The organism is Rhodococcus yunnanensis NBRC 103083, assembly GCF_001895005.1.
Classification (GTDB): domain Bacteria; phylum Actinomycetota; class Actinomycetes; order Mycobacteriales; family Mycobacteriaceae; genus Rhodococcoides; species Rhodococcoides yunnanense.
This window is the reverse complement of record NZ_BCXH01000013.1, coordinates 114,785-172,455: the sequence shown is the minus strand read 5'-3', so window position 1 is coordinate 172,455 and position 57,671 is coordinate 114,785. Positions and strand designations below refer to the sequence as shown.

The following is a 57,671-nucleotide window of genomic DNA, read 5'->3' as shown; positions in this document are numbered from 1 at the left end:
GGACAACATGATCACCTCGATCGCCGAGCAGGTTCGCGACGGCAAGCTCTCGGGGATCTCCAAGATCGACGACGAGTCCTCGGACCGCGTCGGCATGCGCATCGTCGTCACCATCAAACGTGACGCCGTGGCCAAGGTGGTGCTGAACAACCTCTACAAGCACTCCCAGCTCCAGACCAGCTTCGGCGCGAACATGCTCTCGATCGTCGACGGTGTTCCGCGGACACTGCGCCTCGACCAGATGATCCGCTACTACGTGACTCATCAGCTCGACGTGATCGTCCGCCGCACCCGCTACCGCCTCCGCAAGGCCGAGGAGCGGGCGCATATTCTGCGCGGTCTCGTCAAGGCGCTCGACGCGCTCGACGAGGTCATCGCCCTCATTCGTCGCTCTCCGGACGTCGATGCCGCTCGGACCGGCTTGATCGAGCTGCTCGACGTCGATCAAATCCAGGCCGACGCCATCCTCGCGATGCAGCTGCGACGCCTTGCTGCCCTCGAGCGTCAGAAGATCATCGACGAGTTGGCCGAGATCGAACTCGAGATCGCCGAACTGCAGGACATCCTGGCTCGCCCGGAGCGCCAGCGTCAGATCGTGCGTGACGAGTTGGCCGAGATCGTCGAGAAGTTCGGCGACGACCGTCGTACCCGCATCATCGCCAGCGATGGGGACGTCAACGACGAAGATCTCATCGCACGCGAGAACGTCGTCGTCACGATCACCGAGACCGGTTACGCCAAGCGCACCCGAACCGACCTGTACCGCTCGCAGAAGCGCGGCGGCAAGGGCGTGCAGGGCGCGGGCTTGAAGCAGGACGACATCGTCAGCAAGTTCTTCGTCTGCTCCACCCATGACTGGATCCTGTTCTTCACCACGAAGGGCCGGGTCTACCGCGCCAAGGCGTACGAGCTTCCCGAGGCCAACCGCACGGCACGTGGTCAGCACGTCGCCAACCTGCTGGCGTTCCAACCGGACGAGCGGATCGCCCAGGTCATCCAGATCCAGACCTACGAGGACGCCCCGTACCTGGTTCTCGCGACGAAGGGCGGCTTGGTCAAGAAGTCCAAGCTCACCGACTTCGATTCCAATCGCAGTGGCGGAATCGTCGCGGTCAACCTGCGCGGCGAAGACGAACTCGTCGGCGCGGTACTCGCGTCGTCCGACGACGACCTGTTGCTCGTCTCGGCACAGGGACAGTCGATCAGGTTCTCGGCCACGGACGAGGTTCTGCGTCCGATGGGCCGCGCGACATCCGGTGTGCAGGGCATGCGGTTCAACGGCGAAGACCAGCTCTTGTCGCTCAACGTCGTCCGTGAGGGCAAGTATCTGCTGGTCGCGACATCGGGTGGTTACTCCAAGCGCACTGCGATGGAGGACTACCCGCAGCAGGGTCGTGGCGGCAAGGGCGTACTGACAATTCAATACGACCCGAAGCGTGGCACCCTGGTGGGAGCTCTCATCGTCGACGACGACGACGAGCTCTACGCCATCACCTCGGGTGGCGGTGTGATCCGGACTGCAGCGAAGCAGGTACGGAAGGCGGGCCGACAGACGAAGGGCGTTCGGTTGATGAATCTCGGTGAAGGCGACACACTGCTCGCTATCGCCCGCAATGCCGACGAACCCGAGCCGGGCTCGGAGAGCACCGAAGATGATGCATCGAAGGAGTCGTAGTGAGCACTCCCAACAGGCCAGGCAGTGCGCCGGGTCCGCAGAGTGATCGAGCCGAGCAGCCGGTCAGGCCCCAGCCTGCTGCGCGGCCCGCTGGCCCGCCCTCGGGGCGGCCCGCAGGCGCGCCGCAGGGTGGCGCGCCACAGAGTTCACCGCCTCAGGGTGGGGCTCGGCCACCGGTGAAGCCGCCGCAGGGCCCTCCGCAGGGGCGGCCTCCTCAGGGCACTCAACCCCAGGGCGGTCAGTCCCGGGGTGGACAGTCCCCAAGTGGTCAGCCGCCTCAGCGTCCCCAATCTCCTCCTGCGGCTCCCAGGGCGGCCGAACGCCCTGCCCAGACCGAGACGCAGGCACCCGACAGGGCGCCCAAGGCTCAGCCGACTGCTCAGCAGCCGGATTCTCGACCTTCGGAGCGTCCGATCCAGCCACCGGCTGGGGCGGCTGCCGCAGCGGAGGGCAGGGAATCGGAACAGGCAGCGCCTCGTCTGCCCGCACCGCCACGTCCCTCGGCCGCGGAACAGCCTCCTACCCAGGCTGCTCCCCGCGTCGAACAACCGGTCGAGGAGCGACGCCCGCGGGATCCGTTGCGGGCAGGCGAAAACCAGCCGCCGACCGCTGCGTTCCCCGGACCCAGGGACGAGCGGATTTCCGAGCCGTCCCCGGCCAACGGCTCGGCCCAGGGTGCACCGCCGTGGCAGCGTGGGCAACGCTCGGATCAGGGGCAGCCGCAACCACAGGGCCAGCCGCAGCGCCAGCCACAGACGAATCTCTCGACCCGGCCGGGATCGCTGCCCTCGGGTGGACCGCTGCCTTCGGGGGTAGGGGTGGATACGACCAAGAGTGACCCCACCCAGGCAGCTGCTTACTCGGCAGTCGAGGATCCCGAGGCCAAGACGCAGCGCCGCGAGGCAGCCAAGTCGAAGGCCGCGGTCATCGACGGGCCTACTCGGCACATCGAGCGCAAAGATCTGGCGAAGGACATGCCGGACCTGTCGGAGGTACATCACCCGGAGTCGACTGCCGACAAGCAGCAGGTGTCGCAGCCGGCCCTCGTCGTGGCTCGTACCGAAGGCGAGTCTCTCCGCGCGACCATTCAGCTACGCAAGATCGACCCCTGGTCGACGCTGAAGATCTCGCTGGTCATCGCTGTGTCGCTGTTCTTCGTGTGGATGGTGGCCGTCGGTCTGCTGTACGCGGTGCTCGACGGTATGGGCGTCTGGGACCGGCTCAACAGTGCATTCACCGAGATCGTCAACGAGTCCGGTGAAGGAGGACTCGTCAGCGCAGGCCAAGTCTTCGGATACGCCGCTGTGATCGGTGTCATCAACGTCGTTCTGTTCACCGCGCTGACGACTATCGGTTCCTTCATCTACAACCTCTCGTCCGACCTGGTCGGCGGCGTTGAAGTGACATTGGCGGATCGGGACTGATTCACCTGGTGGCGGGTGCCGCATCGGGCCGTTTTGGAGTACAGCGGTTCGATACGGTAACCTCACTCCTCGGTTCGGGAAGAGAAAATCTTTCCGTTTCCGAGGTTCGCGGGCCTATAGCTCAGGCGGTTAGAGCGCTTCCCTGATAAGGAAGAGGTCGGAGGTTCAAGTCCTCCTAGGCCCACACCGAGCGAGACGAAGAGGGTGAGTTTCTGTGAAGATTCTCGTCCTTGTCGGAGCGGTGGTAACGATCCTCGTGGCAGTGTCGAAAGTGCGTTCCATACGCTCTGGAGACGGGGTCTGGCACGAGGTAACGACCGCCTGATCGTCCGCTGGTAACAAGCGTGTACGCTGTTGTTCGCTTGTTCAGCACCACCCCGGGGCCTTAGCTCAGTTGGTAGAGCGCTGCCTTTGCAAGGCAGATGTCAGGAGTTCGAATCTCCTAGGCTCCACCCAGAAAAGACGCCCAGCCCTCACCGGCTGGGCGTCTTTTTTTGTCCGGTCACCGCGGTCACGCTGCTGTGACGGGTGCCAACACACCCAAGCACCAGTGGGTACATCTCCAGAGATCTGCCGGAGCTGCCGCAGAAGTCGCCTCGACCCCCTACCGTTCGGTAAGTACGAGGTTCGACGACGGGCTCGTGGTTCGAACGCACCGCAGGGGGGTGCGTCCGAACCACGCCATCCGAAGCCGCCACCTCCGCCGGGCCGCCCGCAGGCTCCACTCTCCCCACACCTTGGGTCGTTCCGCAGGCTCCACTCCCGCTACAAGGGTCGTTCCGCAGGCTCCACTCCCGCCACCCTGGGTCATTCCGCAGGCTCCACTCCCGCCCCATCCACTCGTGGACAGGATCAGCAACAATGCGTGCTCTCGATCACACCGAACTTCTCACCGAGCTCGAAGAAACGATGGAAGACAATCTCAATCGCCACCTTTCGATGGCGAAGGAGTGGCATCCACACGACTACATCCCCTGGGACGAGGGTCGGAACTTCGCGGCAATGGGTGGAGACGACTGGGACGAATCGCAGTCGTCGTTGTCGGACCTCGCGCGCACCGCCATGATCACGAACCTGCTGACCGAGGACAATCTGCCGTCGTATCACCGTGGGCTTGCCGACAATTTCTCACTCGACGGTGCGTGGGGGACCTGGGTTGGCCGCTGGACGGCGGAGGAGAACCGCCACGGAATCGTCATGAGGGACTATCTGGTCGTCACTCGCGCGGTGGACCCGGTCGAACTCGAGCGGGCCAGGATGCAGCACATGACCACAGGCGTCGACGCTCCGATGGACGGGGCGAACTTTCTCCACTCGGTCGCCTACGTGACATTGCAGGAACTGGCCACCCGGGTTTCCCATCGCAACACCGGTCTGGCGTGTGGGGACGAGGTTGCGGACCGCATGCTGGCGCGTATCGCAGCCGACGAGAACCTGCACATGATCTTCTATCGCAATCTCGGTGCCGCGGCCCTGGACCTGACACCCGACCAGACGATCAAGGCAATCGCCGACGTCGCGACGGACTTCGCGATGCCAGGCCTGAACATGCCGAACTTTCGCAAACATGCCATGACCCTTGCCAAGTACGGAATCTACGACCTCCGTCAACACCTCGACGAGGTACTGATGCCCGTTCTGCGCAAGTGGCGCATCTTCGAGCGCAACGATTTCTCCGGTGAAGGCGAGCGGGACCGCGATCGTCTTGCCGCATTCGTGGACGAGCTCGGCGTCAAGGCAACACGGTTCGAGGAGTCGCGGGATCGCCTTCTCGCCAGGCAGGCAGCACGCGGCGAGATCGCCTCCTGAGCCGATCGGTCACCCTCCCCACTGCGCGCGTGATCGAATGTCGGCAGAAAGTGTTAAAGTCCCGCACGAGATAGGGGTAGTGCATTCTCTGCATGTGCCTGCCTGAGTGGGGTGTTCTCCGAGCGTTGGTGTTCGTGGGGAGGTGGGCAATGCCGAGTTCGACGATGCGCACATCTGCCCGCACGTCCATCTCTGCCGGGGTGCGCGGCTCATGATGAGACCGAAGCTCGACGAGTCCGGGGTGACGTTGTTGGTCTTCGTCGCCGCGACGACCATGCTCTACGCAGCCGGGGGCAGCTCGTCATGGGGTACCCAAGGCCTCTGGGGACGCACCGCGGTGGTGATGTCGCTGCTGTGCGGTGTCGTCGCGATCGTCGTACTGACCAGATCACGTCCCCCGAGTCCCCAACGAATCATCGGAATCGTTACCTTTCTGGCCATCGTCGCGCTGTCGCTGTCCTTCTCCGCGAGTGCGACGCTGCCGGCCTTTCTGATCTGTGTGCAAGCCGCGATGTTCCTGGGCATGCACATCGGGGCATTCTGGTCGGAACGCAATGCAGGGATATGGGTTGCAGTCCTTGCTTTTGCGTCTGTCGCAGGTGCAGCGGCCGGGCCGTACGAATCATCGTTCGTCAGCTATGTCCTGATCGCGCTCGGCATCGTCGGAGCCACCGAGGTGTTCGGGGCCTTCGCTCGGCGGATGCGGTTCTCGGCGACGCACGACGCACTCACCGGACTTCTGAACCGTTTCGGCTTCGAATCGAAGGTCGAGAAGATGCTGCCCACGTGTGCCACCAGAGGCCTGTCCGTCAGCGTCGCAGTCCTCGATCTCGACAACTTCAAGCAGATCAACGACGAGTACGGCCACATCGCAGGTGACGTTCTGCTCTCCCGGGTGTCGAAGGCATGGAAAGCAGAACTGAGCCGCAGAGATGTACTCGGCAGACTCGGCGGCGACGAATTCGTACTGTTCATGCCCGGTGTACTCGAGGCCGAAGCTTGGCAGATCATCGACAAGCTCCGTCGAGCTCACCGCGCCGAATGGAGTGTCGGACTGGTGTGCATGCCCGCCGCGAGGCGGTGGATCGATATCTATCGAGCAGCCGACGCGGATCTCTACCGCGCCAAACGGAGTCGGCCTGCCTCGCAGAAGCCGTCCCTCCCCGACGCCTCCGACACAGACGAATCGGAGTGGCGAATCGCGCGCTGACGCGTCATCCACAGAATTCATCCACAGCCTGGGGATGAATTTCGGGGCATGTTCGAAATGCGATGTTGAATTCTCGTGTGGATCGATCATTCGATCGATGGCGGGAACAACACGAGGCGGCGACATGACGGTGTCCTGGGAAGATGTTCGGAGTTGGAATCCGGCGGAGGTCTCCGTCCTGGCCCAGCGAGTGAAGGATTCGGCGAGTGCGCTGACCGATCACGCCGATGAATCGGCCCGGTTGCTCGAGCAACTCGACTGGCACGGGCCTGCTGCCGATGCCGCCCGCTCGGCTGTCCTCTCGATCCGGGGCGACCTCGTTAACCGCGCACAGGTGCTCCTCACCGTGGGTCGATGTGTGGAGGAGGCGTCGACCTCGATGTACCCGCTCGTGAGTACGGTTCGCCGATGCACAGCCGACGCGACCGAGCACACCATGGACGTCGAACCGGACGGCACCGTCGTGGATGCTCTCCCGGTGTATACGGCGGCCGCGGCGGACGCATGGTCCATCGGCCGTGATCGTCTGCGCCACCGACGTGAGATACAAGCCCGAGTGACCGAATCAATAAGAAGGGCAACCGAACTCGACGATCGCATCGCGAGTGAACTGCGCGCCGCCCAGGCCGGCGCCGGGACCATAAGCGCTGGGACCACAAGCACTGAAACCACGGGTGCTGGGACGATCGCCTCTCTCGACGTATCGGAGCAGAGTCCGGCGTCGAATGCTGCGTTCTGGGAATCCTCGACCCCCGCCGACCGGACGGCCTTACTGGTCCGGGATCCGGGGAGGATCGGCAACCTCGACGGTATTCCAGCGGGCGTGCGCGATGCCGCCAATCGGCGGATGCTCACCCTCGAGCGGACACGACTTCGGGAGGTTGCGGACGACCTTCGAAAAAGACTGGACCACAACGTGTTCGGTGGTCTCTTCGACAATGCGGACGTAGGTCTGGAACAGACGGAGAAACGCCTGAAGGCGCTCGATGCGGTGTCGGAGACGCTGGCACTGGGCAACCGGCAACTGTTGGTTCTGGACAACTCGAGCGGCGAGGACACTCTGGCGGCAATCGCGGTCGGAAACGTCGACACGGCAACACATGTGGCAGTGTTCGTTCCTGGACTCGGCTCCGACGTCGAAGGCGACATCGGAAGATACGACGGGGACATGGAATCACTCGAAGCTGTTGCGGAGGACGCAGTATCGCCGCCGGACACCGTCGCGTGCGTGACGTGGATGAACTACGAGGCGCCGCACACGGGCTGGAGTGTGCTCGACCCGAACCGTTCCGTCGCCGGGGCAACGGCGGCAGTGGTCGGCGCCGCGAGGCTTCGAACGTTCCTCGACGGCCTCGACGCGTCGCGTCGGAGCGATCCACATCTGTCGTTGGTCGGGCACTCGTACGGTTCGTTGACTGCCGCTCACGCAGTGCGCGGCGCCGAGAGCGCCGGAGTGGACGACATGGTGGTCGTGGGCTCGCCGGGGCTCGGTGTCGGAACGGTGCACGAGTTGTCGGTGCCGCCCGGACATCTCTTCGTCGGTGAGGCGGCGGACGACATCGTCGCAGACCTGGGCGCGTTCGGGGCGGACCCCAATTCCTTGGACGGAGTTCGGACACTGCCGACCGGGGCCGAGGGTGATCTGGACGCGTCGAATCGGCACAGCCAGTACTTCACCGACGGCACGACCTCACAGCACGCTGTCGCACTGGTCGTCGCGGGACGCGGTAACGAGGTCGGCTAGGTCAATCACGATGGTGCGGCGTGATGGCGCTCTCGACGAGGACGGCCGCGATGGTGGCGGCGGTGGCGAAGGTGTCGGTGTCGAGGACTCGGTTGCGGGCCGACACGCCGTCCAGGAGCAGCGCCAATTGTTCGCCGAGCTGTTCGGGCTCGGTGGCGCCGGCCTCACGGGCGGTGTCGGCGAGCCGCGCTGCAAAGGCTCTCTTGTAGTCACGGGCCTGCACGCGGGCGGGGTGGCTCGGGTCACTGATCTCGACGGACGCCGCGATGAACGGGCACAGCGGCGAGTGGAGGTCGAAGACCGCGAGGAGCCGTTCGCGGGCCGTGAGGTCGGTGCGGTCGAATACCTCGGGCGCGATGTCGGGATCGAAGCGGCGCAGGTGCTCCGCAATGAGCTCGTCTTTGCCAGGAAAGTGCTGATAGAAGGTGCGTTTGGACACCTGGGCCACCGTGCAGAGTTGGTCGAGACCGGTGCTGTTGATGCCTTGATCACGGAACAGCTGGTGTGAAGCGCTGAGTATCCGTTCCCGGGCGCCCCTGCCGCGGCGCAGGCCTTGCGGCCCCTTCTCCAACTCCGTCATCGGCCAAGCATAACCCGTTGGTACGGATCGGTGTACATAGCTTGCGCTCGACGCCGATGACGGATACGTTAAGCACCCTGATCGGTGTACTTAGCATCGGTGCCGAACGAATGGAGTAATCGTGGGAAAGCTAGACGGCAAAGTTGCAGTCATCACTGGGGCGACCAGCGGGATGGCCCTCGCTGGTGCGAAGTTGTTTGCCCAAGAAGGCGCGTACGTCTTCATCACGGGCAGGCGACAGGACGCGCTCGACGACGCTGTGCAGCACATCGGTCGAAACGTCACGGGCGTGCTCGGCGACGCGGCGAACCTCGACGATCTCGATCGCCTGTTCGCGACGGTCGAGCAGCAGAAGGGTGCGATCGACGTGCTGTGGGCCAGTGCGGGGGTGGGCGCGCAGAGCAAGCTCGGTGAGATCACCGAGGAGCACTTCGACGCTGCCTTCTCGCTGAACGCCCGCGGCACGCTGTTCACCGTCCAGAAGGCGCTGCCGCTGTTCAACGATGGCGGTTCGATCTTCATGACCGGGTCCAACGCCTCACTTCGAGGCTTCCCCGATTGGAGCGTGTACGCGGCGAGCAAGGCCGTATTGCCCGCCTTCGCACGAGTGTGGGTTGCGGAGTTGCGGGACAGGAGGATTCGAGTCAACGTGCTGACCCCCGGCCAGGTCTCCTCGCCGATGATGGAAGAGGTCATGACCGACGAGATGAAGGCTCAGTTCGAATCCGTGATCCCGCGGCGCGCGATGGGCCGACCCGAGGAGATCGCGTCGGTCGCGTTGTTCCTCGCCTCGGACGACTCGAGCTACGTCAACGGCATGGAACTGGTAGCCGACGGCGGTGCCACGGTCATCTGATCACGCCGGCGACGTACCGCTCGACCGTGCTGCCGTGAGCCAGTCCGTCGGCCTTACCGTCAGGCTTTGTGGACAGCGGCAGACTGGCCGTTCGACGACGTCGACGCCTGCGCGTAGTCGGCCAGGCTCGGCGGTGCATCGGCGGGTGGCTCGACGACGCGTCGCCGTTTCGCAGCGAGCGCCGCTATGCCGGCAGCAACCCCGAACAGTGTTCCGAAAACTACGAGTCGTCTGGTCCGCGGGGACACTCGCGAAGCGGAACGACGAGCGGGAGCGGCCCTGCGGACCTTCCTGCGCTCGATTTCGCGTCGGGTGAGGGTGTAGCCGCGCGTAGCAAGCGTCGCGCTGACGCCTGCTGTTCCGGTGCCGAGGATCTTCGCTGCCTTCAGCAGATCCCCACCCGTGCCGACGGCGACGTCGCGGATCCGAGTCGACTTCGATGTGCTGGTCATGTCTCCACTGTTCCACAAAGATGCCGCGAACCACCGGCAGCCGACCCCACAGCGACACGACAATGGCACGATGGTGGTGTGACTTCACCAAACAAGACATCCACGGCAACACTGCACACCAACCGCGGCGACATCGTCATCGAGCTGTTCGGCAACCACGCGCCGAAGACGGTCGAGAACTTCGTCGGCCTCGCCGACGGCTCGAAGGAATACACCACCGCCAACGCGTCGGGCGAGAAGACCGGACCGTTCTACGACGGCGCCGTCTTCCACCGCGTCATCGACGGGTTCATGATCCAAGGCGGCGACCCCACGGGCACCGGCACCGGCGGACCGGGCTACAAGTTCGGCGACGAGTTCCACCCGGAACTTTCGTTCGACCGCCCCTACCTGCTGGCGATGGCGAATGCCGGACCGGGAACCAACGGTTCACAGTTCTTCATCACCACCACCAAGACCCCGCACCTGAACCGCAAGCACACCATCTTCGGTGAGGTGACCGACGAGGCATCCAAGAAGGTCGTCGACGCGATCTCCGGTACGGCTGTCGGTCGCGGTGACCGCCCGGTGGACGAGGTCGTCATCGACAACATCACGATCGCCTGACCTTTTTCGCACAGAAGGACTCTTCTTCATCATGACGAACCCCGGCTGGGGTGGCGCGCCTGGCGATCAGCCCACCCCACCTCAGTCGCGGTGCATTCGGCACCCCGACCGCCCTACAGGTCTTGCGTGCTCGCGCTGCGGAAGGCCGTCGTGCCCGGAGTGCTTGCGGCCCGCGGCGGTCGGTCAGCACTGTGTCGACTGCATTCAGGCCGCGAATGCGTCCGTCATGCCCGTTCGTACGGTCGTCGGCGCTCCCGCTGCGTCGTCGTACGGGTTGGTCACCTACATCATCATGGGACTGAACGTCCTCGCCTTCGCGGTGACGGCCGTGCAATCGCGTTCGGTGATGGGAAACACCAGCGGTTCCGGCCTCTTCCAACAGTGGGCGCTGTACCCACCTGCGGTCGCGACAGGTGACGTCGAGCGGCTGATCGGTAGCGGTTTCCTGCATTCGGGACCGATACACCTGCTCGTGAACATGTTCGCGCTGTACATCATCGGTAGAGACCTCGAAGCTGTTCTCGGCAGATCCCGCTACATCGCGGTGTACGTGGTCTCGCTTCTCGGCGGCAGCGCATCGGTCATGGTTCTGGAGGCACCGGGGGCCGTCACCGTCGGCGCATCGGGCGCGATCTTCGGCCTGCTCGGCGCGCAGGCGGTCATTCTGCTGAAACTCAAACGCAGCCCGACGCCCGTGCTGGCCGTGATCGGCCTGAACATCGTCATCAGTGTCTCGGTACCCAGTATCTCGCTGTGGGGCCACATGGGCGGGCTCGTCGCAGGCGCTGCCGCGTCCGCCGCCATTGTTTTTCTGCCCAGCCGGACGCGTTCACCGTGGGTCGGCTGGATCGCCGTCGCAGGCGTTGCCGCCCTCGCACTGGCGATCATCGCGGTGCGGGTGCTCGACCTACGTGCTCAGCTCGGACTCTGACCCCGACATTCAGCGCTCCGGCGGCACCAGGCCGTGACGCTCGAGGGCGTCGTACACATCCCTGGGGTCGGTGCCCAGATCCCACCGCCCGAGGATGACGAGTCGGTCGTCGTCTTCGCCGGATCGCTGCAGATCCAATTCCAGCATCGGGACTCGTCGACCCAAACGCGGATAGCGGACCAGTTTCACGCGGGTGATCTCGTCGCGGCGGTAGGTCTTCACTCCCGAGAGACGCTTCATCGACAGAGACTCGCCGTCTATCCACAGCCTTGGGCGTTGCCATGCCGCCAAACCGGCGATTATCCACAGGCCGATGGCCGCCAGCGATACGAGAAATCGGCCCGCGGGATCGGTGCCGGTGAAGAACGAGGCCACGACCAGCACCAATCCGCCGATTGTGAGCGCGACCACAGCGACGGTCGGAGTCGCCCACGAGGTCTTGTGCACATCCTGTGGATAGTCTGCCGAGTTATCCACAGGAGTTATCCACATTGGGGATGAATGACACGTGTGTAAGTAGAGCCACGAGAGGCGTTGTCATCGCCATTTCATGGTCATCACGAGACCGACGACCATGAATCCGAAACCGATCAGGAAGTTCCACGCACCGAGGCCGTTCATCCATGCAAGGTCATCGGCAGCCAAGTAGTACACCAGCAACCACAGGAGCCCTACCAGCATGAATCCCAGCATCACCGACACATAGAGCGTGCTCGACGGGCCTGCTTTCACAACCCCGGGAGTGTGGGCGCCAGGCGCGATCGTGTAGTCCTTCTTCTTACGAACCTTCGATTTGGGCATCTTCGAACCTCTTCGTCGTCGTTGCTCGATCGCGGTAATCCACACATGTGGACTACCTCAGGCACAGGCTGTGGACAAACCGGTACGGACCGAGCGGGTAGCGTCTGCTTTCGGGGCGGGTGTCGTATCCATCCGATACTCGCCCAGTACACGCTAGCGCAGGAGAATCGCACGCGAGAGCACCGGACGAGGTCATGACCGAGCGCCACCGACATCGAACCCCTCTGGCCGACCACGGCTGGCAGATCCTCGTGCTCGTGGTCTGCATCGTCGTCGGGCTGCTCCTGGCCACTACGCGGCACATGTCCGCGGGCAACGAGATCCGCAGATCGGATACCACGCGGTTGTCCGATCTGGTCAGAAGCGCGCAGACCAGCACCGAAGAGGCCGAAACCGACCGGGAGAACCTGTCTCTGCAACTCGAGGAGCTGCAGAGACAAGCAGCATCGGGCGACGCCGACGTGGGAACGACGCTTGCCCGGTCGGAGGCGTTGAACGGCGCTGCCGGACTGAACCCGGAGTCAGGACCGGGCGTCGTGGTCACGTTGACCGACGCACCTCGCGCCGCGGACGGCAGATACGCCTCCGACGCATCTCCGGACGACCTCGTGGTGCATCAGCAGGACGTCCAGAGTGTGCTGAACGCCCTGTGGACCGGCGGCGCGTCGGCGATCGCGATGCAGGACCAGCGCATCGTCAGCGAAGTGGCTCCGCGATGCATCGGGAACACGCTGCTGTTGGGTGGTCGCACGTACAGCCCGCCGTACGTCGTCACGGCGTTGGGGGATCCGGCGCGCCTTGACGCTGCGCTCGCGAACAACCCAGGTGTACGCGTGTTCCAGCAGTACGCGCTGCGCTACGGCCTGGGCTATCGGGCCGCATCCTCGGCCGATCTGGAGGTTCCAGGTCACGACGGCCCGGTACGGACTCGGTTCGCACAACCGGCTCGATGACGGCCTTGCCGGTTCCGCACTAGGTCGGTTCACCTATTCTGGGCGCATGCGCATCCTGGTCGTCGACAACTACGACAGCTTCGTCTTCAACCTCGTGCAGTATCTGGGTCAGCTGGGAGTCGACGCGACCGTCTGGCGGAACGACGACGACCGCCTTGCCGACCGTGACGCCGTGGCTGCAGAGTTCGACGGCATCCTGCTCAGTCCGGGCCCCGGCACCCCGCAACGGGCAGGCGCGACGATGGAGCTGGTGACGGCGGCTGCCGCGTCGGGCACTCCGGTTCTGGGCGTGTGCCTCGGCCATCAAGCGATCGGTGCTGCGTTCGGTGCGACCGTCGACCGCGCACCGGAGCTTCTGCACGGCAAGACGAGCAAGGTCCATCACTCCGGAGTCGGCGTGCTGGCCGGACTGTCCGAGCCGTTCACCGCCACGCGCTACCACTCGCTCACGGTGGTGGAGGAGACCATTCCCGATGTGCTCGAAGTGACCGGACGAACCGATTCGGGGTTGGTGATGGCGATGCGTCACCGCGAGCTACCCATCCACGGCGTTCAGTTCCACCCGGAGTCGATCCTCACCGAGGGAGGACACCGGATGTTGGCGAACTGGCTCGCCGTCTGCGGGCTCGAGCTCGACGACCAGCTGGTCCGCCAGCTCGAGGCGCAGGTCGCCAGTGCGGCCTCTCCGACACCCACGTTGGTCGCTCCGGCCGGCTCCACGCCTGCCCTGTGAGTGCGTGGACACCGCCGAAGGTGACCACGCACTCGACAGGCAGCTACCTCGGCGGGATTCCCAAGGTTCCGATGCTCAGGTTCAAGCTCTGCGTCTTGGTGATCTCCGAGCCCGCGGGCTCGGCCTGATTGACGACGCGGCCCACGAGTGTCGGATCGAGGGTGCTCTGGGTGGTCGAGGTGATGTTGGCGCTCGTTCCCGTCCATCCGGCGGCCTCGAGGGCAGAGAGGGCCTGCGAGGCGGTGAGTCCGAGCAGATCCGGCATCGGGATCTTGTCTCCGTTCGACACCTGCAGTGTGACGGTATCGCCCTCGGTGGCGTTGCTGCCGCCTGCTGGAGTGGTCGAGACGACCTGGCCGACCGGCTGACCCGAGTCGATGTTTTCGATCCGAACCTTGAATCCAGCGCCTTCGACGTTGGGTTGCGCCACCTCGATCTGCTGGCCGACGACGTTCGGCACGCGGACCTGCGCCGGTCCGCTCCCGAGGGTGACCCGGACGGCGGATCCGACGGTGATGCCGACCCCCGTCGACGGGTTCTGCTCGACGACCTTGTCGAGGTTCTCCGGTGTCGATGTTGCGCGGCCGACGGTGCCGTCGAGTTCGAGCCCGACATCGGAGAGTGCTTGCGCGGCCTGCTGCTGCGTCTTGCCGCCTAGCTGCGGGACCTGGACCTGCTCGGGTCCGGTGGAGACGTCGAGGTTGACGTTGCTCGGCGAATCCACTTCGGTCCCTCCTGCCGGCTGTGATCCGATGACCTTGCCCGTCGGTACCGTCGGATCGGGCTTGTCCTGGACGTTCACGCGGAGCCCCAGGTCCTGCAGGGTCGACACCGCTTCGGCGGAATCGAGATTCGCGACGGTGGGGACCGTGACGCGATCCGTCGACGGGCCGAGCGACAGCAGGAACGCACCGACGATGCCGACGACGACCACGGCTGCAAGAGCCAGCAGTGCGATACGAAGCCCGCGCCGTTTCGGCGGATCCTCACCGTCGGAGTGGCGGGTGGTTGCCGCTGCGGCGGACGTGTCGGCGGAGTGCGTCTGCGGCTGTCGCGTGTCCATGGTCCCGAGGATCGTGGTGCGGTCCTCGTCGTTCATGACGGTCGGCGCGCTCGGTCGTTGGCCACCGAGTACGCGTACGAGATCGGTACGCATCTCGGCGGCTGTCTGATACCGGTTGGCCGGGTTCTTCGCCATCGCCTTGAGGATGATGGAGTCGAGCTCACGGGGGATCGACGGGTTGACGCGCGAGGGCAGCTGCGGATCTTCCCTGACGTGCTGGTAGGCCACCGCGACGGGTGAGTCGCCCTTGAACGGCGGCTCCCCGGTCAGGATCTCGAACAGCACACAACCGAGCGAGTAGACGTCCGAGCGTGCATCGACCTGCTCGCCTCTCGCCTGTTCCGGCGACAGATACTGCGCGGTGCCGATGACGGCAGCGGTCTGCGTCATCGGGCTCGAGCTGTCGGCGATCGCCCGAGCGATACCGAAGTCCATCACCTTGACCGCACCCGCGTTGTTGATCATCACATTCGCGGGTTTGACGTCACGGTGAACGATGCCGTTGCGGTGGCTGAAGTCCAGGGCAGCGCAGACGTCGGCGATGACCTCCATCGCCCGACGCGGAGCCATCGGCCCCTCGGCGCGGACGATGTCGCGCAGGGTGTTGCCGTCGACGTACTCCATGACGATGAACGGAAGCGGTCCGGCTTCGGTTTCGGCTTCACCGGTGTCGTAGACGGCGACGATCGCGGGGTGGTTGAGGGCGGCGGCGTTCTGCGCTTCCCGGCGGAACCGCAGGTAGAACGTCGGATCGCGGGCGAGGTCGGCACGAAGAACCTTGATCGCTACATCACGATCGAGGCGTTCGTCCCGAGCGAGATGGACCTCGGACATACCACCGAAGCCGAGAATCTCGCCCAGCTCGTAGCGGGAGGAGAGATTGCGGGGTGTCGTCATCGCTGTCCTTGTCGATCAGGCCTGAGGAAGGGGTTCTCGAGTTCGCCGGAGTCCTCGTCGTCGCCTGCGCCGGGCAGCGTGGGCAACGTGATGGAAGGAATCGTGAACTGACCGGTGGTGGTGGTCGGGGCCGCAGTCGTTGTCGGCGGCACCGTCGTCGTGGTCGGTTCGGGGGTCGTGGTCGGCGGCTCGGTGGTGGTCGTCGGTTCCTCGGTTGTCGTCGGCGGCACCGTCGTCGTGGTCGGTTGAGGGGTCGTGGTCGGCGGCACGGTGGTGGTCGTCGGCCGCTGCGAGGTCGTCGTCGGCGGCGTGAACGGCGTCGGTGTCTCGTCCTGCCGATTCAACAGCACGAATCCGCCGATGATGACCGCCAGCAGCAACAGACCGCCGCCGCCCCACGCCAGAGCTTTCTGCGCCGACGTCATACCGGTCTTCTCCGGCTCGGCGGGTGCTGCTGCCCCCGTCGTCGGGCCGGTGTACTGATTCTGCGACGTCGGCATCATCTGCGTGCTGTCCGGGGCAGCGACGACGCCGGGCATCATCACGCGTCCGGTGCCCGGCCCACGGCCGGTACCCGGAGCAGGCGGGCGACGACCTGCGCGTACCGCGGCCACCGCGTCGGCGAACTCGCCGCCGTTCGCATACCGCGCGGCAGGATCCTTCGCCATGGTGATCTCGATCAATTCACGGACGCCGGGCGGAAGATCGTTCGGTAACGGAGCAGGCATCTCGCGAACGTGCTTCATCGCGACCGTGAGTGCCCCTTCACCGGTGAAGGGACGCGATCCGGACAGCACCTCGTATCCGACGGCGCCGAGCGAATAGACGTCGCTCGCCGAGGTCGCTTCGCTGCCGAGTGCCTGCTCGGGGGCAATGTACTGGGCGGTGCCCATGACCATGCCGGTCTTGGTGACCGGGGATGCGTCGACGGCTTTGGCGATGCCGAAGTCGGTGATCTTCACCTGACCGGCAGGGGTGATCATGATGTTGCCGGGTTTGACGTCGCGGTGGACGACGCCTGCGGAGTGTGCGATCTGGAGTGCGCGACCGGTCTGCTCGAGCATGTCGAGGGCGTGTCCGAGCGGAAGCCGTCCGATGCGCCCGAGAACCGCGTTCAGTGGCTCGCCGTTGACGAGTTCCATCACGAGGTAGGCGAGGGATTCGCCTGCCTCGTCGCGAGTCTCGCCGTAGTCGTAGACGCCGGCGATGCCGGGATGGTTGAGCTGAGCGGTCGTTCGAGCTTCGAAACGGAAGCGCTGCAGGAACTCCGGATCCTCGGAGAATTCGGCTTTGAGGACCTTGACCGCGACCCGGCGATCGAGGCGATTGTCCATCGCCTCCCAGACCTGACCCATTCCGCCCGTCGCGATGAGCCGAATGAGGCGGTACCGCTGTGCGATGACCGCACCGTTGCTCAATGGCATACCGTTACCTCCCCTGCAGTCCGGCAGCGATGACCGCGCGACCGACCGGAGCGGCAACCGAGCCACCGGTCGCTGCGAGCGCCCTGTCTCCGCCGTCCTCGACGAGAACGGCAATTGCGATCTTCGGGTTGTCGGCGGGAGCGAAGCCGATGTACCACGCGTGCGGCGCCGTGTTGCGCGGGTCGGTGCCGTGCTCGGCGGTACCGGTCTTCGACGCGATCTGTACGCCGGGGATCTTGCCTTCGGATCCGGCGTTGTTCTCCGCGCCGACCATCAGCGAGGTCAGCGTTGCCGCGGTCTGCGGGCTGATCGCCTCGCCTTCCGACTGCGGGGTCGTCGTCGCCAAGTTGGACAGGTCGGGTGCCTGGAGCTGCGCGACCATGTGCGGCTTCATCCGTACTCCGCCGTTGGCCACGGTGGCCGCGATGATCGCGTCCTGCAGTGGCGTCAGAGCAACATCGCGCTGGCCGATGCTGGACTGGCCGAGTGCGGCGTCGTCCGGAATCGAGCCGATGGTGCTGTCGGCGACCGGGAGCGGAATGGACGTCGCTTCGTTTCCGATGCCGAACGCCGACGCTGTGTCACGGAGCGCGTCCGCGCCCGTCTTGATGCCCAGCTCGACGAACGCCGTGTTGCAGGACCGAGCGAAGGCTTCACGCAGCGACGCAGTCGGAGCGCCGCCGCACGTGCTTCCGTTGTAGTTCTCGAGCGTCGTCTCGGTGCCGGGCAACGTGATGTTCGGGGCCGCGGTCAGTTGGTCGTCCGGGGTTGCACCGTGCTCGAGCGCCGCGGCGGTCACGAGCACCTTGAACGTCGAGCCGGGAGGGTACGTCGCCGAGATCGCCCGGTTGAGCAGAGGCTTGCCCGGGTCGGCGTTGAGCTCGTCCCATGCGGCCGTCGTCTGCTCGCCGTCGTGACTCGCCAGCAGATTGGGGTCGTAGCTCGGGGTGCTCACCATCGCGAGAATCTTGCCGGTCGACGGCTCGATCGCAACGACGGATCCGGTGTACCCGCGCGAGGTGAGCTGGTCGTACGCGACCTGCTGCACGACGGGGTCGATGGTGGTGACGACGTTGCCGCCGCGCGGATCCCGGCCCGAGATGAGGTCGAACAGCCTGCGGCCGAACAGTCGATCGTCCGAGCCGTTGAGCACCTGGTCCTCGGTCCGCTCCAGGCCGCTGCTCGAGTACAGCATCGAGTAGAAACCGGTCACGGGCGCATTGGCGAGGGGGCTCGACGTCGCAACCGGGTTCGGTGGGTACGTGCGCAGATACTTGTACCGATCGTCCGTTGCGACCGATGCCGCCAGTACCTGACCGCCCGCGGAGATCTGGCCGCGTTGACGGGAGTACTCGTCGAGCAGCACCCGAGAGTTCCGCGGATCACTGCGCAGATCGTCGGCTTTGATGACCTGGAGGTACGTGGCGTTGGCGAGGAGGGCGACGACCATCACCATGACGGCGATGGACACACGCCGGAGCGGAGTGTTCACGGGCGCTTCACCATCTCCGTCGGCGCCTCTGCGATCGGCGCGGCCGGAGCCGGCTTCTTCTTGGGCGTCGCTGGTTCACGGGCCGCGTCGGAAATCTTGATCAGAAGCGCGAGCAGCAGATAGTTGGCGAGAAGCGAGGATCCTCCGTAGGACAGGAACGGCGTGGTGAGCCCGGTGAGCGGGATGAGCTTGGTGACGCCACCGACCACGACGAACAGCTGGATCGCGATGGTGAACGCGAGTCCTGCGGCGAGGAGTTTGCCGAAGCTGTCGCGGACGGCGAGTGCGGTGCGCAGGCCACGGATGATGAACACGAGGTACAGAATCAACACTGCCGCGAGACCGATGAGACCCAGTTCTTCGCCGACGGTCGCGATGATGAAGTCGGTCTTCGCGAACGGAACCTGCGACGGACGTCCACTACCGAGACCCGTGCCCGCGAGGCCGCCCGTCGCGAAACTGAACATCGACTGCACGATCTGGTAGCCGGTGTCGTTGTAGTCGTCGAACGGGTGCAGCCAGGTGTCGGTGCGGATCTTGACGTGGCCGAAGACCTGGTAGGCGAACAGGAATCCGATCAGCAGCAGAGCGAAACCGATGATGAGCCAGCCGACGCGTTCGGTGGCGATGTAGATCATCACGAGCACGGTCCCGAAGATCAGCAGGGACGTGCCGAGGTCTTTCTCGAATACGAGAACACCCACCGAGACGATCCACACCAGCAGGATCGGACCGAGATCGCGTGCACGAGGGAAATCCATCCCCAGCACGTGTTTGCCCGCGGTGGTGAACAACTCGCGTTTGGCCACCAGCAGCGACGCGAAGAAGATGAGCAGCAGGATCTTCGCGAACTCACCCGGCTGAAGACTGAAGCCGGGCAGACGAATCCAGATCTTGGAGCCATTGACCTCGGAGAACGCCGACGGGAGGATCGCAGGTATTGCGAGCAGGACCAACCCGGCGAGTCCGACGGTGTAGCTGTAGCGAGCCAGCGTCCGGTAGTCCTTGAGCAGAACGAGTACCGCGATGAAGCCGGCGATCGCCAAAGTCGTCCACAGCACCTGCTGGTTGGCATCCGGTGACGGAATCTCCTGACCCAGATATGCGGCGGCCTGCTGGTCGGCGAGGTCGAGGCGGTGGATCAGCACCAGCCCGAGCCCGTTCAGCAACGCCACGATCGGCAGCAGCAACGGATCGGCGTACGGGGCGAACCTTCGGACGGCCAGATGTGCGACCGTCACCAAGGCGAGATAGGCCAACGCGTACTTGGCGAGATCCCACGTGATGGTCTGCTCCTGGCTGGCCTCGACCAACACGAGAGACAGCGTCGTGATGAGAACAGCCCCGGCGAGAAGCAGCAGCTCGATGTTGCGCCGGTTCGACTGGACCGGCGCAGGAGCGAATCCTCCCGGTGGACTCGGAAAGGACGCCCCCACAGATGGATTGGAACTCATCTAGTACCGGCCCTGCAGTTCTGTCCCGGTACCTGAGGCACCGAAGGTGTCGGTTCGACGGTCGTCGTGACGGGTGCTTCCGGCGCGGGTGGCGCAGCCGGTGGCGGCGGGGCGTCGGTTGCAGGAACGGCAGGGGGAGGAGCTGGCGCCGTCGTCGTGACGGGTGTGCTGGTGGTGGTCTCGCACGGCGGCAACAGATCCCCCGCGGCGAGGCGCTTCATCTGACCGTTCACATCGTCGAGCTTGCCGGACGGAAGACCGGCGCGGACCTGCTCACGAGCCGCAGGCGCCAGATCGTCGATCTCGAAGACATCGCAGTCGGCGGGAATCGTGTCCGGCGAGATCAGCGTCAGGTCGCCGTCCGAACCCAGGCAACCGACGGTATGTACCGATTGCAGCGAGTACCCGAGGATCGATCCGGGGACACCGCGCAGCACGGCAACCCGTCCGGTGTCCTCACCGACGTAGTAGTTGCCCCGGATTGCTGCCTTCGCCACGAATGCCCCACCGATGAGCAACGCGACGACCGTGACGAGCACGAGAGTCCATCGGAGTTTGTGGGACTTCTTCTCGGGCGCGGGCGGAGGTGTGGTGACGCGCTTGGGCGTCGCGCGCGGCGGCCGGATCGCGGCGGCACGGCCTGCGGCGGTATTCGGGGGAGGGGAGTCCTCCTCCTCTTCCGTGCTGGCGGCGCCCCCGAGGATCGGGTGGCTCTGTCCGTAGTCGAGATCGATGACGTCTGCGACGACGACGGTCACGTTGTCCGGACCGCCGCTTCGGAGTGCCAGTTCGATGAGGCGGTCGGCGCATTCGCCCGAGTCGCCCTCGTTCATCGTGTTCTCGATGGTTTCGTCACTGACCACGTCGGACAGGCCGTCGGAACACAGAAGGTAACGGTCGCCCGCGCGCACTTCGCGGACGGTCAGCGTCGGCTCGATCTCGTTGCCGGTCAACGCGCGCATGATCAGCGAGCGCTGCGGGTGGGTGTGTGCCTGTTCCGGGGTGATCCGGCCTTCGTCCACGAGCGACTGGACGAAGGTGTCGTCCCTGGTGATCTGTGTCAGTTTCTCGTCGCGCAGCATGTACGCACGCGAGTCACCGATGTGAACGAGTCCGATCTTCTTGCCCGCGAACAGAATTGCGGTAAGCGTCGTTCCCATGCCGTCGAGTTCGGGCTCGTCCTCGACCTGATCGGCGATCGAGGCGTTGCCCTCGCGAGTCGCAGCTTCGAGCTTGCCCAGGAGGTCGTCGCCCGGCTCGTCGTCGTCGAGATGAGCGAGCGCAGCGATCATCAGCTGCGACGCGACCTCGCCTGCCGCATGCCCGCCCATACCGTCGGCGAGCGCGAGTAGGCGTGCCCCGGCGTAGACCGAGTCTTCGTTGTTGGAACGGACCAGTCCGCGATCACTGCGGGCCGCATAGCGGAGTACCAGAGTCACGGGCGCAGCTCGATCACGGTCTTGCCGACGCGGACCGGCGTACCCAGTGGGACCCGGACAGCCGTCGTCACCTTTGCCCGGTCGAGGTAGGTGCCGTTGGTCGACCCGAGATCCTCGACGTACCAGTCACCGCCCCGAGGGGAGATACGAGCATGGCGGGTCGACGCGTAATCGTCGGTCAGCACCAATGTCGAATCGTCGGCCCTCCCGATGAGCACCGGCTGCGTGCCGAGGGAAATTCGTGTGCCGGCGAGACCGCCCTGCGTCACCACTAGATTCTTGGCAACCTTCTGCTTGTTGAACGACGGGAGAACTTTCGAACCACCCGAATAACGTGCGGGCATCCGCATCCCGGACGCCGCATAGATATCACTACGAAGAGTCCGAAGGACGGCCCAGACGAAGAACCAGAGCAAGAGTAGAAATCCCGCTCGGGTCAGCTGCAGAATCAATCCCTGCACAGCCGTCCACCTCCTTCGCCACCATCTACTTCATTCGCACGGACACTTCATTCGTACGGAACGGACTCTCGGATCGGTCCCCGCCGATGTGGCCTCAGTGCGGACACGTCGTCACACGCAGCATCCTAGGGTGAAGCTGCGTGTGTGGATCACCATACTGGTGGGCGCGTTTAAACGATGCGGACCAAGATCTCGGAGTGTCCGGCCCGGATGACGTCACCGTCGGCCAACTGCCAGTCCTGCACGGGTGCACCGTTGACCGTCGTGCCGTTGGTCGACCCCAGATCGGACAGCATCGCAACGCGTCCGTCCCACCGAATCTCCACGTGACGCCGCGATACCCCGGTGTCCGGTAGACGGAACTGTGCGTCCTGGCCCCGGCCGATGATGTTCTGGCCGTCTCGCAGCTGGAAGTATCGACCGCTGCCGTCCTCCAACTGCAACGTCGCCGACAGGCCCTGGCTCTCGCCGTACGCGGGCTCGTCGTAGCGGTAGCCGCCCTGCTGGTAACCGCCCTGCTGGTAACCGGCATTCGGCTGCGGGGGGTAATCGTAGGAGGGCTGCTGATATCCGGCAGGACGCTCCGGCTCGGCGTATGCCTGCTGGCCGTATGCCTGTTGGTCGGGCGCCTGCTGGTCGTAGCCCTGATCGGCGTACGCCTGCTGCCCGTATGCCTGCTGGTCGTACGGCTGTTGGTCGTAGCTTTGCTGGCCGTACGCCTGCTCGTCGTAGCCTTGCTGGCCGTACGCCTGCTGCCCGTATGCCTGTTGGTCGTAGCCTTGCTGGCCGTATGCCTGATCGGAATACGCCTGCTGGCCTGGAGCCTGCTGACCCGGTGCCTGCTGACCCGGTGCCTGTGGGTCGTAGCCCTGGTCCGCGTAGCCCTGGTCCGTGTATGCCTGCTGGCCGTACGGCTGCTGGTCGTAACCCTGACCCTGGCTGTATGCCTGCGGGTCGTAACGGCCGTCGGCAGGCGCCGCCGTCTCGGCCGGGTACGCGCCGTTCGCGTAGGGAGCACCGTTGCGATACCCCTGGTCCTGGCCGTGTACGTCGTAGCCGTTCTGGTGCGCGTAGCGCGGGTCCTGGCCGGGGGCCGGATATCCGTTACGCGCACGCGGATCGGGACGGGAGCCGTCAGCCGGTTCACGTTGCGGGTCGTAGCCTGGGTTCTGCGTCATGGGGCCGGCTCCTGATGTCGACTTCGGTGGGGCTGACGGGCGCGGGGGGTTACCAGTCGCAAGCGGTGATCGTCCCACATCGGGGTCGACCGAACCACTGGCACGGAACTGCCCTGTGTGCAGTGTGGGCGATGGTTCGAACCGAACCACCACGTCGCCGTACGTCTGCCAGCCTTGATCGCGGATGTAATCGCCGAGGTGACGGGAGAACGCTTTCACCGTCAGGTCACGGTCGGCGGCAAGTTCTTCGTGATCGGAACTGTTGATGGTGATCACGTAACTGTTCGGTGCGAGTAGGTGGCCACCGTCGAGCGGGCGGACCTGGTCGGACGCCTCCTGCTGCAGCGCTGCCTCCACCTCCTGTGGAACCACGCCTCCCCCGAACACCCGGGCGAACGCGTCACCGACCGCGCCTTGCAACTTGCGCTCGAAACGTTGGACTATGCCCATGGGTGACCTCTCCTCCCGAACTCGATGCTGATCTCGTTTCGTCGTCGACCGCCGAGCGCGTGTCGGCTCGAGGTCGTCGTTCAAGCATGATATACGTTGCTGCCGCGCGACCGATCCTGCCGATCACTCTGCAGAGGTCGAACTTTCTCCGGGAACACACGCGATTTTTCTGCCGCCCGATGTGCATGTTAATGTTCACCGGTCACCCGGGCGGGTGGCGGAATGGCAGACGCGCTGGCTTCAGGTGCCAGTGTCCTTAGGGACGTGGGGGTTCAAGTCCCCCTCCGCCCACAACACTGGCCGCAGCTGATTCACTCGCTGCGGCCAGTAGTCTTTTCCGGGCCTTCAGTCTTTTCCGGCCCTCGCGCCCCAGCAACCTCGCCCCAATCCCGCGTCCCACCCACTTCGCGCCCCACCCACCCCTCCCGCAAATGCACGTGCGTTTGCGTAGCTGGGGTGGGTTTCCCTGGTCGCGTCCCACCCTTCGCGCAAATGCATGTGCGTTTGTGTGGTGGGGGTGGGGTTTGCCTGGTCGCGTCCCACCTTTCGCGCAAATGCGCGTGCGTTTGTGTGGTGGGGGTGGGGTTTGCCTGGTGAGGAAAGGGCGAAACACAGGTGTGTAATTCACCGAAATGGCGGTTCGGGGAGCGGATCTCGGGACGAAGAGGCTCTCGAGGGAGTAGTTTTCGTCTCCCGGGGGCATGAAAACGCATGGGATTCGAGCGCAGGGGGCCGCGATGAGCCGCGTGAAATTATGCAAAACACCAGGTCGGGAGCCTGGATAGGTATACCTTATTTGCGAGGTGGGCTAGGTACTGACTTATCGTTTGTGGTTGGACCGGCGTAACCATTGTCCGATCCGCCCGTACGGCACTTGCGTACTACCGAGAGTTCACCTGCTCGAGGTTAGTCGAAGTCGGTCCGTCCGGGGGTGCTGCTTCAACGGCGAACGGCACCGAACAGCCGTCCGCGACGGCCGGCGATCTGTGCCGTGCCGATCCGACGACAGGAAAGACCCCACACCGCCGCCGCGGTGATTTCGAAGGCTGGACTTATCCGAAGGCTAGGTATGAAGCACACTCCGGGCCCGCAAGGCCTCTACGACCCCCGCAACGAACACGATTCCTGTGGAGTCGCCTTCGTCGTGGACATGCATGGACGTCGTAGTCGGGACATCGTCGAGAAGGCCATCACCGCGCTGGTCAATCTCGAACATCGGGGCGCCGCCGGCTCCGAGCCCAACACCGGTGACGGTGCGGGCATTCTCATCCAGGTCCCGGACGCGTTCTTCCGTGCCGTCGTGGATTTCGAGCTGCCCGCCGCGGGCGCGTACGCCACCGGAATTGCATTCCTGCCGCAGGGAAAGAACGACGCTGCTCGCGCATGCGAGGGCGTTGCGAAAATCGTCGAGGACGAGGGCATGACCGTCCTCGGGTGGCGTGAGGTTCCCACCGACGACTCCTCCCTCGGGGCGCTTGCGCGCGACGCGATGCCGACGTTCCGTCAATTGTTCTTCGCCGCCCCCGACCGCTCCGTTACCGATCTGGATCTCGAGCGCCGTGCCTACGTCATCCGTAAGCGCGTCGAGCACGAGCTGGGCGAGGAAGGCGCGGGCAAAGACGGCCCGGGCCGCGAAACCGTCTACTTCCCGTCGCTGTCGCCGTCGACCTTCGTCTACAAGGGCATGCTGACGACGCCTCAGCTCAAGGGCTTCTACGTCGACCTGCAGGACGAGCGCGTCGAAAGCGCTCTGGGTCTCGTCCACTCCCGCTTCTCGACCAACACCTTCCCCTCGTGGCCGCTCGCGCACCCGTTCCGCCGCGTGGCGCACAACGGTGAGATCAACACCGCAACCGGCAACGAGAACTGGATGCGGGCCCGTGAGGCACTCATCACCTCCGATGTCTTCGGCGGCGACGAGGCACTGAAGAAGATCTTCCCCGTCGTTACACACGGCGCCAGCGACACAGCACGTTTCGACGAGGTACTCGAGCTGCTGCACCTGGGTGGACGCAGCCTGCCGCACGCCGTGCTGATGATGATTCCCGAGGCGTGGGAACGTCACGAGTCGATGGATCCGGCCCGTCGTGCCTTCTACCGTTACCACTCCTCGCTCATGGAGCCCTGGGACGGACCCGCGTCCGTGTGCTTCACCGACGGCACGGTCATCGGTGCTGTTCTCGACCGAAACGGCCTGCGTCCGAGCCGCTTGTGGGTCACCGACGACGGTCTCGTCGTCATGGCGTCCGAGGTCGGCGTTCTCGACATCGACCCGGCCAAGGTCGTCCGCAAGGTACGCCTGCAGCCCGGCCGTATGTTCCTGGTGGACACCGCGCAGGGACGTATCGTCTCCGACGACGAGATCAAGGACGAACTCGCCGCCGAGCACCCGTACCAGCAGTGGCTCGACGAAGGCCTGACCGAGATCGACGACTTGCCTGCGCGCCCGCACGTGCACATGCCGCACGATCGCGTTCTCATCCGTCAGCAGATCTTCGGCTACACCACCGAGGAACTGAACGTGCTGGTCTCGCCGATGGCGAAGAGCGGCGCCGAGGCCATCGGTTCCATGGGCACCGACACCCCGATCGCCGTGCTGTCGGCTCGTCCGCGGATGCTGTTCGATTACTTCTCGCAGCTGTTCGCGCAGGTCACCAACCCGCCGCTCGACGCGATCCGTGAAGAGATCGTCACGAGCATCGGTGGAACCATCGGACCCGAGGGCGACCTGCTCAACCCGGGTCCCGACGCGTGCAAGCAGATCGTGCTCCCGCAGCCCATCCTGCACAACGACGACCTGGCCAAGCTGGTCCACATCAACGACGACGGCAACCAGGACGAACTGCGATCGGTCGTCGTGCGGGGTCTGTACCCGGTGGCCGAGGGCGGCGAAGGTCTGCGAAAGTCGTTGGAGGCCATTCGCGCTCAGGTATCTGCGGCCATCTCCGGTGGCGCGCGCATCGTCGTGCTGTCCGACCGTGAGTCGAGCGAGAAGCTCGCGCCCATTCCGTCGCTGCTTCTCACCTCGGCGGTGCACCAGCATCTCGTCCGCGAGAAGACACGTACCAAGGTCGGCTTGATCGTCGAGTCCGGTGACGCCCGCGAGGTGCACCACATGGCGCTTCTCGTCGGATTCGGTGCGGCAGCAGTCAATCCGTACATGGCGTTCGAGTCCATCGAGGACATGATCGAGCGCGGCGCCCTGACGGGCATCGAGTTCGACAAGGCCGTCGCCAACTACATCAAGGCCGCAGGCAAGGGTGTGCTCAAGGTGATGTCCAAGATGGGCATCTCGACCATCGCGTCGTACACCGGTGCCCAGTTGTTCCAGGTCATCGGCCTCTCGCAGGGACTCGTCGACGAGTACTTCACCGGGCTGAACAGCCACCTCGGCGGCATCGATCTGGACCAGGTCGCGGCCGATGTGCAGACTCGCCACGGCATCGCGTACCTCGACAACCGGCAGGAGCGCGCGCACCGCGAGCTCGAGACCGGCGGCGAATACCAGTGGCGGCGTGAGGGTGAGTACCACCTCTTCAACCCCGACACCGTGTTCAAGCTGCAGCACTCCACGCGTACCGGTCAGTACGACGTCTTCAAGGAATACACCAAGCTGGTCGACGACCAGTCCGAGCGCCTCGCCTCGCTTCGCGGCCTGTTCCGTTTCAAGACCGAAGAGCGGCAAGCGATCTCGATCGACGAGGTCGAGCCGGCCTCGGAAATCGTCAAGCGCTTCTCGACGGGTGCGATGAGCTACGGATCCATTTCGGCCGAGGCACACGAGACCCTCGCCATCGCGATGAACCGCCTCGGTGGACGGTCCAACTCCGGTGAGGGCGGCGAGGACGTCTCGCGGTTCGAGCCGGACGAGAACGGCGATTGGCGACGCAGTGCGATCAAGCAGGTCGCGTCGGGACGCTTCGGTGTCACCTCGCACTACCTGACCAACTGCACCGACATCCAGATCAAGATGGCCCAGGGTGCCAAGCCCGGTGAGGGCGGCCAGCTTCCGGCGCACAAGGTGTACCCGTGGGTCGCCGAGGTCCGTCACTCGACACCGGGTGTCGGCCTCATCTCGCCGCCGCCGCACCACGACATCTACTCGATCGAGGATCTCGCACAGCTGATCCACGACCTGAAGAACGCCAACCCCCAGGCCCGCATCCACGTGAAGCTGGTGTCCGAGGTCGGAGTCGGCACCGTCGCGGCAGGTGTGTCGAAGGCACACGCCGACGTCGTGCTCATCTCGGGCCACGACGGCGGAACCGGCGCGACGCCGCTGACGTCGGTCAAGCACGCAGGTGGGCCGTGGGAACTCGGACTCGCCGAGACGCAGCAGACGTTGTTGCTCAACGGACTTCGCGATCGCATCGTCGTGCAGGTCGACGGCCAGCTCAAGACCGGCCGCGACGTCATGGTTGCCGCATTGCTCGGCGGTGAGGAGTTCGGTTTCGCGACTGCACCCCTGGTCGTCTCGGGCTGCATCATGATGCGCGTCTGCCACCTCGATACGTGTCCGGTGGGTGTCGCCACGCAGAACCCGTTGCTGCGCAAGCGTTTCGCGGGCAAGCCCGAGTTCGTGGAGAACTTCTTCATGTTCATCGCCGAAGAGGTTCGCGAGCTCATGGCCTCGCTCGGCTTCCGCACGCTCAACGAAGCGATCGGCCAGGTTGCACTTCTCGACACCACCGCAGCCAAGCAAGCGTGGAAGGCGTCGAAGCTCGATCTGTCGCCGATCCTCGACGAGGTCGAGTCGGCGTTCATGAACCAGAACCTCTACAACACGGGCGTTCAGGATCACGGGCTGGACAAGGCGCTCGATCAGCAGCTCATCGTGCAGAGCCGGAATGCCCTGGACAAGGGCGAGAAGGTCGTGTTCGAGTCGCGGATCACCAATGTCAATCGCACGGTCGGCACGATGCTCGGGCACGAGCTGACCAAGGCGTACGGCGGAGTCGGCTTGCCCGACGACACGATCGACATCACGTTCACCGGTTCGGCGGGTAACAGCTTCGGTGCTTTCGTGCCTTCGGGTATGACGTTGCGTCTCAACGGTGATGCCAACGACTTCGTCGGCAAGGGCCTCTCGGGTGGCCGCATCATCGTGCGGCCGTCGCTGAATGCTCCTGCGGGATTCGTGGCCGAGGACAACATCATCGGTGGCAACGTCTTCCTGTTCGGTGCGACGCAGGGTGAGGCACTCATCCGCGGCGTCGTCGGCGAGCGGTTCGCGGTGCGCAACTCGGGTGCGGTGGCCGTCGTCGAAGGCGTCGGAGATCACGGGTGCGAGTACATGACGGGCGGCAAGGTCGTCATCCTCGGTGAGACCGGACGTAACTTCGGTGCCGGTATGTCCGGCGGCGTCGCGTTCGTCTTCGATCCGCGGGGGACGTTCGAGGCGAACCTCAACACCGAGCTGGTCGACATCGAGAACATCGAGGGCGACGAATTCACCTGGCTCAAGGAGATCGTCACGCGTCACCACGACGAGACGGGATCCGAAGTCGCAGAACGCATTCTCAGCGATTGGTCACAGCAGGTGAACCATTTCGTGAAGGTCATGCCGCGCGATTACAAGAAGGTACTGCTGGCCATCTCCGAAGCCGAGAAGAACGGCGCGGACGTGGACGAAGCGATCATGGAGGCAGCTCGTGGGTGACCCACAGGGATTTCTGAAGAACACCGTTCGCGAACTGCCCAAGCGGCGGCCCGTCGACCTGCGGTTGATGGACTGGAAAGAGGTCTACGAGGACTTCTCGAAGGACACTCTGCAGACTCAGGCCAGCCGGTGCATGGACTGCGGAATTCCGTTCTGCCACAACGGCTGCCCGCTCGGGAACCTGATTCCCGAATGGAACGACCTGGTCTACAAGGATCGTTGGCGCGAGAGCATCGACCGTCTGCACGCCACCAACAACTTCCCGGAGTTCACCGGGCGGCTGTGCCCGGCGCCGTGTGAGGCGTCGTGTGTGCTCGGGATCAATCAGGATCCGGTGACGATCAAGCAGGTCGAGGTCGAGATCATCGACAAGGCCTTCGAAGAAGGCTGGGTCACCCCGGTCTACCCGACGCACCTGACCGGTAGGACAGTCGCTGTCGTCGGCTCGGGTCCTGCGGGTCTTGCTGCCGCACAGCAGCTCACGCGTGCAGGCCACACCGTCACGGTGTTCGAGCGGGCGGACCGCATCGGCGGCCTGCTGCGTTACGGCATCCCCGAGTTCAAGATGGAGAAGCGCCACATCGACCGTCGTCTGGCTCAGATGGAGGCCGAGGGCACGGTGTTCCGTACCGGCGTCAACGTCGGAGTCGACATCTCGGCGGACGAGTTGCGCGCGCAGTTCGACGCGGTCGTTCTCTCCGGTGGTGCCACCGCGTGGCGCGACCTGCCCATCGAAGGACGCGAGAACGAGGGCATCTACCAGGCCATGGAGTTCCTGCCCCACGCCAACCGCGTGCAGCAGGGCGACTTCGCCGAGCCTCCCGTCAGCGCCAAGGGCAAGAAGGTCGTCATCATCGGCGGCGGCGACACCGGGGCCGACTGTCTCGGCACCTCGCACCGTCAGGGCGCGGAAAGCGTCCACCAGTTCGAGATCATGGCTCGCCCGCCGGAAGAGCGCGCCACCTCGACGCCGTGGCCGCTGTACCCGCTGATGTACCGCGTCGCGTCTGCGCACGAAGAGGGCGGCGAGCGCGTGTTCTCGGTCAACACCGAGCGTTTCGTCGGCACCGACGGCAAGGTCACCGGACTCGAAGCGCACGAGGTCGAGTTCAAGGCAGGCAAGTTCGAGAAGGTCGAGGGCAGCGAGTTCACCCTCGAAGCAGACCTCGTGCTCCTCGCCATGGGCTTCGTCGGACCCGAGAAGCCAGGTCTGCTCACCGATCTCGGTGTCGACCTGAACGAGCGCGGCAACGTCAAGCGTACGAACGAATGGGTCACCAACGTTCCCGGCGTCTTCGTCGCCGGAGACATGGGCCGTGGTCAGTCGCTCATCGTGTGGGCCATCGCCGAGGGTCGTAGCTGTGCTGCAGCCGTCGACAGCTTCCTCCAGGGTGCAACTGCGCTGCCCGCACCGATCGTGCCCACGCAGGCGCCGCAGCGGTAATTTCTTCGCTCCCGACCCCCGCTTGAATGAACCTTCGTAGCTATCTGATCGTATGAATGGTTCATTCAAGCGGGGGTCGGTTGTGCGCTGTGATCGGGGGTCGGTTGCAATCGGTAACCTCCGTTAACCGAGTGGGCATCGATTGGACATCGACAGCTGGCAGTGTCGGCGGCAGAACTAAGTCGTCGTTACACAGTGAGGCCGCCAGATGCGTGTGAAGAAGCTCGTTGCCACGGTGGGAGCAGTTGCTGCCGTCGTCGCAGGAATGTCAGGACTGTCCACCGGGGCCGCGGCCGCCGATCCTGCCGACTGCCCGGCTCTGTACGTCGCGGCGATCCCCGGCACGTGGGAGACCAGTTCGGGGGCAGCTCCGAAGCCGGGCATGTTGACTGCCGTCACGGATCGAATTGCGAGCTCGGACATCAGAACCGACTACGTCTCGTATCCGGCCACGGCGTTCCCGTGGGAAGGCGGCGTGTACGGCGAATCGCGTGCCGTTGCGACGGCCAATGCCGGTGGGATGCTCGAGGCAATGGCGGATCGTTGCGGCGCAACGAAACTCGCAGTCATCGGCTACAGCCAGGGCGCAGACGCGGCAGGTGACCTTGCGGCGTCGATAGGGACGGGACTGGGCGTCGTACCGGCGGATCGGCTCGTCGCGGTCGGGCTGATCTCCGATCCCAAGCGGTCCGACGTCGATGCGTTGATCGGACCGGACGTGGTCGGCACCGGTGTCGGTGGTCCCCGCATCGGCGGTTTCGGATACGTCAGCCCCGTGGTGCGCACGTTCTGTGCCGTCGGCGATCTGTACTGCTCGACGCCCAAGGACGATTACGTCGCGCGGTTGGCGGGCTTCCTTGCGGTCTCCTCCGACCCGAATCCGGATGTCGTCGCGCAGGCGCAGCAGGACGCACAGGGCCTACTCGGTGACATCGCATCCGCCGGTGGACTGCCGGTCCTTCAGGGCCAGCTGACCGATCAGGCCAACGAGCAGCGTCGACGTGAGATCGAGGCCTTCTACCGGTCCGGCATCCATCAGGAATACGGCAGTTACGCCGTCGACTCCAATGGAACGAGCGCGACGAGCTGGTTGGCGAACTACCTCGTCAGCACGGTCTGACGGCGCAGCAGCACGTAGATCACCACGGCCGAGATGCCCATTCCGGCAGCGCTCCAGGTGGCGGCGAGGGTGAAACCGTCGACGAACGACGACGCGGCGAGCTCGCGGAGCGCTGCGTCGAGAGGTGCGGGCAGTAGGTCCGCGACGGCCATGCCGCCGCCGACGGTTTCGGTGGCGGGAGCGGCGATCTCGGGTGGCGTATCGGGCGGGAGGGCATCGGCGACGCTGTGTCGGTAGACGGTGGTTCCGATGGTGCCGAGGATGGCGATACCGACGGCGCCCCCGAGTTCGGCACCGGTCTCGGACAGCGCCGATGCGGCCCCGGCCTTCTCGGGTGCTGCCGCGGTGAGGACGATGTCGGAGTTGAGCGTCGATGCGGCGCCCACTCCGAGGGTCAACGACGACATTCCGACGAGCAGCAACGGGAGTCCCGAGTTCGGCTCGATGAACGCCATCACGGCGGCGCCGGCTGCGATGAGTACCAATCCGCCGGCGATGATCGCACCCGTCGGGACGAATTTGCTCAGCGTCGGTGAGAGCACTGCGCCGAGCGCGGCGGCAGCAGCCGGGATCAGGAGCCAGAGCCCGGCCGCGAGCGGTCCGAGGCCGACGATGAGCTGCAGATACTGCGAGGCGAACAGGCTGAAGCCGGTGAGCGCGAAGATGACGAGGAACTGCACCAGCACGGCTGCGGTGAAGGCGCGTTCGGTGAACAGGCTGATGTCGATGAGCGGGTCTCGTCCGCGTCGTTGACGCATCGTGAAGAAGTACCCGAGAATCAGCCCACCTGCCGCGGTGGTGATGGTCGCCGCGTCCAGACCGTCTTGCGCTCCGTGCTTGATGGCGTAGACGATTGCGAGCATTGCGGCGATCGACAACACGACACTGATCGGGTCGAAGCGTCCGGGATCAGGGTCCTTGAACTCGGGGACCAGCAGTGGCGCGCTGATGAGCAGCAACACCATGACGGGGATGTTGACGAGGAACACCGAGCCCCACCAGAAGTGTTCGAGCAGAAACCCCCCGATCACCGGACCGATGGCGCCGCCGCCGGCGAACCCGGCGGTCCACAACCCGATTGCTTCCTTGCGCTGGCCCGGATCGTGGAACATGTTGCGAATGAGCGAGAGTGTGCTCGGGGCGATGGTGGCCCCGCCGACGCCGAGGAGCGCGCGGGCGACCAACAGCATCTCGGGTGTCGTGGAGAAGGCGGCGATGAGCGAGGCGGCGCCGAAGACGACCGCGCCGATCATCAACAACCGCCGTCGGCCTATTCGGTCACCGACCGAACCCATCGTGATCAGCAGCCCCGCCAGCAGAAATCCGTAGAGATCGAGGATCCACAGGGTCTGATTGCTACTGGGATCCAGATCTGCGGCCACGGCGGGCAGCGCCAGGTACAGCACGGATATGTCCATGGACACCAGCAGAATCGGAATCACCAGGACACTCAGTCCCAGCCAATCCTTCCGCGTCGCTTTCTCGTGCACGGTTCCCCTTTGCTCGACTGACCGATGAGGATGCGCTCATGACGGTACCGTCGGAGATCTCGGTTGCCGCACGGCAACCACTGGGAAGGGGTCAACACGTGCTCAGTGATCTGAAGGTCGTCGCAACGATCACCGCGAAGCCCGACTCGGTGGAGGCAGTGCGCGCCGGACTGGCCGCTCTCGCTGCGGAGTCGCTCCACGAGAGCGGCAACGTCTCGTACGAGCTGTTCGAGTCCGGCTCGGAACCGGGCACTTTCGTCACGATCGAGGTGTGGCGCTCCGAGGACGATCTGGACGCGCACATGAAGTCACCGCACCTGCAGAAGGCGTTGTCAGAATTCGGTGCCCATCTCGCTGCTCCGCCGTCCATCCACCCGCTTCGCGTCGTTCGCTGACGCCGCTGCGAACCTGTGGACGAGGCCGGACACGAGTAGGAGAGCGGCGGTCAGCGCCACGGCCAACCACCCGGTCGACGTCATGGCGCCGTAGCCGATCTCACGGGCGCCGACGGCGGTGTAGCTCATCGGCATGAAGGCCGAGAGCTGATTCCATATCGCGGCACTGCTCGCGTACGTGGCCCCGCAGACGACGACCTGGACCAGGAGCAATCCGACGTTGACGGCTTGCCCGACGGTAGGGCCGAGTAGGCGTTGGATCGCGCCTGCCGCGGCGAGGTAGGCCGCGGCGGAGACGACCAGGAAGAGCCCGGCACCGATCAGCGCGCCGATGGCGGCTTCGGGAGCCGTGAATGCGAAAGCCAGTGCAGCGCAGACTCCGACGGCCAGAATTGCGACGGTAGCCGCGATCCAACGCAGCCGCGAGTCCCGGCTCAGCACGCGTACGAGGCTGACCGCTCCGATGGCTCCCACCGCGACGAGAGCGGCGATCAGGTACGGCGCGACCGGCGTGTTCGAACTCGCTGCCGGCGCGATCTCGCTGGCGCTGTCCTGCGCTGCGAGCGACTTCGCCGACGGTAGCCCTGCCGTTGCTTCCTGCACGTTGGTCGCGATGCCGTCGACGATTCCTGGTACCGGTCCGACGGCTGTGACCAGCTGCTCGGTTCCGGCTCGAAGTTGTGCGCCACCGTCGTCGAGCTGGCCGAGTCCGTCTCGGAGCTGCACCGTCGCATCACCGAGTTGAGCTGTGGCCGTGAGGAATTGGCTTGCCGGGTCGTTGAGCTCGCCGGACAGTTGACGGGCACCGCCCTTGAGTTCGGCGAGCATCCCCAGCGTCTGCGGCCCGATTCCCTGCGTGTTCAGTGTGTCGACGACGCCTCGGATCTGGGCTGCGGCCTCCTGCGATCCGGGCGTCGGGAAAGCGCCAACCTGACTCGCTGCCTGCTCGAGCTGCGCGGTGAAAGCGCCTTGCTGCTCACCGAACCCGGTCAGCTGGTCGACGACCTGATCCACCCCGCCGCTGATCTGGGATGCGCCGTCGCCGAGTTGGCCGATGCCGTCCCGGTACTGCACGAATCCGTCGGCGAGCTGAACGGTGCCGTCGTGAGCCTGGGTGATGCCGTCGGCGAGTTGCAGGACGCCGTCGTTGAGTTGGTTTCCGCCGTCGGTCAGCTGGGTCAGGCCGCCGGAGAGGAAGCTGATGGGCAATCCGGCTGCCTGCAGACTCTGCCTGGACGCCGCGAGCGGGTCGCCGGTCTTCGCCGCCGGTGCCTCGGCTACGGGAGCCGGGTCGGCCGCGTCGGACGGGCTCAGGTCGTATCCTGCGCCGAGCGTGAACGCACCCGCTGCGACCAGCGGAAACGCGATGGCGAGCAGAGCAACGGACGGTCGTCGAAGGATTCGAAATTTACCCATAGTGGTCCTGAGGCTAACTGCCTCACGGTGACGCTCGAACCACCGTCACCGTCCTCGAGGGCCGAATCCGAGGTCTGACCAGGCACTCTAAGAGGTCTATGAGGATCTGCTCCCACGGTGGGCGGACGCCGGGCTTGGGAGCGCCCGCGCCGGACTACCGGTTGCGCGGAAGCAGATCCCACACGTGCTGGGTTTCGTTGACGGACGAGACCGATCGATGTCCGTTGCGCGAGTAGAGGACTCGGGTTATCGAGCAGTAGTCGATCGGGAATCCCAGTACCTTCGGGGTGCCGAGGATGTCCTGCAGCGCGATGTTGATGACGCCGCCGTGTGCGAAGAGGACAACGGTGTCCGTGTGGTCGACGCCGTCGACGGCGGCACGGATGCCGTCGAGCACCCGCGACCGGAACGCCTGCTCGTCCACCTGTTCGGGTAGGTGGCCTGCCTTGATGCGCTCGAACGTCTCACGGAACTCTTCGCGCGCGACCTCGATGGGGATGTACCCGGAGAAGTCACGGTCGTATTCGGTGAGGCGATCGTCGGTGTGCAAGGTCAGGCCCAGTGCGGCCGCCAGTGTCGTTCCGGTCTGCACGGCCCGCAATTGCGTGCTCGCGACGGCACGGGTGACGGCGAATCGAGACAGCGCTGCCGGAATTCGCTCGGCCTGCTCGTGGCCCAGTTCGGCCAGCGGCGGATCGGCGGAATCATCGGAGCGTTTCGGGAGCGCGTGGCGAACCAGGATCAACTGCACGTGTGTCACCTAACCACGAGTGCACGGCCGCTGCGGACCACCATCGTCCGAAACGCCTGGACGGAACTCGCGGGCGGTCTCTTGGACCACACCATGCCGATGCGTCGTCGGGCAGCGGGATCGGAGATGCGGACCTCGACCGTCTCGGGTCCGTGGCCGCGCAATCTGGGCAGAATGCTGACGCCGAGACCTGCTCCGACGAGACCGCGAAGCGTGTGGATGTCCTGGCCCTCGAACGCGATGTCCGGAGTGATCCCGGCGTCGTCCCACAGCTCGTCGCAGATCGACCGCATTCCGAATCCATGACCCATCGCGATGTAGCTTTCGTCGGCGGTGTCGGTGAGGTCGATCGAGCGGGCAGTCGCGAGACGATGGCCGGCCGGGACCACCAAAACCAGACGCTCGTCGTACAGCTGGAACGAATTGGCGTCGGTGTGTTCGGGGCTCAGGGCGACGAAGGCGAGATCGGCGAGGCCGTCGTCGAGACGGTCGAGGCACCGCGCGCGGGCTCCTTGGTCGAGTTCGAAGGTGACGGCGGGGTGTTCGCCGCGGAACTGCTTGATCAGCGCGGGGACGATGTCCTCGCCGAGCGTGTTCTGGAAGCTGACGGAGATGCGGCCGCGCGCTCTGGCGTCGTGCTCGCTCATCGCGTCGAGTCCGGCTTCGAGATCGACGACGACGCGGTGCAGATACGGAATCAGGATGCGGCCCGCGGCGGTGAGTGTGATGCCGCGCCCCCGTCGTTCCACGATCTCGATGCCCAGGATCTTCGACGCCCTGGCGATCTGCCTGCTGACGGTGGGTTGCGGGATTCCGAGGACGTGGGCGGCTTCGGTGATGTGCTCGGTATCGGCGACCGCGAGGAGGGTCGGAATGAGCGGCAGCAGGTCCTCGGCCTCGTCACGCATGACGCGATCATATCTCTGACGTATGAATCAGCACCCGCTCATGCATTGGACGTATGTACTTCGCAGTCCTACCGTCGTGAGAATGAGTTCGACGACGGCCGATGCCGCCCTGGAATGGGAGGGCCACCCCCGCGGATCCAGCGAGTACAAGCGGCTGGTCGCTGCGCTCCTGTTCGCAGGAATCGCGACGTTCGCACAGCTGTACTCGGTGCAGGGCATTCTGCCGCTCATCGCGTCGAGCCTGGAGATCACGCCGTCGCAATCCTCGCTGGCCGTCGGGTTGGCAACCGTCGGCGTCGCGGTGTCGGTGCTGGCGTGGTCGGTCGTGGCCGACCGCATCGGACGCGTCAAGGCGATGAGCGTGTCGATCATTGCCGCGACGGTGTTGGGCCTGATCGTTCCGCTGTCTGCTTCGCTCCCGATGTTGCTGACCCTTCGGTTCTTCGAGGGTGCAGCGCTGGGAGGATTACCTGCTATCGCGATCGCGTATCTCAGCGAGGAAGTGCACCGAAAGCACACCGCGCTCGCCGCCGCGACCTACGTCTCCGGCACCACGCTCGGAGGCCTGCTCGGACGCATCGTCGCCGGTCCGGTCGGTGAGTACACCAACTGGCGGATCGGCACCATGACCGTCTCGATCATCGCCGCCGTCGCGGCAGGGCTGTTTCTGTATCTCGCGCCGAAACCTCGACGCTTCGTGCGAACCGACTCCGATGGGCCGTCGCTGGGGACCAGGCTGTGGGCGAACCTCCGCGAACCAGGGATGCTTGCGCTCTACGCGCAGGGATTTCTGTTGATGGGCGGATTTGTCGCCATCTACAACTTCCTCGGCTTCCGGCTCGAGGGGGCTCAATTCGGCCTGCCGCAATCGCTGATCAGTCTCATCTTCGTCGCCTACCTCAGCGGGACGGTGTCCTCTCGCGTCGCAGGGCAGCTCGCGGTGCGACGCGGCCGCGGACCGGTTCTCGCAGGCGCGACGGCCGTCATGATCGCAGGGGTCGCACTGACGATCAGCAGCAATCTGATCGTGATTCTGCTCGGACTCGTCGTACTGACCGTCGGGTTTTTCGCGGCCCACGCCATCGCGTCGGGGTGGACCGGCCAGCGGGCTGTGGTCGGGCGAGCTCAGGCGACGTCGCTGTACAACCTCTTCTACTACGGCGGATCGTCGATCGTCGGCTGGTGCGGGGGTCTGATGTTCCAGCAGTTCGGATGGACCGCCATGGCCTTGTTCGTCATGGGACTGGCCGTGCTGGCCGCGGTGATCATGCTGGTCACACCGCGGCAGCACGCGCATCGGTCGGAGGTACGGATCTGAAACGGCCGGCCGTGACCTATCCGAGGGTGCCCCAGCCGACATAGGCGTCGACCTCGAGGTGGCCGGTGACACGGGCCTTGTCGCGCGCCGGGTACGGGTTACCGGTGTAGTGCGTGGAGATGCGGTCGATGTCGACGAGCTCGGGATCGTCCTGCAACGTGATGGTTCCGTGCACCGTCACGTGGGTGTACCAGCTGGACTCGTCGAGCACGGAGATCGAGACCTTGGGATTGGCCTTGATGTGCTCGAGGCGCTTGCGGTCCGCCTGGAAGTTCAGGACGATCTTGCCGTCCTCCCACAGGTACCAGGTGGGTGCGGTGATGGGAGTTCCGTCGGCTCGAACGACGGCCATGACGGCGGGATTCGGCTTCTTCAGCAGTTCGACGGCATCTGCGGGCAACGGTGGCTTCGGCATGCCGTCAACCCTACGGGCCGGGACCGACGCGCATACGGCTTCGGTCCCGGCCCATGGCTCACAGCTTCGGGAGCCTGACGACCTGACCTGCGTAGGAGAGTCCGGCACCGAACGCGAGGAGCAATGCGGTATCGCCTGGCTTGGCCTTGCCGGTACGTAGGAGCTCTTCCATGGCCAGCGGGATCGACGCGGCCGAGGTGTTGCCCGTCTCGGCGATGTCGTTGGCGACCGGAGTCTCCTCGTTCAGGTTCAGGCTCTTGGCCAGCAGTTCGGTGATCCGACTGTTGGCTTGGTGCGGGACGAAGGCGTGCAGCTCGTCGGCCTTGATGCCGGCGACGTCGAGCACCTTCTGCGCGGCCTTGCCCATCTCGAAGGCAGCCCAACGGAAAACGGAGATGCCGTTCATCCTGATCCAGGGACGCTCGGCGCCCTCGGTCTTGATGTAGTCGTACCAGTCGATGGTCTGGTAGATGGCGTCCGCCTGCGAGCCGTCGGAGCCCCAGACCGCGGGTCCGATCTCGGTTTCGTCGCTCTGACCCACCACCACGGCACCTGCGCCGTCCGCGAAGATGAAGCGCGTCGTCCGGTCGTACGGGTCGGTGGTCTCGCTGAGCTGTTCGGCGCCGATGACGAGCACGTACTTCGCCGTTCCGGCCTTGACGAGATCGGATGCGACGGTCAGTGCGTAGCAGAATCCGGCGCAGCCTGCGCCGATGTCGAACGCGGCGGGTCCGTTGGTGCCGAGAGCGTGCGCAACCTTGGCGGCGGCCTGCGGGGTCTGCTCGAGGTGCGTCGACGTCGCGACGATGACGGTGTCGATCTGATCGGCGGCGACGCCGCTGGCCTCGAGGGCTTTCTTGCCCGCCTCGATGGACATGTAGACGACGTTCTGCCTCGGCTCGGTGAAGCGTCGGTTCTTGATCCCCGACCGCGTCTGAATCCACTCGTCACTCGAGTCGATGAACTCGCAGATCTCGTCGTTGGTCACCACCCGCTCGGGCCGGTGGACGCCGAGGCCCAATAGCTTCGACTGTCGTCCCTGCGTTGTGCTGATCGCACCCATCTTCGTTTCCTCTCGTGGCTACCGTGCCATCGCCGAACTGCGGTTCGGGTCTTGGGCAACGGGCTCGAGGTGACACGTTACGGGTCGACGTCTTTGTGATGTGACACTAGTTCGGCGATCAGCGCAGCAACCTCGACGGGCTGATCGATCATCGCGTGGTGGTGAGCATCGGCGACGACGGCGAACCTCGCATTCAGATATCGGGCGAGTCGGTTCTGCTTCGCGATCCACATTCGTCCCCACGGGGTCGGTCTGCCCGTGTGCGCCGCGGCGACGGTGACCCCCACCTCGGGCATCGTTGTCCGGCGCCGGATGGCGTTGAGCTCGATCGCCATGTCGGGGTAGACGAAGTCCTCGATCAGCGCCGCTTCGAGATAGGACGGGGTGCGGTAGATCTGCTTGACCCAGTCGTACGTGGCGATCGGGATGCCGTCGGGTGGAATCGATTGGTTGAGGATCCGGCGGACAGTGGTGCCGAACAGCCACTGCAACCCGGTGGCCGAGAGCGCCTTCGCCAGCGCGTAGGCCCCCCCGACGCGCAGTGGCCTCGGGACGACACGCCACGGATCACGCTCGGCACTCGAGTCGAGCAACAGAACGCCCGAGGTCCGACCCGGGTGCAGTCTGGCGAAGGCTTCGGCATAGAACCCGGCAATCGAATGCCCGACGACCACAGCGGGCCCGGGAAGATCGACGGCGTCGAGGACACCGAGGATGCGGTCTGCTTCGGCCGTCACCGTCGGGGTCTGCCCATGCGGGAACGGCTGGCTCAGGCCGAACCCTGGTCGATCGAACACGACGACGGTGTGGAACGCGGACAGGATGCGCACGCAGTCGTCCCAGTCGAACCAGTTACCGCCCAGCCCGCCGCACAGCACGACCGTCGGGCCGCCGCCCCTGACGACAACGTGGGTGCGGAGACCGTGCACCGTCACAAACTTTCCCGGTGGTTTCATGTGAAACATTCACTGCCGGGGTTTGGCGAGCGGGAACGCAAGAGTTTCTCGGATGCTGCCACCCGTGATGAGCATCACGACCCGGTCGACGCCCATGCCGAGCCCACCTGTCGGAGGCATGCCGTATTCGAGGGCTTGCAGGAAGTCCTCGTCGAGGCTCATCGCTTCCTCGTCGCCGCCTGCGGCGAGCAACGACTGTTCGGTGAGACGCTGCCGTTGGTCGACAGGGTCGGTCAACTCGCTGTATGCGGTACCGAGTTCCACCCCCCACGCCACGAGGTCCCACTTCTCGGCGACGCCGGGAATCGACCGATGTGGCCGGGTCAGCGGCGACATCGACGTCGGGAAATCCTTGTAGAAGGTCGGGAACTCGGTGTAGTCCTCGACGAGGTGCTCGTACATGCCTTGCGCGACGGCTCCTGCGTCCCAATCCTTTTCGTACGGAATTTCGTTCTCGTCGCACAGGCGCTGCAGTTCGCTCAACGAGGTATCGGGTGCCACGTTCACCCCGAGCTTCTCGGCGACGGCGCCGTGCAGTGTCTTGACCGGCCACTCACCCGAGATGTCGATCTCGATCATCTCGCCGTCCGGGCCGTCGGGTCGAAGCACGATCTCACGACCGTGCGCGGCGACGGCGGCCTTCTGAATCAGCTCGCGGCACAACACCATTGCCCGTTCGTAATCGCTGTGCGCTTCGTAGGCCTCGAGAATGGTGAACTCGGGATTGTGTTTGAAGTCGGCTCCCTCGTTGCGGAACACGCGGCCGATCTCGAACACCTTGTCCATACCTCCGACGCACAGTCGCTTCAGATACAGCTCGGGTGCGATACGCAGGTAGAGATCGAGGTTGTAGGCGTTGATGTGTGTGATGAACGGTGCCGCGTTCGCGCCGCCGTGCACCTGCTGCAGAATCGGGGTCTCGACCTCCATGTATCCGCGGTCGGACAGCGAATCCCGCAGTGATTTCACGACATTGCTGCGTGCGATCATCAGGTCGCGGGCACTCCGATTGATCGCAAGGTCGACATACCGTTGACGCACACGCGATTCGGGATCGGTGAGTCCCTTCCACTTGTCCGGCAGAGGATGCAGGCATTTGGCGTTCATACGCCAGTCGCTCGCGATCAGCGAGAACTCGCCCTTCTTGCTTCTGCCGATCGTGCCGCTGACCTCGATCAGGTCGCCCAGGTCGAAATCGGAGTCGAAGCTGTCGAGCTTGTCGCCGACGCGTTCCCGGTCGAACAGCACCTGGATGTCGTCGGTCCAGTCACGGACTACGGCGAATGCGACGCCGCCGTAATCACGAATACGCAGCAGACGTCCCGCGATTCGGACCGTCGTGCCCTGGGGAGCGGCAAGAGCCTCGGCGACGGAATGCGTCGGGGGATAGGCGACGGGGTAACCCTCGACACCTTCGCTGTTCAGGCGCTCCAGCTTCGCGATGCGCACACGAACCTGGTCGGGACGCTTGGGGCCGGTGGTCACGAGGTCGTCGTCGGGCGCCGTCCCCGGGCCACTGCCATCTGTGTGAATGTCTTCGTTGCCTGCCAGTGCTGCAGGCACGGCGACGTGGCTGCCGGTGTGCTTGCGCGCGCGCCGGAAACTCGGGAGCGTCAGAAAGCCTTCGGCGATGGCCGAGGCGATGCCCACTTTGGGAAGTACGCGGTTGTCCGCGAAGCAGAGGTAACGCGGCTCCCAGTCCGGCTGGTACTTCAGGTTGGAGCGGTACAGGGCTTCCAGTTGCCACCAGCGGGAGAAGAACACGAGCACCGAGCGCCAGATACGCAGCACGGGGCCTGCGCCGATTCTGCTGCCCTCCTCGAACACCGCGCGGAACACCGCGAAGTTCAGAGAGATCTTGCTGATTCCGAATTGATCTCCGCCGGTTGCCAATTCGGTGACCAGTAGTTCGATGACACCGTTGGGGGACTGCGGGTCACGCCGCATCAGGTCGAGCGAGGCACCGGTTCGACCCCATGGCGCGAGCGACAGCACCGCCACGGTTCGGTCGTCCTGGCGAGCCTGGACGAGGAGGCAGTCGCCGTCGAGCGGATCTCCCAGACGGCCCAGTGCCATCGAGAATCCGCGCTCGGTTTCGGTATCACGCCAGTTGTCGGCGCAGTCGATGATCTCGGCCATCTCGGCGGCCGGAATGTCGCGGTGCCTGCGGATCTCCACTGTCACACCGGCTTTGCGCGCTCGGTTGACGGCCTGGCGGACCGGCCTCATCTCGCGGCCGGTCAGGTTGAACTGCTTGGTGTAGAGGATTGCTTCGTCGCCGAGCTCGAGGACTCCGAGGCCTGCCCGCTTGAACGCCGTTGCACCGGTTTCGCTCGCCCCCATCACCGCGGGCGACCACCCGTACTTCTCCGCCAGCTCCAACCAGGCGTCGATGGCGTGCGGCCACGCTTCGGGATTGCCGATCGGGTCGCCGCTGGCGAGGCACACGCCGACCTCGACGCGGTAGGTGATGGCGGCTTTACCGCTGGGGGCGAAGACGACGGCCTTGTCGCGGCGAGTGGCGAAATAGGCGAGGGAGTCGTCGGCGCCCCACTTGTCGATCAGGCCACGCAGCGCGGACTCGTCGCTACCGGTGAGCGCGTTGGACGAACGCTGCGACCTGAACAGCGTCACGACGGCTGCGAGGAGCGCCAGCGCGCCGAACAGTCCGAGGAGCGTGTTGATGAATCCGTGTGGGCGGCCGCCGAACTGCTCGTTGTCGACCGTGGCCAACGCGGTCACGCGGTTGAATGCCCACAGGAACGTCTGACTCTCGGGGAGCGTCCCGGGGAACAACGCGACGAGGCCCCACCCCACGAGCGTCCCGATCACTGCGCCGAGAATCAGCACGCCGAGGGCTCGCCAGCCGGCGCCGCGGCGGACGCGAGTGTAGAACTCCCTGCGGGACGCGATCAGAATCCCGAGCACGACGACGTGAACACCCAGTGCGATCCAGGAGTCGACGCTCTTGTTCTCGATCCCGTCCGCGAGATTCGTGAGCGCCAACAGAACGAGATAGATGGTCAGCAACCACCACGCGATGCGTTTGCGGCTTGCGAGCGCAGCGGCGAGGAGACCGACGACGAGTGCCCACGCGAGCGAGGTGTCGGGTGCGTCGAAGTAGTAATTGTCCACGTACTCGCGCGGAACCCGGATGACCACACGCAGTGCAGGCGAGATACTCCACAGGAAGACCAGCACCGCAAAGACACCGAGAATCAGCCCGGCGATGTGCGGAACCTGCGTCAGCCGACCATGTTCGGGCGGCACCAGAACGCGCGGTTTTCCTTCTCCGCGCGTGGCCGTCGACTGTTCCGACTTCCCCGGTGACACCGATGCCGTGCTCGTCACTACTTACTCCTGCCGTCGGCGCTGCGTGTTGCCCCTAGGGGAAATGTAGCGCCGACGGGGGGAATTCACGTGATCAACGACGCGATTGGCTGGTGGCGGTGTGAACAGGAGTGTGCTTGCCGACCATTGCCAGCGCCGTCCGAAGTCCCCGACGCCTCCCTGTCGCCGGATCGGTGCCGAACACTTCCTTCATTCCGCCGCGGATACGGAACTTGAGTTCCGACGATGTTTCCGGTGCATCGTCGGACGTCGCCGACAGGAACCGATTCGGCAGTGACAGCTTCAGAATGGTCCGCAGTGTCTGGCCGTACTGATGCGGAAGCGAACCCGTCGTGTACGGCAAGTCGTACTTGTCGCAGAGTTCGCGGATCTTCACTCCGATCTCGGCGTACCTGTTGCTGGGTAGATCCGGGAACAGGTGATGTTCGATCTGATAGCAGAGGTTGCCACTCATGAACGCCAGCGCCGGGCCGGCACGGAAGTTCGCGCTGCCGAGCATTTGCCGTAGATACCACTCGGGCTGAGACTCCGTCTCGTACTCCTCCAGCGTGAACTTCTCCGCACCGTCGGGGAAATGCCCACAGAATATGACGCCGTACGTCCAATAGTTACGGATGAAGTTGGCCGTGGCATTGGCCGTCAAGGTCGTCTTCCACGCAGGACCGGTCAACAGTGGGAACAAGATGTAGTCCTTGCCGACCTGCCTGCCGATCTTGCGCAGAACGTCGACGGCCATCTCCTTCTTGTCCTCCCACTTCACCTCACCGGTACGCAGCTTGTCCGTCTCGAGGTGATGCAGTGCGACGCCCCACTCGAAGAACGTCGCCAACAGCGCATTGACCAGGGGCTGCGCCAAATACTTCGGGTGCCACTTCTGGTCACGGGTGATGCGAAGGACGCCGTAGCCGACATCGTTGTCCAGGCCGACGATGTTGGTGTACTTGTGATGCGTGAAATTGTGCGAATGCTTCCAACCGGAAGACGGGCACGTGTTGTCCCATTCCCAGTTGCTCGAATGGATCTCGGGGTCGTTCATCCAATCCCACTGACCATGAATGACGTTGTGGCCCAACTCCATGTTCTCGATGATCTTGCCCACCCCGAGCAACGCAGTACCCAAAGCCCACGCCGGCTTCTTCTTGCTCGCGAACAGCACCACCCGGCCGGCCACCATCAGCGACCGCTGAAACGCAATGGTCCGTTGGATGTACCGTGCATCCCTCGCCCCGCGCGAATCCTCGACGTCCCGGCGAATGGCGTCGAGTTCCTTCCCCAAAGCCTCTATATCGGCCTCGGTCAAATGGCTGTACTCCTGAATGTCCGATATAGCCATACATCCCCTCCGCACACAGAATCAACAGCAGGCACCGTGGTGGCGCAGTCTTCACCACCTGTGGCCCCCGTCACCGCCCCAACGGTACGGGCCGTCCGCTCCCTCGTCGACAGATTCGGTCACTTCGGGGTGAGCGAATGTCACGTTGGGTCACCTTGAGGTGAGCGAATGTCACCTTGGGTCACTTTGGGGTGAGCGAACGTCACCTTCGGTCACTTTGAGGTGAGCGAATGTCACGTTCGGTAACTCTGAGTGAGTGAGGGCGGCATTCGGTCTCTCCGGGTGAGCGAATGTCGCATTCGGTCACCACCCTGCACGGGAGCGAATGTCACCTTGGGTCACTTTGAGGTGAGCGAATGTCACGTTGGGTAACTCTGAGTGAGTGAGGGCGGCATTCGGTCTCTCCGGGTGAGCGAATGTCGCATTCGGTCACCAACCTGCCCTGGAGCGAATGTCACATTCGGTCACCTCGTTACTCCACCGAGTTATCCACAGGCTGAGGAATTGTCCACAGGCAAGGCCGCCAGCCCGCTGAATTTGTCGGAGGGATGGTATTCGATGTGCCCCATGAAACGAGGGGGATGGGCAGCTGACGCTTACGTGCTGCAACAGAATTCGAAGAACGGCGTGATCAGAACCTCTGTACTGAGGGGGATGGGGGTAGGAGCGAAGACAATAGCGGACCGAACTGCGGGTGGACCGTGGCAGCGATTTCTGCCGGCACTGGTTCTGCTGCACAACGGGCAACCGTCGAGACTGCAGCGAAATACTGGGGCGATCATGTACGGCGGATCGAATGCGATGTTGTCGGGGAGGGCGGGTCTTGCGCTCCATGGATTCGGAAGTTCGACCCTGCCGACGGAAACGTTGTTGCTGATTCCGCATCAGGAGCACCGAAAGAATGTGTCGTTCGTAGAGGTGGAACGTACATGGCGGCTACCCGGGCCGACGATGAAGATGGGCTTGCCGGTCGCACCGCTGAAGAGATGCCTGTTGGACGCCGCTCGACGAATGGTGGACGAGCGTGCGTGCACTGCGCTGATTGCCGACGTCGTGCAGCGTGGTCAAGCCGACATCCCGTCCTTGCTTCAAGAACTCGACGAGGGGTGTGGACGGGGAAGTGCCCTTCCGCGCCGCATACTTCGGGAACTGAGTTTCGGTGCACATTCGGTCGCGGAACTCGATGCGCAGAAGTTGTACGAGAAAAGTGGTCTGCCACCGATGGTGCGCAACAAGGCGGTGTTGTCCGAGACGGGCGAATTCCTCGGATACACGGACAACTGGTTGGACGAGGTTGCGCTCGACTGGGAGATCGAATCGTTCGAGTTCCACTCGTCTCCTGCCGCGTACGAAGCCACTCTGAAAAAGCGACAGAACATGCGAGGGCATGGCGCAATCGTGGTGAGCCACACGCCGAAAGCAATTCGCACACAATCCGATGTGGTTCTTGCAGATCTACACAAGGCCTATCAGCAAGCATTGAGTAGACCTCGCCCGAACTTGCGCGTGGTCGAGCGGGATGACGTGAGCTACGGCAAGGCGTCGTAGACCCAGATCATCTGTCGACCGGTCTGATGTGACGTGGTGATCGGGTGGTCGACAGTGCGGTCGAGGCGATACCCCAACCGAGCGGGTATCGCCCGACTGCGGATATTAGCTGCATCGCAATGGATTTCGACGCGCTTCGTACTCTGGAGACCTGCGGCGACAGTGGTCAGAGCGGCGGCGACCGCAGTCATGACGCCTCGTCCTTCGGCGGCCTCGGTCAACCAGTAGCCGATCTCCATGACTCCTGTGCCGCTCCGGCGTAGCCCGGACTTGCCGAGGACCTTGGCTTCTGAGCGGTCGGTGACGAGATAGTCGAAGACGGTGCCCGAGTCCCACTGGGCGATACTGTTCGCAATGCGTACGCGTTGCGTCTGGACCTGCGCAGCGTCCGAGACCGCCCACTCCATCCAGGGCGTCAGCCGGGGGATGTTCGACGCGATGGCGTCGGCGATTGCCTCGGCGTCGTCAGCGGTTTCGCGACGAACAACGAGTGGACCGAGTTCGATTCGTTCAGGAGGCGTCGCCGGCATACTCAGCAGTGTGTCCCGGATTCTGTCCGCGATGCGAACGATTTTCGTCGCGCTCGGGGGTCCGAATGTCACATTCGCTCACTCCGGGGTGAGCGAGGGCGACATTTGCTCACTCAGAGTTACCGACGGTGACATTCGCTCACCTAGGGGTGACCAGAGGTGACATTCGCTCACCTAGGGGTGAGCGGAGGTGACATTCGCTCACCTAGGGGTGAGCGGAGGTGACATTCGCTCACCTAGGGGTGAGCGGAGGTGACATTCGGTCGACGGAAAGAGAGCAGACCTAGGACGCCCGCCAGGATCGCCACCGGAGATTCCCGACGACGATGGCGGGACCCTGGGGACGCGCGGGGACGTATTGGTCGTATTTCCCGACGAGGGCGTCGATGGCCGCGGTGCCTTCGTCGGTGTCGGCGTCGACGACGCGGGCCGATCCGCTGGCGCGGATCCACCAGAGTGCGGTCCAGTCCTCGTCGTAGTTGTCGACGATGAGGCTGACGGCGGGGTCGGCGCGGATGTTCTCGAGCCGTTGGAGCTTCTGGGTGGACTTGGGTTTCCAGTCGATCGCGGTGACGATGGTGTCGTCGACCACGGCGAACACGACAGGCACGAGATGTGGTGTGCCGTCGGGGTTGACGGTGGACAGCAGGGCGCGTCTGGCTTCGGCGAACTGCCCGGTCTCGTCGTCGATCTTCACGTTCGTTGCCCCTCGTATCATGCGCTGTGTCATGCGGACGCGCTGTGTGCGCCGTTCTGGAGAAGGATCTGTTCGAGCTGGGTGGCGGTCATGGGACGGCCGAGTAGGTGTCCCTGTCCGAATGTAACTGCCATCTCGACGCACGAGTCGAGTTGGTCGGTCGTCTCGATGCCCTCGACGACGGTGTCCTTGCCGAGGTCGTGGGTGACCTCGACGACCGCTTTGCAGAGCGCCGACATTGCTCGCCTGCGTTGGAGGTTCCTGCTGTCGAGGTGCTGGGTGAGTGATTTGTCGATCTTGAGTATGTCCACCGGCAGTGTGGCCAGGCGTTCGAGTGAGGAGAAGCCGGAGCCGAAGTCGTCGATCGCGATGAGAGCGCCGTGTCGGCGAACGTCCATCAGCTGGTAGTGGACGGCGTCGACGTCGTGCAAGGATTTCGATTCGGCGAGCTCGAGGACGAGCCGTCCGGGCTCTATGTCGAAGGACTCCATCACGGCGACGACGTCGGTGGCAAGGGTGCCCGCGGCGAAGTGCAGTGGGCTGACGTTGACACCGACCTGCACGTTGATGTCGCGGCGTTGCCATCCTGCGATGGTGCGGCCCACCTCACCGAGAATCCAGTTGCTCAACGGAATGATGAGGTCCGCGTCCTCGGCGAGTGGGATGAAGCTGTCCGGTGTCAGCAAGCCACGTTCGGGGTGGTTCCATCGAATGAGGGCTTCGGCGCCGACGACGGATCCCGACGCCAGATCCACGATGGGCTGGTAGAGCATCTCGAGTTCGTGTTCGGCCATCGCGACGCCGCGCAGGCGTTCGACGATCTCGAGCCGCTTGCGGTTGCTGTCGCGCAGGTCGGTGGAGAAGACCTGGTGGCTGCTGCGGCCGTGTGCTTTCGCGGCGTGCATCGCCGTGGTGGCGTCGTGCACGAGCTGCACTGGGTCGGTGGTGCCGGCGTTGGATGTGGCGACGCCGACGCTCGCGGTGATGGTCAGTTGTTGCCCATCGAGCTCGAATGCCGGTTCGAGGACGCTCGCGAACCCGGCGGCAAGGGCGCGTGCGGCGACCGACTGGCATCCGCGTGCGATGACGACGAACTCGTCGCCGGTGAGTCGGCCGAGTGTGTCGGTGGGTCGGGTCGATTCGCCGAGGCGGGCAGCGACGAGTTGGAGCAGTTCGTCGCCACGTGCGGGTCCGAGCACGTCGTTGAACTCTTTGAATCCGTCGATGTCGACGAGGAGAACGCTGACTTCGTGGTCGGGCGCCCTTTCGGCGAGTTCACCGAGCAGAAGCGCTTCGATTCGTTCTCGATTGGGCAGGCCGGTCAGCTGATCCTGACGAGGCGCTCGCTCGGCCGAGGTCACCTGTTCGGTGATGTCGGTGTGCGTGAGATACAGCCCGGCGCCGTCGGCGAGCCTGGTGGCGCGGAGGCGATACCAGTGCTCGGCGCTGCTCGTCGACCAACCGTAGTTGTACGTGAACTGCTGTTCTTCCCCCGAGGTGACGGTCAGAATTCCAGCGAGCACCGCGGCGGCGTGCTCGTTGCCGTGCTCGGCGGAGTAGGTGCATAGTTCGAGGTAGTTGGCGCCAGCGGAGTAGTCCTCGCCGCCGGGAATGGTTGCCCAGAAGTGGTTCCAGGTGCGGTTGGCGAGCACGATCGTGCCGGACGGGTCGAGCACGACGGTGCCGGCCGGGACGGCGTCGAGCATCGATTGCGCGAGTTCACCGGTCCACTCTGCCGTAGAGCCACCTGCAGTAGAGCTCCCTGCAGCGGGGTTGTCTGCAGCGGAGCCACCGAGTTGTCGGTCGGTGACATCCCACATCCAGATCACGTAGCCGTCGGTGCCGGGGCTGATTCGGTACGAGAGTGTCTTGCGCAGCGCCACCGAGACGTCCTCGAACGTTTCGGTGGCGTACTCGGTGCATCTGCGGACGAAATCGATCCACGACGACGCCGAGAACAGGCCCTCGATGCTGCGACCCAGCAGGTATTCGGGGGTGGTTGCCAACAGGGTGGCGGCGGCCGGGTTTGCGTAGGTGACGGCAAACGCCGAGTCGACGATCACGATCGCGTCGGGTACCGAATCCAGCATGCCGTCGAGGGGGGCGCTGGAATGTGTGGTCGCAGGATGGGGCACGGATGGCTCTCGGCTCATACTTCCCCCCTGTGGCCGGTCGGCCCGTTCACAGAATAGCCTGAGAGTATGGTTCTGCGCCATAAACCGGCCGATCGTCTTGTTTTGTGACGTTTAGCAACCTTCGGGTCGGCCGACTGCTAGGGGATGACCTGCCAGGGGTTACACCGCGCTCAGGTGGTAGCCGACGTTCATGTTCGGGTAGTTCGTGTCGATCCAGCTGCTGACGCTGTACTGCCCGGCGCGAGGACCTGTCGTGCGGGTGCCGTCGATGTCGGTGGAGTTCGAGTAGTCGTTCGCCATGAAGACGACGGTGCCGGAACCGTCGGGCAAAGAGTAGGTGGCGTCGACGCCGAGACCGCGGGGATCGTTGTTCGCCGCCGTGATGATGCGGCTGGAGTGAGGTGCCACCGACTGCGGAGGTGCAGCGATCCAGCTTCCGTACGGGTTGTCGGCGCCTTGGAGGTAGATCGGCTGGTCGGTGTCGTTGGCGACGGTCATGGCGATGGTGTTACCGGTGGTGGGCAAGGTTCCGGCGTTGGCAACGCCCGTCGCTCCGAGGGCGAGTCCGGAGACAGCGAGGGCGGCGATTCCGGCGGCGAGAAAGCTGGTGCTCTTCATGGCGATTGTCCTAGTGTCTCGGTTGGCTTTTCGGTCTGAAGCAACTATCCGTCGAAACAGACCCGTGGTCTGTCCTCCGGCCGGCCTGCTCGGGGGATGAACCGGGCGTCCCCCGATCGGGGGACATCGGTGCGCGGAAGTGAGAAAGTCTCCGTATGCAGCAGAAAGTCCGCGTCGTCGTCGGCGACGATCACCCTCTCTTTCGTGACGGGGTCGTCCGTGCCCTGAGCGGAAGCGGTCTCATCGACGTCGTGGCCGAAGCCGACGACGGTCAGGCTTCGTTGGCGGCGATCCGCGAGCACGATCCCGACGTCGCACTCCTGGACTACCGCATGCCTCACCTCGACGGAACCCAGGTCGCAGCCGCAGTCGTGCGGGACGGCCTGCGTACGCGAGTGCTGCTGCTGTCGGCACACGACGAGGCGGCGATCGTGTATCACGCTCTGCAGGAGGGTGCTTCGGGATTTCTACCGAAGGAATCCTCGCGCGCCGAGCTGGTCGACGCGGTGGTCCAGTGTGCGAAAGGCCGCGATGTCATCGCCCCCGAGCTGGCAATGGGTCTCGCGGGTGAGATCCGAAGAAGGAGTGAGCCCTCGGGGCCGACGCTCAGCCCCCGAGAGCGAGAAGTATTGGCGCTCATCGCATCCGGCAAGTCGATCCCCGACATGGGGCGAACGCTGTTCCTCGCGCCGTCGACGGTGAAGACGCACGTTCAGCGCCTGTACGAGAAGCTCGGTGTCAACGATCGGGGTTCCGCGGTGGCCGAGGCGATGCGACGGGGACTGCTCGAGTGAGTTCCTATCAGGACCGGGTGCTGGCCCGCTACGCCACCGAGGCCGTCCTGGTCACGGCGGTTCTGCGGCTGCCGTTGATCGCGCTCATCGCGCTGCTCGGAACCGTCGTCGACGTCGACCACTGGGAGCCGGTCGTTTTCAGGATCATCCTCGCGCTGTATGCGGTGACAGCCACGGTATGGCTGTTCGAGGCGGTTCGACGACCCGCCGGGCGATGGGCGGGATGGGCGTCGACGACGGTGGATCTGGTCATGGTGATCGCCCTGTGCGCCGCGTCGGGAGGGGCGACGTCGTACCTGCTTCCGGTCTTCTTCCTGCTGCCGGTCGCGGTCGCGTTCCAGTATCGACCCGCTTTGACCGCGGCCCTCGGAACATCAACGGCTGCAGCCTATTTCCTGGTGTATCTGTTCTACGCGGTGCGCGACGACCATGTCGATCTACCGAACGTCGTGTACCTGTATCTCGGCTTCCTGCTGTGGCTGACGGTCGCGACCACGGGGTTGTCGTTCGTGCTGGTACGCCGCGCCCGCACGGTGGTATCGCTGCTCGACGTCCGTCGGCAGTTGGTCACCGAGGCGCTCGGCGCCGAGGAGAACGAGCGGCAGCGGTTGGCCGAAGAGTTGCACGACGGGCCGCTGCAGAACGTGCTGGCCGCGAGGTTCGACGTCGAGGAGGCCAGGGAGACGAGCGATGATCCGGCGTTGGCCGCTGCCGAGGCCGCACTCCGTGAGACCGCGATCCAGTTGCGGTCCTCGGTGACGTCGCTGCATCCGCAGGTGCTTGCCCAGCTGGGACTGTCCGCTGCGGTACGGGAACTGGTGGACAAGATGGCGGCGAGGGCAGGGTACGAGGTTCGCGCGCAGATCGAGGACGTCGGGCACCCCTCCTGTCAGTCGTTGATTTACAAGGTCGCCCGTGAGTTGCTGGTGAACATCGACAAGCACGCGGACGCATCACACGTGAGCATCACACTGCGACAGACCGATTCGAGCATCGAGCTGACGGTTCAGGACGACGGCATCGGATTCGACACCGCCGTCCTCTCCAAGCGCGTGGGCGAAGGCCATATCGGTCTCGCGTCCCACTACCTGCGGGTCGAGAGCCTCGGGGGCACGTTCGATCTGACGTCCGAGCCGGGCGACGGAACGCGGGTGCGCATCGCCCTTCCACTCGACTGACACGCAGGACGTGCCGCAGTCATCGTGTGGAGCTACGTATCCGCAGCGACCACTGCGCGGGCGGAATGGAAGGCAACGTTCCGAGCACCCACCGCGCTGCATCGCGGCCCTGGTCGTACAGCGACTGCGCCACCGTCGTGAGCCCGGCGGGTTCGGCGGCATCGGAGTCGTCCCAGCCGGTGACGGAGATGCCGGGTGCCCCGACGTCGAGCACCCCAAGAGCGAGATCGTCACTGCTGCACAGGATCGCATCGACGCGATGCTCGGACAGCAACGTGCGAGCGGCGGCCGTACCGGCAGCGCGTGTGTTGGTTGCCACGAACGCCACCGGCACCCGATCCCACCCGAACCCCATTTCGACGACAGCTCGCCGGTACCCGGCAAGGCGGGCGGCCGTCACCGGGAAGGTGGCGTCCCGGGGTTCGGGTCCGAAGACGATGCCGGTGATCCGATCGCGGTTACGCGGGAAGCTGATGATCGCGGGTCGTTCGGCCGCGGCCAGTCCGATGGTGCCGATGGCGTGCGCGGCTGCGGTGTCGTCGATTCCGATGATCTGGGTTCCGGGGTGGGCAGGTCCACCTTGGATGCAGACGGGTTTGCCGGTTGCGACGGCGGTGTCGAGCATGGGGTCGTCGACGACGGTGGTCCACACGATGTAGCCGTCGACGTGTGCGTCGCGTACGCGCGCGAGGTCGGCGTCGATGCGGGAGTTGGGGAGCAGGACCAGTCCGGTGTCGGTGTCGAGGCATGCTTCGGCGATGCCGGAGAGGAAGGCGCGGGCTTGAGGATTTTCGAAGGAGTAGGTCAGTGTTTCGGTGAGGACGACGCCGAGGTTGTTGGTTTTTCCGCTGCGTAGTGCCTTCGCTGCGCGGTGTGGGCCGGCGTATCCGAGTGTCGATGCGGCGGCGAGTACGCGTTGCCTGGTCGCCTCGGACACGCGGGCGGGCTGGTTGTAGGTGTAGGAGACGCTCATGGTGGACACGCCCGCGGCTACGGCGACGTCGGCCATGGTGGGGCGGGTGCTCATGGGGCAAGGGTAGCGGTTGAGTCTGCTCTGTGTAACGATACACAGCATGCCCGGTTCGACCACCCTCAGGCTCGCCGTCCTCGCAGCGGCCGCGTTCGTCTACGTCACCGCGGAGACCCTGCCGATCGGATTGCTCCCGGAGATCTCCGCCGACATGGGCGTCAGCGAATCCAGTGTCGGCTTGCTCCTGACCTTCTACGCCTACGGTGTCGCGATCATGACGATGCCGCTCATCACCGTCGTACGCAGGTGGCCGCGCAGACGGGTGGTCGTCGTCACCGTTGCTGCCCTTGCGATCTCGCAGCTGCTGTCCGCTGTCGCGATCGGCTATCCGATGCTGGTGCTGGCCAGAATGATCTGTGCGGCCACACACGGAGTGTTCTGGGCGGTCGCCGCACCGGTGGCGGCGTCCCTCGTCGCTCCGGGAAAACAGGGCAAGGCCATCGCGACGGTCTACGCGGGCACCTCCTTGGCTCTCGTTGCAGGCAATCCGTTGTCGGCTGCTGTCGGGCAATGGCTCGGATGGCGCACCGCGGCAGCAAGTATCGGGGTGATCTCCGCACTCATCGCTTCGACCCTGTTCTTCGTACTTCCCGCCATGAAAACCGCGCCCGTCAGAACCTCTCGCGGCGCAGTCCTCGACAGACCACTCGTACTCATCTGCGTGGCGACGTTCCTCGCGGTACTCGGTCACTTCGTCGCCTACACGTATTTCTCACTGCTCGTCGACCGTGGCCTCGGATCGATGGGAACCACGCTGACTGCGATGCTTCTGCTGTACGGCCTGTGCGGTGTGGTGGGAATCTGGGTCGTCGGAAAGACGTTCGACCGATGGCCGCGTCGGTCGACCATCGCGGCGCTGAGCGTCGTCACTGCCGCTCTCCTGATTCTGTGGACCGCGCTGCAGGCTGCTCCCGGATCGCTTGCCGTACTCTCCGTTCTCGCAATCGGACTCTGGGGCTTGGCGTTCACGACCGTTCCGGTGTGCCTGCAGTCCTCGGTGCTGAACACTCCCCGTGCCGATCCGGACCGGGCGTCGGCTGTCTACGTCGTGTCCTTTCAGCTCGCCATCGCCTCCGGCGCGTTGGTCGGTGGGGTTGTCATCGACCGAGGCAGCATCGCGGCGGTCACCTTCCTGGCTGTGGTTCTCGTCGCCGCGGCCTTGGTGGTGGTGCTGCTGACTCGCACCACCTTCGGCGTGGTGTCGCACGAGCGGCGCGCGCTGGATTCGGTCAGGCCGTGACCTCGACCGGGGTGAGCAGTCGCTGCACCAGTCCGGCGAGAATGTCGATTCCCTCGGTCGACAGCACCGATTCCGGATGGAACTGGATGGACTCGAAACCCGGCCCGCGCAGCGCGTTCACCTCGCCGCCGTCCGCGGAGACCTCGGCGCCCGCGATGTCGGCGTTCACGGCGACGAAGGTGTTGTAGAACCCCACCGTACGGGGCTCTCCGAACACCTCGACGCGCCGCTGCACGCCCTGCTGCGGACGGTCGAGCAGGGCGATCTCCAATCCGAGTACCTGTGCCAACACCTGGTGACTCAGGCACACGGCGAGCAGAGGCAGACCGCTCGAAAGCCGCGCCCGCACAGCAGAATCCACTGCGGCAATCCTCGCGGCCGAGACGACGCGCGGGTCACCCGGCCCAGGCCCGCACACCAGCAGGTCGGCGTCGGTGCCGGTGTAGTGCTCCCACCGGACCACCTGCACGTCCATGCCGAGGTGCCGCAACTGGTGGGCGATCATCGCCGTCCACTGATCCTCGAAGTCCACCACCACCGCAGTCCGGCCGATCGCCTGCGGCATCACCACGAGAGGTTGCTCGTCGAGCCAGAACGACGCCAGTTTCTCGTTCCTGCGCTCCAATGCGTTCTGCACTCCGGGAAACTCCGCGAGCCGAACCGCGTCCCGAAGCAACGGCCGCGGGGTCTCCAGACCCAGCGCTGCCAACACACCTCCGAGCTTCGAACGAGTTTCGGCGACTTCGTGTTCGGGCACCGAGTTGCGGACCAGCGTCGCCCCTGCCGAGATCTTCAGTTCGCCGGTCGGGGAGATCTCGCAGGTACGGATCAGGATCGGCGCGTCCACCGTACTGACCCCGGATGCGCTCTCGAACAACGCCAGCACACCCGAGTAGTACCCGCGGCCCGACGTTTCGTACCGTTCGATGACGCGTGCGGCGTTCTCGATCGGTGAACCGGTGACCGTCGGGGCGAACATCGTCTCGCGCAGAATCTCTCGTGGATCGGCAGTGCTCTCGCCGACCAGGACGTACTCGGTGTGCGTCAGGTGGCCCATCTGTTTGAGCCGTGGACCGATGACGCGTCCACCTGTGGCGCAGATGCGGCTCATCATCTTCAACTCCTCGTCGACGACCATGAACAGTTCCGCGTTCTCCTTCGCATCGTCGAGGAAGTCGAGAACTCCGGCGCCGGAGGGTCCCTCGACGGGATGGCGATAGGTGCCGCTGATCGGATTCATGATCGCCGATGTGCCGTCGAAACCGACGTGGCGCTCGGGCGTCGCACCGACGAGGGTCACGAAGGGTGTGTGCACGAAAAAGGTCCAGTACGAGCCCGATTCGCCGAGCAACAGTCTCCGGAAGATCTCCAGTCCGCTTTCCTTCGCATCGTCGAGCTGTCCGCGAAAATCGCGCCGGACGACGAAGTTCGCTCCAGCCCCTGTACCGATCTCGTCTTCGAGAACCCGCGACACCATCGACGCGTAGGCATCGTCGGTCGGTTCGAACCGGCCTCCCGTCAGCCCCAGTTCACTCGCGATCAGGACGTCCACGATGTCCTCGACACTCACACGCGCATGCTCGCGTACCCGCAGGCAGTACAGCCCGGCCTGATCGTCGTGGCACTCGAATCCGCGTTCGGAGATCTGCCGATAGGGCACGAGCGCCAGCACGTCCGGACCATCGGCATCCGGATTCAACGGGATGTCGGCAAGCGAATCGACGGTGACGACGTCGCCCACCAGAACGTCGACGCCGCCGGCGCGGCTCAGGAGTGCACAGGGCTCGCCGCTCACAAGAACTCTGGTCAACAACTCGTCCATCGAAGGCCTTTCTCGAATGTCTTGCCGACTTTCGAGTGACCTGGACATGAAAAATGGCCACCTCGAAAGGCGGCCACGGGTAGAACTACGCGAAGGTGTGGGCGCCTAGAAGCGCCACCACCATGAACCCACTACGAGCTGTTTCGCGTACACGCGGATCACTGTACACATTCCGGCCGCGATAAGGTCACCCTGGACCGTCACCTTCGGTCATGTGAGGTGCAAGGGAACTCGGTGAGATTCCGAGACTGACGCGCAACGGTAACTGCCCGCTCGCAGGGCAGAAGTCCGATCGCTTGCTCCCCGCTGCGTACGTCCCGCGGCTCCGCGAAACGAGCCCCTAGTAGGAAGTTGTCGCCACCGACATGTCCATCCGTACCTCTCTTTCCCTTGCTGTGCTCGCCGCGGCTCTCGTGCTGTCGAGCTGCTCCTCGGCCTCGTCCACCTCGTCGACGGAAACCGACGTGAGCGAGCGCACCGGCAGTTTCCCGCTCACCATCTCCAACTGCGGCGTGGACGTCGTCGTCGACGCACCTCCGCAGCGTGCAGTCTCGCTCAATCAAGGCTCGACCGAGATTCTGCTCAGCCTCGGACTGGCGGATCGGATGGTCGGCACGGCGACGTGGACCGACCCGGTCCGCGACAACCTCGCCTCCGACAACGCGAAGGTCCCGCGGTTGGCGGACAACAAGCCCTCGCTCGAGGTCGTACTCGACGCCGAGCCCGACTTCGTGTCGGCGTCCTTCGGCGGGACCCTCGGACCAGGAGGCGTCGCCGAGCGCAGCCAGCTCGAGCAACTGGGGGTGCCGAGCTACCTGTCGCCGACCG

47 protein-coding genes and 3 tRNA genes (2 of these 50 running past the window's edge) are annotated in these 57,671 nt (G+C 64.7%); 24 read left to right on the top strand and 26 right to left on the bottom strand.

All coding sequences use genetic code 11. The annotated features are described in order from the left end of the window. The 8 genes from gyrA to RY1_RS20095 all read left to right on the top strand — a co-directional run. On the top strand, positions 1-1,675 hold the 3' portion of the coding sequence (gene gyrA / locus RY1_RS20130; protein ID WP_072805800.1) for a DNA gyrase subunit A. Its footprint begins 866 nt before the window's first position; 1,675 of the gene's 2,541 nt are visible here — the last part of the coding sequence; the start codon falls outside the window, past its left edge; it ends in the stop codon at positions 1,673-1,675. After that, positions 1,675-3,099 carry a DUF3566 domain-containing protein gene (locus RY1_RS30690; protein ID WP_139279925.1) on the top strand — a complete coding sequence of 475 codons (1,425 nt, stop codon included), beginning with the start codon at positions 1,675-1,677 and terminating at the stop codon, positions 3,097-3,099. Before gyrA ends, RY1_RS30690 begins: the two co-directional genes overlap by 1 nt. Positions 3,100-3,209: 110 nt before the next feature. After that, positions 3,210-3,283, top strand: a tRNA-Ile gene (locus RY1_RS20115). A 30-nt stretch (positions 3,284-3,313) separates the two neighbouring features. Next, the gene (locus RY1_RS31050) at positions 3,314-3,424 is read left to right on the top strand and encodes a DLW-39 family protein (protein ID WP_218019826.1); all 111 of its coding nucleotides are present in this window, start codon (positions 3,314-3,316) and stop codon (positions 3,422-3,424) included. A 54-nt stretch (positions 3,425-3,478) separates the two neighbouring features. Beyond that, a tRNA-Ala gene (locus RY1_RS20110) sits at positions 3,479-3,551 on the top strand. Positions 3,552-3,960: 409 nt separating this feature from the next. Further along, the gene (locus RY1_RS20105) at positions 3,961-4,908 is read left to right on the top strand and encodes an acyl-ACP desaturase (RefSeq protein WP_072805797.1); all 948 of its coding nucleotides are present in this window, start codon (positions 3,961-3,963) and stop codon (positions 4,906-4,908) included. A gap of 211 nt (positions 4,909-5,119) precedes the next feature. Continuing rightward, positions 5,120-6,118 (top strand): GGDEF domain-containing protein, encoded by a 999-nt coding sequence (locus RY1_RS20100; protein WP_072805839.1) that lies wholly within the window; start codon positions 5,120-5,122, stop codon positions 6,116-6,118. Between the two features lie 97 nt (positions 6,119-6,215). Continuing rightward, the gene (locus RY1_RS20095; protein WP_245819785.1) at positions 6,216-7,862 is read left to right on the top strand and encodes an alpha/beta hydrolase; all 1,647 of its coding nucleotides are present in this window, start codon (positions 6,216-6,218) and stop codon (positions 7,860-7,862) included. A gap of 1 nt (position 7,863) precedes the next feature. Here RY1_RS20095 and RY1_RS20090 read toward each other — a convergent pair whose 3' ends face one another. After that, positions 7,864-8,442, bottom strand: a complete 579-nt coding sequence (locus tag RY1_RS20090) for a TetR/AcrR family transcriptional regulator (protein ID WP_072805796.1) — start codon at positions 8,440-8,442, stop codon at positions 7,864-7,866. Positions 8,443-8,563: 121 nt separating this feature from the next. Here RY1_RS20090 and RY1_RS20085 point away from each other — a divergent pair, with 121 nt between their 5' ends. Continuing rightward, positions 8,564-9,298 carry an SDR family NAD(P)-dependent oxidoreductase gene (locus tag RY1_RS20085; protein WP_072805795.1) on the top strand — a complete coding sequence of 245 codons (735 nt, stop codon included), beginning with the start codon at positions 8,564-8,566 and terminating at the stop codon, positions 9,296-9,298. 59 nt (positions 9,299-9,357) lie between these two features. On the opposite strand, the gene RY1_RS20080 is transcribed toward RY1_RS20085, so the two are convergent. Next, on the bottom strand, positions 9,358-9,750 hold the full coding sequence (locus RY1_RS20080; RefSeq protein WP_072805794.1) for a hypothetical protein: 393 nt from the start codon (positions 9,748-9,750) through the stop codon (positions 9,358-9,360). A 78-nt stretch (positions 9,751-9,828) separates the two neighbouring features. On the opposite strand from RY1_RS20080, the gene RY1_RS20075 reads away from it, so the two are divergent. Next, positions 9,829-10,356, top strand: coding sequence for a peptidylprolyl isomerase (locus RY1_RS20075; RefSeq protein WP_072805793.1), 528 nt, complete (start codon positions 9,829-9,831; stop codon positions 10,354-10,356). A 31-nt stretch (positions 10,357-10,387) separates the two neighbouring features. Next, the gene (locus RY1_RS20070) at positions 10,388-11,287 is read left to right on the top strand and encodes a rhomboid family intramembrane serine protease (protein ID WP_072805792.1); all 900 of its coding nucleotides are present in this window, start codon (positions 10,388-10,390) and stop codon (positions 11,285-11,287) included. A 9-nt stretch (positions 11,288-11,296) separates the two neighbouring features. Here the strand turns inward: RY1_RS20070 and RY1_RS20065 are convergent, their stop codons facing one another. Both RY1_RS20065 and crgA read right to left on the bottom strand, forming a co-directional pair. Then, the gene (locus tag RY1_RS20065) at positions 11,297-11,779 is read right to left on the bottom strand and encodes a PH domain-containing protein (protein WP_072805791.1); all 483 of its coding nucleotides are present in this window, start codon (positions 11,777-11,779) and stop codon (positions 11,297-11,299) included. Between the two features lie 45 nt (positions 11,780-11,824). After that, positions 11,825-12,088, bottom strand: coding sequence for a cell division protein CrgA (gene crgA, locus RY1_RS20060; protein WP_072805790.1), 264 nt, complete (start codon positions 12,086-12,088; stop codon positions 11,825-11,827). Between the two features lie 194 nt (positions 12,089-12,282). On the opposite strand from crgA, the gene RY1_RS20055 reads away from it, so the two are divergent. Together RY1_RS20055 and RY1_RS20050 are read left to right on the top strand one after the other, a co-directional pair. Then, the gene (locus RY1_RS20055; RefSeq protein WP_072805789.1) at positions 12,283-13,041 is read left to right on the top strand and encodes a DUF881 domain-containing protein; all 759 of its coding nucleotides are present in this window, start codon (positions 12,283-12,285) and stop codon (positions 13,039-13,041) included. Between the two features lie 46 nt (positions 13,042-13,087). Then, positions 13,088-13,774, top strand: coding sequence for an aminodeoxychorismate/anthranilate synthase component II (locus tag RY1_RS20050; RefSeq protein WP_072805788.1), 687 nt, complete (start codon positions 13,088-13,090; stop codon positions 13,772-13,774). Positions 13,775-13,817: 43 nt separating this feature from the next. On the opposite strand, the gene pknB is transcribed toward RY1_RS20050, so the two are convergent. The 7 genes from pknB to RY1_RS20015 all read right to left on the bottom strand — a co-directional run bounded on the left by pknB (position 13,818) and on the right by RY1_RS20015 (position 23,632). Beyond that, positions 13,818-15,734 carry a Stk1 family PASTA domain-containing Ser/Thr kinase gene (gene pknB, locus RY1_RS20045; protein ID WP_072805787.1) on the bottom strand — a complete coding sequence of 639 codons (1,917 nt, stop codon included), beginning with the start codon at positions 15,732-15,734 and terminating at the stop codon, positions 13,818-13,820. Continuing rightward, complete coding sequence (locus tag RY1_RS20040) at positions 15,731-17,158, bottom strand: serine/threonine-protein kinase (RefSeq protein ID WP_072805786.1); 1,428 nt, start codon at positions 17,156-17,158, stop codon at positions 15,731-15,733. Before RY1_RS20040 ends, pknB begins: the two co-directional genes overlap by 4 nt. Positions 17,159-17,162: 4 nt before the next feature. Further along, a complete protein-coding gene (locus RY1_RS20035; RefSeq protein ID WP_072805785.1) occupies positions 17,163-18,650 on the bottom strand; it encodes a peptidoglycan D,D-transpeptidase FtsI family protein in 1,488 nt (495 codons plus the stop codon). Continuing rightward, entirely contained in the window at positions 18,647-20,104 is a 1,458-nt protein-coding gene (locus tag RY1_RS20030) for an FtsW/RodA/SpoVE family cell cycle protein (protein ID WP_072805784.1), read from the bottom strand. Before RY1_RS20030 ends, RY1_RS20035 begins: the two co-directional genes overlap by 4 nt. After that, positions 20,101-21,543 (bottom strand): PP2C family protein-serine/threonine phosphatase, encoded by a 1,443-nt coding sequence (locus RY1_RS20025; protein WP_072805783.1) that lies wholly within the window; start codon positions 21,541-21,543, stop codon positions 20,101-20,103. Before RY1_RS20025 ends, RY1_RS20030 begins: the two co-directional genes overlap by 4 nt. Continuing rightward, complete coding sequence (locus RY1_RS20020; protein WP_020112263.1) at positions 21,540-22,004, bottom strand: FHA domain-containing protein FhaB/FipA; 465 nt, start codon at positions 22,002-22,004, stop codon at positions 21,540-21,542. Before RY1_RS20020 ends, RY1_RS20025 begins: the two co-directional genes overlap by 4 nt. Positions 22,005-22,174: 170 nt before the next feature. Further along, positions 22,175-23,632: an FHA domain-containing protein gene (locus RY1_RS20015; protein WP_072805782.1), complete on the bottom strand. Its 1,458-nt coding sequence runs from the start codon at positions 23,630-23,632 to the stop codon at positions 22,175-22,177. A gap of 208 nt (positions 23,633-23,840) precedes the next feature. Between RY1_RS20015 and RY1_RS20010 the strand changes: the two genes are divergently transcribed. The 4 genes from RY1_RS20010 (at position 23,841) to RY1_RS19995 (ending at position 31,855) form a co-directional block, all read left to right on the top strand. Continuing rightward, positions 23,841-23,923, top strand: a tRNA-Leu gene (locus RY1_RS20010). Positions 23,924-24,701: 778 nt separating this feature from the next. After that, positions 24,702-29,291, top strand: coding sequence for a glutamate synthase large subunit (gene gltB / locus RY1_RS20005; RefSeq protein WP_072805781.1), 4,590 nt, complete (start codon positions 24,702-24,704; stop codon positions 29,289-29,291). Continuing rightward, on the top strand, positions 29,284-30,735 hold the full coding sequence (locus RY1_RS20000; protein ID WP_072805780.1) for a glutamate synthase subunit beta: 1,452 nt from the start codon (positions 29,284-29,286) through the stop codon (positions 30,733-30,735). Before gltB ends, RY1_RS20000 begins: the two co-directional genes overlap by 8 nt. Positions 30,736-30,943: 208 nt before the next feature. After that, positions 30,944-31,855: a cutinase family protein gene (locus RY1_RS19995; protein ID WP_072805779.1), complete on the top strand. Its 912-nt coding sequence runs from the start codon at positions 30,944-30,946 to the stop codon at positions 31,853-31,855. Here the strand turns inward: RY1_RS19995 and RY1_RS19990 are convergent. Continuing rightward, a complete protein-coding gene (locus RY1_RS19990) occupies positions 31,834-33,345 on the bottom strand; it encodes an MFS transporter (protein ID WP_072805778.1) in 1,512 nt (503 codons plus the stop codon). The two genes, RY1_RS19995 and RY1_RS19990, sit on opposite strands and share 22 nt — an antisense overlap. Positions 33,346-33,443: 98 nt before the next feature. On the opposite strand from RY1_RS19990, the gene RY1_RS19985 reads away from it, so the two are divergent. Further along, positions 33,444-33,740 carry a putative quinol monooxygenase gene (locus tag RY1_RS19985; protein WP_072805837.1) on the top strand — a complete coding sequence of 99 codons (297 nt, stop codon included), beginning with the start codon at positions 33,444-33,446 and terminating at the stop codon, positions 33,738-33,740. Here the strand turns inward: RY1_RS19985 and RY1_RS19980 are convergent. From RY1_RS19980 to RY1_RS19970, 3 genes are all read right to left on the bottom strand, one after another. Next, a complete protein-coding gene (locus RY1_RS19980; RefSeq protein ID WP_072805777.1) occupies positions 33,678-35,156 on the bottom strand; it encodes a phage infection protein in 1,479 nt (492 codons plus the stop codon). The two genes, RY1_RS19985 and RY1_RS19980, sit on opposite strands and share 63 nt — an antisense overlap. A 154-nt stretch (positions 35,157-35,310) precedes the next feature. After that, positions 35,311-35,907 carry a histidine phosphatase family protein gene (locus RY1_RS19975; protein WP_072805836.1) on the bottom strand — a complete coding sequence of 199 codons (597 nt, stop codon included), beginning with the start codon at positions 35,905-35,907 and terminating at the stop codon, positions 35,311-35,313. Positions 35,908-35,912: 5 nt separating this feature from the next. Beyond that, positions 35,913-36,815: a LysR family transcriptional regulator gene (locus RY1_RS19970; RefSeq protein WP_072805776.1), complete on the bottom strand. Its 903-nt coding sequence runs from the start codon at positions 36,813-36,815 to the stop codon at positions 35,913-35,915. An 82-nt stretch (positions 36,816-36,897) separates the two neighbouring features. Here RY1_RS19970 and RY1_RS19965 point away from each other — a divergent pair, with 82 nt between their 5' ends. Then, complete coding sequence (locus RY1_RS19965) at positions 36,898-38,133, top strand: MFS transporter (protein ID WP_072805775.1); 1,236 nt, start codon at positions 36,898-36,900, stop codon at positions 38,131-38,133. A gap of 16 nt (positions 38,134-38,149) precedes the next feature. Here RY1_RS19965 and RY1_RS19960 read toward each other — a convergent pair whose 3' ends face one another. From RY1_RS19960 to RY1_RS19940, 5 genes are all read right to left on the bottom strand, one after another. Beyond that, on the bottom strand, positions 38,150-38,548 hold the full coding sequence (locus RY1_RS19960) for a TIGR03618 family F420-dependent PPOX class oxidoreductase (protein WP_072805774.1): 399 nt from the start codon (positions 38,546-38,548) through the stop codon (positions 38,150-38,152). 58 nt (positions 38,549-38,606) lie between these two features. Beyond that, positions 38,607-39,611: a beta-ketoacyl-ACP synthase III gene (locus RY1_RS19955; protein WP_072805773.1), complete on the bottom strand. Its 1,005-nt coding sequence runs from the start codon at positions 39,609-39,611 to the stop codon at positions 38,607-38,609. A gap of 77 nt (positions 39,612-39,688) precedes the next feature. After that, positions 39,689-40,576 (bottom strand): alpha/beta fold hydrolase, encoded by an 888-nt coding sequence (locus RY1_RS19950; protein WP_072805772.1) that lies wholly within the window; start codon positions 40,574-40,576, stop codon positions 39,689-39,691. After that, positions 40,577-43,837, bottom strand: a complete 3,261-nt coding sequence (gene lysX / locus RY1_RS19945; protein ID WP_139279929.1) for a bifunctional lysylphosphatidylglycerol synthetase/lysine--tRNA ligase LysX — start codon at positions 43,835-43,837, stop codon at positions 40,577-40,579. 154 nt (positions 43,838-43,991) lie between these two features. Beyond that, complete coding sequence (locus RY1_RS19940; protein WP_072805771.1) at positions 43,992-45,251, bottom strand: fatty acid desaturase family protein; 1,260 nt, start codon at positions 45,249-45,251, stop codon at positions 43,992-43,994. A gap of 654 nt (positions 45,252-45,905) precedes the next feature. Between RY1_RS19940 and RY1_RS19935 the strand changes: the two genes are divergently transcribed. Beyond that, positions 45,906-46,799 (top strand): hypothetical protein, encoded by an 894-nt coding sequence (locus RY1_RS19935; RefSeq protein WP_245819784.1) that lies wholly within the window; start codon positions 45,906-45,908, stop codon positions 46,797-46,799. Here RY1_RS19935 and RY1_RS19930 read toward each other — a convergent pair. The 4 genes from RY1_RS19930 to RY1_RS19915 all read right to left on the bottom strand — a co-directional run bounded on the left by RY1_RS19930 (position 46,781) and on the right by RY1_RS19915 (position 50,779). Next, complete coding sequence (locus RY1_RS19930) at positions 46,781-47,329, bottom strand: GNAT family N-acetyltransferase (RefSeq protein WP_072805834.1); 549 nt, start codon at positions 47,327-47,329, stop codon at positions 46,781-46,783. The two genes, RY1_RS19935 and RY1_RS19930, sit on opposite strands and share 19 nt — an antisense overlap. 283 nt (positions 47,330-47,612) lie before the next feature. Next, entirely contained in the window at positions 47,613-48,026 is a 414-nt protein-coding gene (locus RY1_RS19925) for a TIGR03668 family PPOX class F420-dependent oxidoreductase (RefSeq protein ID WP_084727592.1), read from the bottom strand. A gap of 29 nt (positions 48,027-48,055) precedes the next feature. Beyond that, positions 48,056-50,179: a putative bifunctional diguanylate cyclase/phosphodiesterase gene (locus RY1_RS19920; protein ID WP_072805769.1), complete on the bottom strand. Its 2,124-nt coding sequence runs from the start codon at positions 50,177-50,179 to the stop codon at positions 48,056-48,058. Positions 50,180-50,320: 141 nt separating this feature from the next. Beyond that, positions 50,321-50,779, bottom strand: coding sequence for a hypothetical protein (locus tag RY1_RS19915; protein ID WP_072805768.1), 459 nt, complete (start codon positions 50,777-50,779; stop codon positions 50,321-50,323). A gap of 155 nt (positions 50,780-50,934) precedes the next feature. Here RY1_RS19915 and RY1_RS19910 point away from each other — a divergent pair, with 155 nt between their 5' ends. Both RY1_RS19910 and RY1_RS19905 read left to right on the top strand, forming a co-directional pair. Then, complete coding sequence (locus RY1_RS19910; protein WP_072805767.1) at positions 50,935-51,573, top strand: response regulator; 639 nt, start codon at positions 50,935-50,937, stop codon at positions 51,571-51,573. Then, entirely contained in the window at positions 51,570-52,751 is a 1,182-nt protein-coding gene (locus RY1_RS19905) for a sensor histidine kinase (RefSeq protein ID WP_072805766.1), read from the top strand. The genes RY1_RS19910 and RY1_RS19905 overlap by 4 nt, the downstream gene beginning before the upstream one ends. Positions 52,752-52,770: 19 nt before the next feature. Here the strand turns inward: RY1_RS19905 and RY1_RS19900 are convergent, their stop codons facing one another. Continuing rightward, the gene (locus RY1_RS19900) at positions 52,771-53,778 is read right to left on the bottom strand and encodes a LacI family DNA-binding transcriptional regulator (RefSeq protein WP_072805765.1); all 1,008 of its coding nucleotides are present in this window, start codon (positions 53,776-53,778) and stop codon (positions 52,771-52,773) included. A gap of 46 nt (positions 53,779-53,824) precedes the next feature. On the opposite strand from RY1_RS19900, the gene RY1_RS19895 reads away from it, so the two are divergent. Continuing rightward, positions 53,825-55,021 (top strand): MFS transporter, encoded by a 1,197-nt coding sequence (locus tag RY1_RS19895; RefSeq protein ID WP_072805764.1) that lies wholly within the window; start codon positions 53,825-53,827, stop codon positions 55,019-55,021. On the opposite strand, the gene RY1_RS19890 is transcribed toward RY1_RS19895, so the two are convergent. Then, a complete protein-coding gene (locus tag RY1_RS19890; protein ID WP_245819783.1) occupies positions 55,011-56,831 on the bottom strand; it encodes an anthranilate synthase family protein in 1,821 nt (606 codons plus the stop codon). The genes RY1_RS19895 and RY1_RS19890 overlap by 11 nt on opposite strands. Before the next feature lie 377 nt (positions 56,832-57,208). On the opposite strand from RY1_RS19890, the gene RY1_RS19885 reads away from it, so the two are divergent. After that, a protein-coding gene (locus RY1_RS19885) for an ABC transporter substrate-binding protein (RefSeq protein ID WP_072805762.1) crosses the window boundary here: on the top strand, positions 57,209-57,671 show its 5' portion. It continues 581 nt past the right edge of the window; the window shows 463 of its 1,044 coding nt (coding positions 1-463); it begins with the start codon at positions 57,209-57,211; the stop codon falls past the right edge of the window.

Excerpts from the sequence above, each read along its gene's own strand:
- RY1_RS20105 (WP_072805797.1), top strand. The coding sequence starts at position 3,961 with ATGCGTGCTCTCGATCACACCGAACTTCTCACCGAGCTCGAAGAAACG.
- RY1_RS20100 (WP_072805839.1), top strand. The coding sequence starts at position 5,120 with ATGATGAGACCGAAGCTCGACGAGTCCGGGGTGACGTTGTTGGTCTTC.
- RY1_RS20095 (WP_245819785.1), top strand. The coding sequence starts at position 6,216 with ATGGCGGGAACAACACGAGGCGGCGACATGACGGTGTCCTGGGAAGAT.
- RY1_RS20090 (WP_072805796.1), bottom strand. The coding sequence starts at position 8,442 with ATGACGGAGTTGGAGAAGGGGCCGCAAGGCCTGCGCCGCGGCAGGGGC.
- RY1_RS20080 (WP_072805794.1), bottom strand. The coding sequence starts at position 9,750 with ATGACCAGCACATCGAAGTCGACTCGGATCCGCGACGTCGCCGTCGGC.
- RY1_RS20070 (WP_072805792.1), top strand. The coding sequence starts at position 10,388 with ATGACGAACCCCGGCTGGGGTGGCGCGCCTGGCGATCAGCCCACCCCA.
- RY1_RS20065 (WP_072805791.1), bottom strand. The coding sequence starts at position 11,779 with ATGTGGATAACTCCTGTGGATAACTCGGCAGACTATCCACAGGATGTG.
- crgA (WP_072805790.1), bottom strand. The coding sequence starts at position 12,088 with ATGCCCAAATCGAAGGTTCGTAAGAAGAAGGACTACACGATCGCGCCT.
- RY1_RS20055 (WP_072805789.1), top strand. The coding sequence starts at position 12,283 with ATGACCGAGCGCCACCGACATCGAACCCCTCTGGCCGACCACGGCTGG.
- RY1_RS20050 (WP_072805788.1), top strand. The coding sequence starts at position 13,088 with ATGCGCATCCTGGTCGTCGACAACTACGACAGCTTCGTCTTCAACCTC.
- pknB (WP_072805787.1), bottom strand. The coding sequence starts at position 15,734 with ATGACGACACCCCGCAATCTCTCCTCCCGCTACGAGCTGGGCGAGATT.
- RY1_RS20040 (WP_072805786.1), bottom strand. The coding sequence starts at position 17,158 with ATGCCATTGAGCAACGGTGCGGTCATCGCACAGCGGTACCGCCTCATT.
- RY1_RS20030 (WP_072805784.1), bottom strand. The coding sequence starts at position 20,104 with ATGAGTTCCAATCCATCTGTGGGGGCGTCCTTTCCGAGTCCACCGGGA.
- RY1_RS20015 (WP_072805782.1), bottom strand. The coding sequence starts at position 23,632 with ATGGGCATAGTCCAACGTTTCGAGCGCAAGTTGCAAGGCGCGGTCGGT.
- gltB (WP_072805781.1), top strand. The coding sequence starts at position 24,702 with ATGAAGCACACTCCGGGCCCGCAAGGCCTCTACGACCCCCGCAACGAA.
- RY1_RS19995 (WP_072805779.1), top strand. The coding sequence starts at position 30,944 with ATGCGTGTGAAGAAGCTCGTTGCCACGGTGGGAGCAGTTGCTGCCGTC.
- RY1_RS19980 (WP_072805777.1), bottom strand. The coding sequence starts at position 35,156 with ATGGGTAAATTTCGAATCCTTCGACGACCGTCCGTTGCTCTGCTCGCC.
- RY1_RS19970 (WP_072805776.1), bottom strand. The coding sequence starts at position 36,815 with ATGCGTGACGAGGCCGAGGACCTGCTGCCGCTCATTCCGACCCTCCTC.
- RY1_RS19965 (WP_072805775.1), top strand. The coding sequence starts at position 36,898 with ATGAGTTCGACGACGGCCGATGCCGCCCTGGAATGGGAGGGCCACCCC.
- RY1_RS19960 (WP_072805774.1), bottom strand. The coding sequence starts at position 38,548 with ATGCCGAAGCCACCGTTGCCCGCAGATGCCGTCGAACTGCTGAAGAAG.
- RY1_RS19955 (WP_072805773.1), bottom strand. The coding sequence starts at position 39,611 with ATGGGTGCGATCAGCACAACGCAGGGACGACAGTCGAAGCTATTGGGC.
- RY1_RS19950 (WP_072805772.1), bottom strand. The coding sequence starts at position 40,576 with ATGTTTCACATGAAACCACCGGGAAAGTTTGTGACGGTGCACGGTCTC.
- RY1_RS19940 (WP_072805771.1), bottom strand. The coding sequence starts at position 45,251 with ATGGCTATATCGGACATTCAGGAGTACAGCCATTTGACCGAGGCCGAT.
- RY1_RS19935 (WP_245819784.1), top strand. The coding sequence starts at position 45,906 with ATGGGGGTAGGAGCGAAGACAATAGCGGACCGAACTGCGGGTGGACCG.
- RY1_RS19930 (WP_072805834.1), bottom strand. The coding sequence starts at position 47,329 with ATGCCGGCGACGCCTCCTGAACGAATCGAACTCGGTCCACTCGTTGTT.
- RY1_RS19920 (WP_072805769.1), bottom strand. The coding sequence starts at position 50,179 with ATGAGCCGAGAGCCATCCGTGCCCCATCCTGCGACCACACATTCCAGC.
- RY1_RS19915 (WP_072805768.1), bottom strand. The coding sequence starts at position 50,779 with ATGAAGAGCACCAGCTTTCTCGCCGCCGGAATCGCCGCCCTCGCTGTC.
- RY1_RS19910 (WP_072805767.1), top strand. The coding sequence starts at position 50,935 with ATGCAGCAGAAAGTCCGCGTCGTCGTCGGCGACGATCACCCTCTCTTT.
- RY1_RS19900 (WP_072805765.1), bottom strand. The coding sequence starts at position 53,778 with ATGAGCACCCGCCCCACCATGGCCGACGTCGCCGTAGCCGCGGGCGTG.
- RY1_RS19895 (WP_072805764.1), top strand. The coding sequence starts at position 53,825 with ATGCCCGGTTCGACCACCCTCAGGCTCGCCGTCCTCGCAGCGGCCGCG.